The organism is Flavobacterium sp. EDS, assembly GCF_020991525.1.
Lineage (GTDB): Bacteria > Bacteroidota > Bacteroidia > Flavobacteriales > Flavobacteriaceae > Flavobacterium.
Genome location: NZ_JAJMOZ010000017.1, coordinates 1 through 57671, shown reverse-complemented (window position 1 = coordinate 57671; position 57671 = coordinate 1). Strand labels below are relative to the sequence as shown.

At 33.0% G+C, this 57671-nt stretch carries 39 protein-coding genes (1 of these 39 running past the window's edge); 15 read left to right on the top strand and 24 right to left on the bottom strand.

The window, feature by feature from the left end; all coding sequences use genetic code 11:
* From mgtA to LPB87_RS18325, 5 genes are all read left to right on the top strand, one after another.
* A protein-coding gene (gene mgtA / locus LPB87_RS18345; protein WP_230728841.1) for a magnesium-translocating P-type ATPase crosses the window boundary here: on the top strand, positions 1 to 1395 show its 3' portion. It extends 1308 nt beyond the left edge of the window; 1395 of the gene's 2703 nt are visible here — the last part of the coding sequence; its start codon lies beyond the left edge, outside the window; its stop codon occupies positions 1393 to 1395.
* Between the two features lie 12 nt (positions 1396 to 1407).
* Positions 1408 to 2580 carry an efflux RND transporter periplasmic adaptor subunit gene (locus LPB87_RS18340; protein WP_230728840.1) on the top strand — a complete coding sequence of 391 codons (1173 nt, stop codon included), beginning with the start codon at positions 1408 to 1410 and terminating at the stop codon, positions 2578 to 2580.
* A gap of 282 nt (positions 2581 to 2862) precedes the next feature.
* Complete coding sequence (locus LPB87_RS18335) at positions 2863 to 5976, top strand: CusA/CzcA family heavy metal efflux RND transporter (protein WP_230728839.1); 3114 nt, start codon at positions 2863 to 2865, stop codon at positions 5974 to 5976.
* Between the two features lie 11 nt (positions 5977 to 5987).
* Complete coding sequence (locus tag LPB87_RS18330) at positions 5988 to 7280, top strand: TolC family protein (protein ID WP_230728838.1); 1293 nt, start codon at positions 5988 to 5990, stop codon at positions 7278 to 7280.
* Between the two features lie 15 nt (positions 7281 to 7295).
* Positions 7296 to 7961 carry a porin family protein gene (locus tag LPB87_RS18325; protein ID WP_230728837.1) on the top strand — a complete coding sequence of 222 codons (666 nt, stop codon included), beginning with the start codon at positions 7296 to 7298 and terminating at the stop codon, positions 7959 to 7961.
* Positions 7962 to 8393: 432 nt separating this feature from the next.
* Here the strand turns inward: LPB87_RS18325 and LPB87_RS18320 are convergent, their stop codons facing one another.
* The 3 genes from LPB87_RS18320 to LPB87_RS18310 all read right to left on the bottom strand — a co-directional run bounded on the left by LPB87_RS18320 (position 8394) and on the right by LPB87_RS18310 (position 10962).
* Entirely contained in the window at positions 8394 to 8984 is a 591-nt protein-coding gene (locus tag LPB87_RS18320) for an HD domain-containing protein (RefSeq protein WP_230728836.1), read from the bottom strand.
* Between the two features lie 135 nt (positions 8985 to 9119).
* Positions 9120 to 10535 carry a PLP-dependent aminotransferase family protein gene (locus tag LPB87_RS18315; RefSeq protein WP_230728835.1) on the bottom strand — a complete coding sequence of 472 codons (1416 nt, stop codon included), beginning with the start codon at positions 10533 to 10535 and terminating at the stop codon, positions 9120 to 9122.
* A gap of 82 nt (positions 10536 to 10617) precedes the next feature.
* Positions 10618 to 10962, bottom strand: coding sequence for a hypothetical protein (locus tag LPB87_RS18310; protein WP_230728834.1), 345 nt, complete (start codon positions 10960 to 10962; stop codon positions 10618 to 10620).
* A gap of 288 nt (positions 10963 to 11250) precedes the next feature.
* Here LPB87_RS18310 and LPB87_RS18305 point away from each other — a divergent pair, with 288 nt between their 5' ends.
* From LPB87_RS18305 to LPB87_RS18295, 3 genes are all read left to right on the top strand, one after another.
* Entirely contained in the window at positions 11251 to 11397 is a 147-nt protein-coding gene (locus tag LPB87_RS18305; protein WP_230728833.1) for a hypothetical protein, read from the top strand.
* 8 nt (positions 11398 to 11405) lie between these two features.
* Positions 11406 to 11849, top strand: coding sequence for a Crp/Fnr family transcriptional regulator (locus LPB87_RS18300; RefSeq protein ID WP_230728832.1), 444 nt, complete (start codon positions 11406 to 11408; stop codon positions 11847 to 11849).
* 97 nt (positions 11850 to 11946) lie between these two features.
* Entirely contained in the window at positions 11947 to 12651 is a 705-nt protein-coding gene (locus tag LPB87_RS18295; protein ID WP_230728831.1) for a hypothetical protein, read from the top strand.
* A 195-nt stretch (positions 12652 to 12846) separates the two neighbouring features.
* On the opposite strand, the gene LPB87_RS18290 is transcribed toward LPB87_RS18295, so the two are convergent.
* The 15 genes from LPB87_RS18290 to LPB87_RS18220 form a co-directional block, all read right to left on the bottom strand.
* Positions 12847 to 14028: a hypothetical protein gene (locus LPB87_RS18290; protein WP_230728830.1), complete on the bottom strand. Its 1182-nt coding sequence runs from the start codon at positions 14026 to 14028 to the stop codon at positions 12847 to 12849.
* Positions 14029 to 15153: 1125 nt separating this feature from the next.
* On the bottom strand, positions 15154 to 15912 hold the full coding sequence (locus tag LPB87_RS18285) for a hypothetical protein (protein WP_230728829.1): 759 nt from the start codon (positions 15910 to 15912) through the stop codon (positions 15154 to 15156).
* A 420-nt stretch (positions 15913 to 16332) separates the two neighbouring features.
* A complete protein-coding gene (locus LPB87_RS18280) occupies positions 16333 to 16839 on the bottom strand; it encodes a hypothetical protein (protein ID WP_230728828.1) in 507 nt (168 codons plus the stop codon).
* 558 nt (positions 16840 to 17397) lie between these two features.
* Positions 17398 to 19476 (bottom strand): hypothetical protein, encoded by a 2079-nt coding sequence (locus LPB87_RS18275; protein ID WP_230728827.1) that lies wholly within the window; start codon positions 19474 to 19476, stop codon positions 17398 to 17400.
* 417 nt (positions 19477 to 19893) lie between these two features.
* Entirely contained in the window at positions 19894 to 20400 is a 507-nt protein-coding gene (locus LPB87_RS18270) for a hypothetical protein (protein WP_230728826.1), read from the bottom strand.
* Positions 20401 to 21668: 1268 nt separating this feature from the next.
* Positions 21669 to 23768 carry a hypothetical protein gene (locus LPB87_RS18265; RefSeq protein ID WP_230728825.1) on the bottom strand — a complete coding sequence of 700 codons (2100 nt, stop codon included), beginning with the start codon at positions 23766 to 23768 and terminating at the stop codon, positions 21669 to 21671.
* Positions 23769 to 24064: 296 nt separating this feature from the next.
* A complete protein-coding gene (locus tag LPB87_RS18260; RefSeq protein ID WP_230728824.1) occupies positions 24065 to 25042 on the bottom strand; it encodes a helix-turn-helix transcriptional regulator in 978 nt (325 codons plus the stop codon).
* A 389-nt stretch (positions 25043 to 25431) separates the two neighbouring features.
* Positions 25432 to 25752, bottom strand: a complete 321-nt coding sequence (locus tag LPB87_RS18255; protein ID WP_230728823.1) for a hypothetical protein — start codon at positions 25750 to 25752, stop codon at positions 25432 to 25434.
* Positions 25739 to 27841, bottom strand: coding sequence for a hypothetical protein (locus tag LPB87_RS18250; protein ID WP_230728822.1), 2103 nt, complete (start codon positions 27839 to 27841; stop codon positions 25739 to 25741). The genes LPB87_RS18255 and LPB87_RS18250 overlap by 14 nt, the downstream gene beginning before the upstream one ends.
* 304 nt (positions 27842 to 28145) lie before the next feature.
* Positions 28146 to 29261 carry a hypothetical protein gene (locus tag LPB87_RS18245; protein WP_230728821.1) on the bottom strand — a complete coding sequence of 372 codons (1116 nt, stop codon included), beginning with the start codon at positions 29259 to 29261 and terminating at the stop codon, positions 28146 to 28148.
* Positions 29262 to 29595: 334 nt separating this feature from the next.
* Positions 29596 to 30696 (bottom strand): hypothetical protein, encoded by a 1101-nt coding sequence (locus LPB87_RS18240; RefSeq protein WP_230728820.1) that lies wholly within the window; start codon positions 30694 to 30696, stop codon positions 29596 to 29598.
* 379 nt (positions 30697 to 31075) lie between these two features.
* Positions 31076 to 33178, bottom strand: a complete 2103-nt coding sequence (locus LPB87_RS18235; protein WP_230728819.1) for a hypothetical protein — start codon at positions 33176 to 33178, stop codon at positions 31076 to 31078.
* Between the two features lie 259 nt (positions 33179 to 33437).
* Positions 33438 to 34424 (bottom strand): helix-turn-helix transcriptional regulator, encoded by a 987-nt coding sequence (locus tag LPB87_RS18230; protein ID WP_230728818.1) that lies wholly within the window; start codon positions 34422 to 34424, stop codon positions 33438 to 33440.
* Positions 34425 to 34429: 5 nt separating this feature from the next.
* On the bottom strand, positions 34430 to 35407 hold the full coding sequence (locus LPB87_RS18225; RefSeq protein WP_230728817.1) for an AraC family transcriptional regulator: 978 nt from the start codon (positions 35405 to 35407) through the stop codon (positions 34430 to 34432).
* A 532-nt stretch (positions 35408 to 35939) separates the two neighbouring features.
* Complete coding sequence (locus LPB87_RS18220) at positions 35940 to 36203, bottom strand: hypothetical protein (RefSeq protein WP_230728816.1); 264 nt, start codon at positions 36201 to 36203, stop codon at positions 35940 to 35942.
* A 513-nt stretch (positions 36204 to 36716) separates the two neighbouring features.
* On the opposite strand from LPB87_RS18220, the gene LPB87_RS18215 reads away from it, so the two are divergent.
* From LPB87_RS18215 to LPB87_RS18190, 6 genes are all read left to right on the top strand, one after another.
* Positions 36717 to 37454 (top strand): hypothetical protein, encoded by a 738-nt coding sequence (locus tag LPB87_RS18215; RefSeq protein WP_230728815.1) that lies wholly within the window; start codon positions 36717 to 36719, stop codon positions 37452 to 37454.
* A 644-nt stretch (positions 37455 to 38098) separates the two neighbouring features.
* Entirely contained in the window at positions 38099 to 39649 is a 1551-nt protein-coding gene (locus LPB87_RS18210) for a hypothetical protein (RefSeq protein WP_230728814.1), read from the top strand.
* A 327-nt stretch (positions 39650 to 39976) separates the two neighbouring features.
* On the top strand, positions 39977 to 40768 hold the full coding sequence (locus LPB87_RS18205) for a DUF6794 domain-containing protein (protein WP_230728813.1): 792 nt from the start codon (positions 39977 to 39979) through the stop codon (positions 40766 to 40768).
* 22 nt (positions 40769 to 40790) lie between these two features.
* Positions 40791 to 41522 carry a YARHG domain-containing protein gene (locus tag LPB87_RS18200; RefSeq protein ID WP_230728812.1) on the top strand — a complete coding sequence of 244 codons (732 nt, stop codon included), beginning with the start codon at positions 40791 to 40793 and terminating at the stop codon, positions 41520 to 41522.
* A 144-nt stretch (positions 41523 to 41666) separates the two neighbouring features.
* Positions 41667 to 42095, top strand: coding sequence for a helix-turn-helix transcriptional regulator (locus LPB87_RS18195; protein ID WP_230728811.1), 429 nt, complete (start codon positions 41667 to 41669; stop codon positions 42093 to 42095).
* A gap of 414 nt (positions 42096 to 42509) precedes the next feature.
* The gene (locus LPB87_RS18190; protein ID WP_230728810.1) at positions 42510 to 43568 is read left to right on the top strand and encodes a linear amide C-N hydrolase; all 1059 of its coding nucleotides are present in this window, start codon (positions 42510 to 42512) and stop codon (positions 43566 to 43568) included.
* 203 nt (positions 43569 to 43771) lie between these two features.
* On the opposite strand, the gene LPB87_RS18185 is transcribed toward LPB87_RS18190, so the two are convergent.
* The 6 genes from LPB87_RS18185 to LPB87_RS18160 form a co-directional block, all read right to left on the bottom strand.
* Positions 43772 to 44704 (bottom strand): type IX secretion system membrane protein PorP/SprF, encoded by a 933-nt coding sequence (locus tag LPB87_RS18185; protein ID WP_230728809.1) that lies wholly within the window; start codon positions 44702 to 44704, stop codon positions 43772 to 43774.
* A 155-nt stretch (positions 44705 to 44859) separates the two neighbouring features.
* Positions 44860 to 45864 (bottom strand): AraC family transcriptional regulator, encoded by a 1005-nt coding sequence (locus LPB87_RS18180; RefSeq protein WP_230728808.1) that lies wholly within the window; start codon positions 45862 to 45864, stop codon positions 44860 to 44862.
* A 2-nt stretch (positions 45865 to 45866) separates the two neighbouring features.
* A complete protein-coding gene (locus LPB87_RS18175; protein WP_230728807.1) occupies positions 45867 to 46847 on the bottom strand; it encodes an AraC family transcriptional regulator in 981 nt (326 codons plus the stop codon).
* 580 nt (positions 46848 to 47427) lie between these two features.
* Complete coding sequence (locus tag LPB87_RS18170; protein WP_230728806.1) at positions 47428 to 48558, bottom strand: efflux RND transporter periplasmic adaptor subunit; 1131 nt, start codon at positions 48556 to 48558, stop codon at positions 47428 to 47430.
* A gap of 4 nt (positions 48559 to 48562) precedes the next feature.
* The gene (locus tag LPB87_RS18165; protein WP_230728805.1) at positions 48563 to 52942 is read right to left on the bottom strand and encodes a CusA/CzcA family heavy metal efflux RND transporter; all 4380 of its coding nucleotides are present in this window, start codon (positions 52940 to 52942) and stop codon (positions 48563 to 48565) included.
* An 83-nt stretch (positions 52943 to 53025) separates the two neighbouring features.
* Positions 53026 to 53349 (bottom strand): hypothetical protein, encoded by a 324-nt coding sequence (locus LPB87_RS18160; RefSeq protein WP_230728804.1) that lies wholly within the window; start codon positions 53347 to 53349, stop codon positions 53026 to 53028.
* Between the two features lie 610 nt (positions 53350 to 53959).
* Between LPB87_RS18160 and LPB87_RS18155 the strand changes: the two genes are divergently transcribed.
* Positions 53960 to 57671, top strand: a 3712-nt coding sequence (locus tag LPB87_RS18155; protein WP_230728803.1) for a hypothetical protein, incomplete at its 3' end; no start/stop codon positions are given.

The following is a 57671-nucleotide window of genomic DNA, read 5'->3' as shown; positions in this document are numbered from 1 at the left end:
TTTGAACGCAGACGCATGTCGGTTATTCTTAAAATGCGAAACGGAAACCACCTATTAATATGTAAAGGAGCAGTCGAAGAAATTTTAGACCTCTGTTCACATACCTTCGACCCAGGTGAAAATAAAGAATTACATCTTGAGAATGACAAAATAATACTGATGGATGAGAAAATGCGAGACAAAGTTTTGCAGACCTCAAAAAAAATGAATGAAGAAGGATTAAGAGTTTTATTAGTAGCTATTCGGGAATTTGACGGAAAACACCCGCTTACCTATTCTGTAGATGATGAACAACAACTTACACTAACAGGCTTTATAGGTTTCCTTGATCCAGCAAAACCATCGGCACAACCAAGTATAGCAGCGCTTCAGGAATTAGGAGTAACCGTAAAAGTTGTAACTGGCGATAATGAAATTGTCACTAAAAAAATATGCAATGATGTTGGAATTCCTGTAAAAAACATAGTATTAGGCACCGAGCTGGAATCTATGACAGAAGAAGAACTATCTCTAAAAATAGATGATGTTTCAATTTTTGCGAAACTAAGTCCATTACAAAAAGTAAGAGTTGTAAAAGCATTAAGAGCAAAAGGACATACTGTTGGTTTTATGGGTGATGGTATCAATGATGCAGCTGCACTTAAAGAAGCAGATGTAGGCATAAGTGTAGATACTGCTGTAGATATTGCCAAAGAAAGCGCCGATATAATACTATTAGAAAAAGATTTAATGGTGCTGCGTAAAGGAGTTATTTACGGACGAAGAACTTTCGGAAACATCATTAAATATATAAAAATGACAGCCAGCAGTAACTTCGGAAATATGTTTAGTATGCTAGGCGCAAGTGCCTTCCTACCCTTCTTACCAATGCTTCCTGTACAATTATTAACACAAAATCTATTATACGATATATCACAAACAACCATTCCTTGGGACAAAATGGATGAAGATTTCTTAAAGGAACCAAAAAAATGGGATGCTTCTAGCATACAGCGTTTTATGCTTTTTATTGGTCCAATCAGTTCCATTTTTGACTTTGCAACATTTGCTTTGATGTTCTTCTATTTCAAAGCCAATAGTCCAGAGCTACAATCGTTCTTTCAAACAGGCTGGTTTATAGAAGGTTTACTTTCTCAAACATTAATTATACATATGATACGAACTAAAAAAATTCCATTCATACAAAGTTGGGCTACAGCACCAGTATTGGCATTAACAACAATAATAATGCTTGTAGGTATCGCTATTCCGTTCTCGCCATTAGCACCGATGTTAAAAATGCAACCGCTCCCTTTAAGCTATTTCCCTTGGTTATTTGGAATACTGACTTGCTATTGCTTATTAACACAATATGTTAAGACATGGTTTATTAAAAAATTTAATCAATGGTTATAATATTAAAACAACATGAAACTAAATACTAAAAACAATTACAGATTCGACACACCAAGAATCATTAATCAAAAAAAGCAATACCGAAACCTTTTAGTAACGCTAATTACTGCAACAGCTTTAACAGCTTGCGGTGGTAAAGAAGAAACGACAGATAAACAAAATTATACTTTACAAAATGATACCATTGTAGTTCCTGCGACATCTACAATTAGTCCGAAATTAAAATTAGAAACGGTTATAAATGAGCCGTTTCAATTAGAATTAATAACAGCAGGTACTGTAAAAGCGATTCCTAACTTTTATGCCGAAATTGCTCCTCCATTTTCTGGAAGAGTTACCAAAGTACATTTAAAACTAGGAATGAAAACTCAGGTAGGAACACCACTTTTTGAAATGGTCTCACCAGATTTTATTGATGCACAAAAAAACTTCTTTCAGGCAAAATCAACTTTTCAAATCGCTAAACTTTCTCTAAAACGTCAGCAGGATTTAAAAACTAATGGTGTAGGATCTCAAAAAGATCTGGAAGAAGCAGAAACAAACTTTGAAATCAATGAAAAAGAATACCAAAATGCAATTGCAAGCTTAAAAATATTTGGAGTAAATGTAAACAAGCTTGTTTTTGGTCAACCGCTTATTATCACCTCTCCTGTTGCTGGAGAAGTAATAACAAATGAAGTTGTATTAGGACAATACATCAAAGAAGATGACTCGCCTAAAGCTATAGTAGCCGATTTAAAAAAGGTATGGATTGCCGGGCAGGTTAAAGAAAAAGACGTTCGTTTTATTAAGAAACTAGATGGTGCCGAGATTCAGCTAGCTTCCTATCCTGATAAAAAAATTACTGGAAAAATTTACCATGTCAATGAAATAGTTGATGAGGATACACGAAGCGTACAAGTCTTGATAGAATGCACTAATGAAGACCATACACTAAAACCGGGTATGTATGTAACTGTAAAATTCATAGACACTCCCGAAAATACACTGTTTGTTCCTGCCAAAGCAGTCTTACAATATAACGACAGCAGTTTTGTACTTGTTCAACTAGAAAAAGGAAAATATGTTAGACGTTATGTAGAAACGGGAATTTCCAGCAACGGAAAAATAGCAATACTATCTGGACTAAAAGCAAATGAAATAATCATAAGCGAAGGGGCTTTTTATCTACTTGAAGCGAAGTAAAAACAAAGAGGTTCTGAGTGGCAAAGAGACAAAGGTTTTTCTCAATATTATCATTTCGACGAAGGAGAAATCTTCGTGAGAAACTTCATAATCATTGTCGAGCAACTTGATGAGATTTACTACGTCTGTTTGCTATCGCTCGGGTCTACTTCGTCGAAATGACAGACAAGACGAGACATTAACAATAAAACACTTTCTATCAAATCATTATCATCTTTGGAGCTCGCTTTGAACCTTTGCCCCTTTAAAACTCAGCATCTTTGAACCTTAACAAGAAAAAAAATGAAACAAAATATATTTCAAACAACAATAGCAAAACGCTGGTTAATTCTGACGTTATTTTTACTTCTTTCAGTATTTGGCTATTATTCATGGACAAAGCTTTCGGTAGAAGCCTATCCAGATATTGGCGATGTAACCTCGCAAGTAGTAACACAAGTCTCAGGTTTGGCAGCCGAAGAGATAGAACAACAAATCACTATTCCGATAGAACGCGCTATAAATGGTTTGCCGGGTATGCACGTAATGCGAAGCAAAAGCACCTTTGGATTATCAATGGTAACAATTGTTTTTGATGACGGTGTAGATGATTATTTTGCCCGAGCAAGAATTCAGGAACGCTTAAACGATGTCGAATTACCGTATGGAGCAATTCCTGGTTTAGATCCGCTTACCTCACCTACTGGCGAAATATATCGCTATATCATCGAAAGCAAAAATCATGATTTAAGAGCCTTAAGTGAATTGCAGGAATACACTATTATTCCAAGAATAAAGCAAATTTCTGGAGTAGCCGATGTAACCAATTTTGGAGGTATTACAACACAATATCAAGTTGAATTAGATCCTCGCAAAATAGAACAATATGGTTTATCATTAAGTGAAGTAACCGAAACTATCGAGAAAAACAACGCCAATGTTGGTGGAAGTGTCATCAATCGTGGTGACCAAGCCTATGTGGTACGTGGCATTGGTTTGGTAAAAAATCTAGAAGATATCGGACGTATTGTAGTTAAATCGGTAAACGGATTGCCTATTTATCTAAATGATATTGGAAAATTAAAATATGGCAATCTAGAGCGTAAAGGTGCATTAGGATATTCAGACAAACGAGGAGCAGATTATTCGGATAATATCCAAGGCATAGTGCTTTTGCTAAAAAACGAAAATCCATCAGTAGTTTTAAAAGGAGTAAATGAGGCTGTAGATGATTTAAACAAAAATTACCTGCCAGAAGGAGTTCAGATTCATACTTTTTTAGACAGAACCGATTTAGTAGATACCACACTTACCACCGTATCACACACCTTACTAGAAGGAATGGCACTGGTAATTATAGTATTAATAGTTTTTTTAGGAAGCTGGAGAGGTGCCTTATTAGTAGCTATTACAATCCCTATTTCGCTTTTAATTGCCTTTATTTTAATGAAGCTTACCAATATTCCTGCTAATCTACTTTCGCTGGGAGCAATTGATTTTGGGATTATTGTAGACGGAGCAATTGTAATGATGGAAACCATCCTGAAAAAACGTGAAGATCATGAGGATGTTGAACTAACAGAACAAAGTGTAGCAGAAAGAGCAAAAAGCGTAGCACGTCCTATATTTTTTGCAACATTAATTATCATTATCGCTTACTTGCCATTATTTGCTTTTGAGCGTGTAGAGAAAAAACTATTTACTCCAATGGCTTTTACAGTAGGTTATGCACTATTAGGAGCTTTATCCGTTGCTTTATTGCTTATTCCAGGATTGGCCTATTTTATCTATCGCAAGCCACAAAAAATGTATCATAATAAATGGCTGGATAAACTAACCAATTCGTATCATAACAGCATCCTAAAAATAATGAAGGCTCCTAAAAAGGTAATTGCTCCTTTAGTTGCAGTACTAAGCTTTGCATTTATACTTACAGCAATGGTAGGAAAAGATTTTTTACCACCACTCGACGAAGGTTCAATCTGGCTGCAAGTATCATTACCACCGGGTATTACTTTAGAGAAATCAAAAGAAATGAGCGATACACTGCGTCATCGAACATTAAAACACGATGAAGTAACCTATATGATGGTACAAGCAGGACGTAATGATGATGGAACGGATGCATGGACACCATCACATTATGAATGTAGTATAGGTTTAAAACCCTATAGCCAATGGAAATGGGGAAAAACCAAAGCCGATTTAATTAAAGAACTCGGAGAAGAATATGCCAGTATGCCAGGTTATAACGTAGGGTTTACTCAACCAATGATTGATGGTGTAATGGATAAAATATCAGGAGCTCATAGCGAATTGGTTGTAAAAATTTACGGAAACGATTTTAAAGAAACCAGAAGAATAGCCGAAGACATCATTAAAACACTAGAAAATGTAAAAGGAGCAGTTGACTTAGCCATAGATCAAGAGCCGCCATTACCACAAATACAAGTTATTGCTGACCGTCAAAAAATTGCTCAGTATGGTCTAAACGTAGATGATGTGTCTGAATTAATAGAAGTAGCAATGGGTGGAAAAGCAGTATCTCAACTATTTGTGGAAAATAAAGTCTACGATATCATAACGAGATACAATGAAGAAAGCCGTAATAGTCTGGAAAAAATAGGAAATCTAATGCTGACCAATTCTGAGGGAATTAAAATCCCATTGTCACAAGTATGCGATATCAAACTTAATACAGGAGAAAGCACGATTGCAAGAGAAATGAATAAACGCCATCTTACTGTTAGATTAAACTTAAGAGGTGCCGATTTGGGTTCTTTCCTGGCACAGGCACAATCTAAAATAGAAGAAAAGGTAAAATACGACCACGAAAAATATAAAATAAAATGGGGCGGACAATTTGAAAATCAAGAACGCGCATACAGCCATTTAGCTATTATTGTGCCACTAGCACTATCCTTAATGTTTGTACTTCTATATGGTGCATTCGGAAAATTCCGTCAGGCAGGATTGCTAATGAGTATTGTTCCACTGGCCTTATTTGGAGGAATGTTGGCGCTTAATGTCCGAGGAATGACCCTTAACGTATCATCAGCAGTCGGTTTTATTGCCTTGTTTGGAGTTGCTATACAAAATGGAGTTATTATGATTTCACATATCAATCAGCTTCGTAAAAGAGGAATGGATTTACTTGGTGCAGTAACAAATGGAGCAAAACAACGCTTTAGACCCGTATTAATGACAGCAACAGTTGCCGTACTGGGTTTATTACCAGCTTCATTAGCAACAGGTATCGGCAGCGATGTACAGCGGCCACTGGCAACAGTAATAGTATATGGGCTGCTATTCTCTACAATTCTAACACTATTTGCTTTACCATCACTTTATTATTTGATGGAGAAAAAATTTGGAGAGGAAAACGAAGTACAACAAGATAAAATCGATAATCAATAAAATGATCTATTATGATTAAAAATATAAAATCCAAATGGGTAATCCTTTTGATACTGCTGTCTATTTCAGCAATATCAAATGCTCAGATAGACACCACATTTACACAAGTGAAAATGAATTATACTCATTTTTTATCCTTAGTAAATAAAAACAATTTAGGATATGCAGCTGAGAAATTCAATGTAAATATAGCAGAAGCAGATATAGAAGCTGCAAAAGTATTTCCAGATCCAGAACTTGCTATAGGAGCTAGTGATAATGGTCAACGAAGAATGCAAATGGGATATGGATTTTCGTCAGAAGTAAGCTGGACATTAGAACTTGGCGGCAAGCGAAAAGCTCGAATAAATGTAGCAAAAAGCACAAACGAACTTACAAAGGCATTACTAGAAGATTATTTTCGTAACCTGCGTGCAGAGGCAACTTTAAACTATTTGACCAGCTTAAAGCAAAAGGACATATTCAATGTACAATTAAACTCTTACACTATACTTAAAAACATAGCAGTAGCAGATAGCATTCAGTATAAACTAGGGAATATAGCCGAAATTGATGCGCGCCAGAGTAATTTAGAAGCCAACTCAATGCTCAATGAAGTGTACCAAAGTGAAGCCGATTGGAAAACAGCCTTATTAGAACTAGGAACTATGGTAGGAAGTCAGAAAGCAGATACTTTGTATTCGCCATCAGGAGACTTAGCAAAGTTTGACCGTTTGTTTGATTTAAATGAGCTAATTACCGCAGCCGAAAACAATCGTGCTGATTTGCTCGCAGCATTAAAAAACAAAAACGTATCTCAGGATCTTTTAAAATTAGCCAAAGCAAATAGAGCAATCGACTTAGGATTAGGTTTAGGAGTCGAAAGCGCATCGATAGTGAGTAATGCCGTTGCGCCTACTCCATCATCAAACTCAATTTCGGCAGGCATTACAATACCATTAAAGTTTTCTAATCGAAATAAAGGAGAGCTAAAAGCAGCAGAATTTAGTATGCAACAAGCAGCAATTTTATACAAGCAAACAGAATTACAAATACAAATAGAGGTAAGAAAAGCATACTTTAACTACCTCACAACTCAAAAACAAGTACGCCAATTTAACACAGGCTTACTAGCCGATGCACAAAAGCTTCTTAATGGAAAAGTATATAGCTATAAACGTGGAGAAACTAGTTTACTCGAAGTTTTAAATGCACAACGAACCTATAATGAAACACAACTTAATTATTATGAAACCCTATACAATTATGCTGCTGCACTGGTTGAACTAGAAAAATCAGTAGGTATTTGGGATATTAATTTTTAAAATAATATAGATAAAATGAAAAATACATATACAATCTGCATCATGCTCTTTTTTATATTAAAAATTAGCGCACAACAAGAAAGCCTCACATTTGGCATAAGTGGTGGTACAAACTGGTCATCATTAACTGGGAAAGATATTGATAATCTATCTAGTGATGGATCAACCAAAAGAGCAGTTGGACATTCAATTGGAGTTACCCTTGATAATAAACCATCCAATTATTTTGGCTTAAAACACGAACTTTTTTATAGCCGACGAGTTACAACAATCAGAATGGAAGATGAAATAAATCCAGCATTCGATAGCAAATTTAAGCGACAATACATTGATCTGTTTCCTGCAAGCCCTACTTTATATTACAAAGGCTTTGAAGTTTATGTAGGGCCTTATTTAGGGCTCTTATTAAACGCTTCAGTGCAACGGAAAGACGAAAACGGAAGCACATACACCGATAAAACAATTTACGGAACTGGACAAGCTACAGGCGACTATAGCCAGAAAATGGATGCGGGATTTGTAGCAGGATTAAATTATGCACTACCAAATGGTATAAACATAGGTGCAAGATACATTAGAGGTTTAGTACCCATATTAGAAAATTCTGAAAGTAAACACCAATGGAAAATATACAATGAAAGCATTTTTGTAACAATAGGATATAAATTCAACAAAAAGTAAGTTTTCTTAACACATAGAAACATAGTTTTTTTTTAAAACTAAAGACAGGCGTTTCACTTTATTTATAATGCACATAGCGCTATGTGAGAGAAATGCATTTCTCTGTTGAATTCTTTAATCATATTGTGAATCTATGTTTCTATGTGTTTGATAAAAAACAAACTTAAGATTGTATCCTTTTTAATGCATAGAAACCTAATTTTTTAAACTAAAGGCAGGCGTTTCACTTTTTTATAATGCATATAGCACTATGCGAAAGAAATGTATTTCTCTGTTAAATTCTTTAATCATATAGCGAATCTATGTTTCCATGTGTTTAATAAAAAACAAACTAAAATTGTATGCTTTTTAATGCATAGAAACATAGTTTATTCATAAACTAAAACCAACACTAGACTCTTTTAATCAACACATTAAATACTTTTATCTCACTTATTTCTTTAAGATTCCTTTTTCAACGCTTTCATCAATTAACTTTTCGGCATAATTCCAGATACTGCTTGAACCTTCTTTGATCGCTATTTTTTTCTCATAAACTTTATCATACTTCACACCAAATTCACTCCAGGTTCCGCCATTGTTTGACGTATTTTGTAATAACGGTTCCAACCTGTCCATTGCTTTAGCAAATTTTGCTTCATTAGTTTCACCAGCTTCAAATTCTTCCCAAATTTTAATGAACTCCTCCGCCTGCTCTTGAGGCAGTAAACCAAAAATCCTATTAGCAGCCAAACGCTCCTCATCAGTATTAGAGTGACTTTTTTGAGTATCATAAATAAAAGTATCACCAGCATCAATTTCGACAATGTCGTGAATCAACACCATTTTAACTACTTTCAAAACATCAATGGCAGTATCCGAATGTTCAGCCAGAACTATTGCCATTACAGCTAAATGCCAACTGTGTTCAGCATCATTTTCATTTCTATCACTATTAAAGAGTTTCGTTTTTCTTTGAATGTATTTAATTTTATCAATCTCTTTAATAAAATCAATTTGCTTTAATAATTTCTCAGATAACATATTTATGTTTTTATATAATTAAATATTCTTTCAGTAAAACTTCAATATAAAGCGGCATATTAAAATTATAAAAAAAGAAGTAATTTATTTATTTTAATTTCTTTTAACTATCCAACTTTTAAACTCTATTCACACTCACAATGCTTTTTTAAAAAACTGACCTAATCTTCTTAAATCATGTTCTAAGTTGTCATCCCATTGTAATGCAAAATTTAACCGCATACAATTATTAAATTGATCGTGTTGAGTAAACATTCTTCCGGGTGCATAACTTAATTTTTGTTCAATAGCAAGATCATAGAGTTCAGCAGTATCAATTCTTTCGTCTAGCTCCAGCCATAAAAAAAAGCCTCCTTGTGGTTGTGATATTTTTGTATTGGCAGGAAAATGATCTTCAATGGTTCGCTGATATTTTAGGCAATTGGTATGTAAAGTCTGTCTAAGCTTCCTCAAATGCTGATCATAACCTCCAAACTCCATAAAATCAGCTATAACTTCCTGATATAAAGAAGGCATCGATACCGTTTGTAATAGTTTTTGCGATATAATTTTATTTTTAAACTTTCCCGGAGCCACCCACCCTATTCTATAACCTGGGGCTAAAGTTTTAGAAATTCCGCCACACCACATCACAATACCGGCTTCATCATAAATTTTACATGGTTTAGGTCTGGAAGCACCAAAATAAAGATTTCCAAATAAGTCATCTTCTATTAGCGGAACATTATAAAAAGTAAGCATTTCTACCAGCCTTATTTTAGTAGCATCAGGCATTAAACTACCCATCGGATTATTGAAATTACTAACCAGACAAACTGCATTTACCTTGTGTATGATTTTTTTTAAGGCGTCAATATCTACACCAAAAACAGGATCAGTAGGAAGTTCAATTACATATAATCCCATTGACTTTGCTAATTGTAAAATTCCAAAATACACAGGACTCTCTACAGCAATTGTATCACCACTTTTAGTAACAGCTGTTAAACAATTAAATATGGCACTCATTGTTCCGGGAGTCGTTACAAAATCGTCACCCGTTAATTTACCTTCTAATACTAATGCCCATTTTGCAATACTTCTTCTTAAATTTTCATTCCCTTGAGCGGGCTCAATTGCCAAGCCCTTATTACCAAGATCTCGGGTAATTTTAATAACACCTTTGCTTAATTTAGCAATAGGCAACAAACTATCGTCAGGAATCCCTAAAGAAAACTGCCTGCTGTCTTTCCTGTTTAAAGATTCATATATTTTATTAATTAATTCATCGGGATTTTTTTCTTTTGCAGTCAAGTCTGGTTTACTAATAGACGGCAGAGCCAGCTTTCTTTGACTTGATATACTCACATAATAGCCAGATCTCGCTCGTGATTCAATAAGAGATTTACTTTCTAACTCTAAGAAAGTCTGCTTGGCTGTATTAAGGCTAATACCATAAATCTTTTGTACAGATCGCAATGATGGAAGTTTATCCCCAATTCTTAATGTTCCAGAAAGAATTTGTGCCTCGATTATTTTTGCAATTTTATGATATAAAACTTCCTTTCTCATTTATAAAAAATTTCTGTGTCCTGTAAAATTACAGAATACAAATCTGTATCCTAAATTATTGCGCTAAAAATTTTAGAATCTATTAAACGGAATGATTGATCCAGTTTGTCAACCTAAAAATTGAATCTTTTAAGCTTTCATTTACAGGATGCTTCATTTTATCTTTTTGGGTAAAAAGTAATAAATCGGCGGCCATTTCATCAGAAACAACTGTTTTATCAGAAAGCACTCTATAAGTAATCTCATCCGATTCATTAAACAAAATAAAAGAACAAGCTAGTATTTTATCATTGTCAGCCATCATAATATCCAGAGGGAGACCAAAATCTGGTGTTAATGTATTTATCCTAAAACTGTCTTGTTGCGTATATAAGTCTACAATCTTCTTAAGATCTGATACGTAAACTGATCTGTATGTAATATTCATCACTTGCTTTATTTTTATTATCATTTCCAATTTGCTACAAGGCAAATGTAAATTACAACTCTAAAAAGACACAGATACAGAAATGTGTTTTATTAAGGACACAGAAATTTTAATTTATTTTGGGAGTAATTAGTAAAACGAAAAATAATACATGTAATTCTTAGTACAAGAATGTCAGTATTACATAAAATTTATATGGATAAGTAGTACTATTAAAGTTTGATTTTACTACTAAAAACGTATATATTCCCATCTAAAATAATTATTATTTTTGTAAAAAACTTTAATATGATTGAAGATCAAGAAATAACTAGTAAAGCATCTCTTATTACTTATTTTGAAAATATCATTCCACTTAACCAAAAAGAAAAAGCGTTTGTTTCAGAAAAATTTCAATTAAGACTTTACCGAAAAAAACAATATGTGGAGATATAAGTACCCATATGTATTTTGTAGTACACGGATGCCTTCGTATGTATAAAGTAGATAACAAAGGTTGTATTCATATTATTCATTTTGCAGCAGAAAACTTGTGGATGAGCAACATCGGAAGTTTCTATTCTGCAACGCCCTCAGAAATGAACATTGATGCTTTAGAAAACACATTGGTTTTACATATCAGCTATAATGACTTAACAACACTTTATGTTCAGGCTCCAAAATTCAATCGTATCTTCCGTGTATTAATAGAAAATAACTATGTATCACTACAAAAACGCTTGCTTCAAAATATCAGTTCTACAGCAGAAGACCGCTATAATTCATTTCTAGAAGCATACTCCCATTTAGCAAACCGCCTTCCTCAAAACCAGATTGCTGCCTTTTTAGGTATTACTCCAGAGTTTGTTAGTCGCTTACGTAGCCGTTTAAACAAATCAGATACTTAAACTAGATCAATACTATTTCTTGATCTAGTTCATTGGTAAACGCTCCTTCTTACCTGAACTTTGCCTTCTCAAAATTTAAGTAATAAATCTAAAAGACATGAAAAAGTTTAGTGTAACAATTTTACTTTCCACTTTATCTATTATATATAGCTATGCACAAACCATACACTACGATGGCAAAGAATTTGAAGTTTCAAATGTAATTGCTTCGACTACCTTTTTAAATGGTGAAAAAGTTCTAAAAATTGAACGTGATCTAACAAAAATACCATTCGATATAAACCATTTGGAAAAAACTGTTGACGAACCCACATTTCTTAAACTGAAGAATGTAGAATTTGAAAATGGTATAATTGAAATTAAAGTTTTGAGCCAATTACAAGATCCTTTACCTTTTAAGTTTTCAAAAGGTTTTATAGGGCTTGCTTTTAGGATTAATAAAGATAATAGTACCTACCAGTCAATTTATTTAAGACCTAAAGCAGGCAGATCAGAAAACCAATTAGAAAGAAACCATACTGTACAATACTATGCTTACCCAAACTATAAATTTGCTAAACTCAGAAAAGAGGAATACAAAGGTCAATACGAAACGTATGCCGATATTGATTTAAACGAATGGATTACTATAAAAATAGAAGTCAAAGATAAAAAAGCAATACTGTACCTAAACGGACAAAAACATCCTTCGTTTATTGTAAATGAAATGTTAGGAAATTTTGATGGCAGTGGCGTAGGCCTTTGGGTAGATGTTGGTACAATAGGCTATTTTAAAGAACTGAAAATAATTAAGACAAAATAATATGTATCGTTATTAATTTAATTTTTTTATTAGGATACAAGTTGTTGTTTAATAAAAGTAACTTATGATAGCATAATAACACGTATATATGTAATGCAGCAACAGAAAAGGTTTTAGAGTATAGTCTTCACTAATTATATATCATTCTTTAATTCTCTCCCTCTAAAGCTATTACTTGATTTTTTAGAAATTAATTTATAATTTCCAAAAAATCATTGAGGTTCTGTTTGCCAAGGTATTATAATTAAGACCGTTGCTACCATTGGATAGGCCCCAGCTCAAAGCAGTACCATTAGCTCCTGCTATCTTAAAGTAAATCAAATCACCAGCTTGCCCTGATGCTGTTAAATTTATAGAATAAGTATAATAGTTGTAGTATAGATTTACTGGTTTAATTAGGGTTAATTCTGCAATGTCTAATAATGTATCAGCTGGTCTATCTGATGGTGTACTTCCTGTTTGTTTTAATGCGCTAATATAAAAAGGGGCAGCGCCAGATCCTGTAGCTGAACCATATAGTCGAAAAGAAAAGACATAAGCTCCTGTTTCTGGCAATTCTATACTTTGTATTTCGACATTATCATCTTTGCGCCAGCTTAGTCGAGTTCCTCCATATCCACTATTAGCCCCTGCAATTATGTCTGTGGCGCCTTGGGAAATTTTACTGATACTTGTATGCAAAGTATATTGAACTGCTGTTGTAACAATAGATCCTCCAATGTCTATGTTTCCTAAAGTATTATTAAAAAAACGAATTGGAACATTACTTATTCCGACAGGACTAGTTACTTTAGGTTTGCCTGTAACAATATAGGTAAGCTTACCAGTGCCAGTAGCCTGTCCTGCTTGTAATGTAAAATGAAGACCATTGTACTCGTACGATTCTCCTTCGGAATAATACCCTCCATTTCCTCCATTATACCGAACCTCTAAAACACCACTATAATCTACGCCTGCAGTATATGAATTTGGAGTAAGTACCGCACTTTTGTTGATTAATCCTCCCTCTATTTTAGCTTTTATTGTAGTAGCATCTGTAAGCAATCGCCATCTTGAACCATTCCAGAACATAAACCCTTTTATAGGAAAATCAGGGTTTAATCCTGTGTTATAAACCAAAAGCGATGTAGCTGCTTTTCCTCCTGCAATAGAAACCTGATCGGTTTCCCCTTTTAAAGTAACTTTAGGAAGTAAAACTCCTTTATCATTAGCGACTACATCTAATTTTGCAGAGGAATCTGGCATATGAGTCCCAATTCCTGTCTGAGCATTTGATACAAATCCGATAAGGGCTAAAGTTGTTAGACCTATTTTTTTGAGTAATGACATTCGATTTTTAACAGATTCATATGTGTTGATATAATGTGTGATTTTCATTGTTTTCGATTATTTAAAGTTTCACAAATTTTATACTACTAATTACTTCCATTCACTTTTTAGTATTTCTTCCTCAGAGTTATATATTAAAAAAATCATATAGAGTAATTATAAACTAATGATTTGCATTTATTTTACTAGAGTTGCTATCATAGTCTCCCATAACAAATAATAGACAACTCAATTAAAACTAGCATCATTCTCATAAGTAAAATGATGTGCTCACTCAATCTTATTTTAATAATTACATAACACTATAATCCTGTAATTAATAATTAATGTTTTAATTTGAGGGCAAAAATAGCTATACTCTTTTTTAAAAACCTCCGCTTAAAGCCATAAAACATGCACTATAAGCCATAATTCATTTTTGATTAATTTTAAATTATACAGCTAATAGAGCATCTTCAAGTATTTTAAAAACTTACACAATCATCTAGTTGATAAAAATATTTGATAGGGATTTTTGTCAAGAGTATTTGTTTTATTTAAAAAGGTAAATTATGTCTAAGTGATATTGCGTAAAACTGCAAAGTGTGTTTTTTATAAACAGAAAAAAATAACTGCTTTACTATAGCAATTTCAACCAGTCTTACCATCATTGGCGAAGACATTTAAAAGATCAGATAATAAAAGATCCTAGGATGATGTTAGCAAACATTTTTTTATTTAGATATTAACATTAATGCTTCCGCAGCCAAAAATTCCTAAACTCCAATATTTGTCTCACTTTCTGTCTAATGCTATATACATAAAATATGGGCACACACATTTAACAAAAAAACCTCGAAATCATATACCGAGGTTTCCAATAAACAATAACAAAATTGCTTTATATTTTGTGTTTATTTCCAAAATAGTCATTTCTTGTATTTTAAAAATAACGTCTTCTTATAACTTACATCAATAAGCATCTCAATAACTAACTTCAATGTTTAAAATAAAATACGTCCCTTTTATATATAGTATTCTCTTCCATTACAATGTTACCATCAATGACATCTGCTATTACTGCAAGTGTAGGCGTATCGATACCAGTCTGAGAAAAAACAGCAATAAAAGCAAATAGATTTAGACCTGCAAATAATTACTTTAGCATTCTTTTTAGTTATTTTATTTCTACCTTTATTTAGCTAAGTCTTTATGAGTAAAACGATAGACCTGTCCACTGGCAGGTCGTATAGTGATAGTATCGGTAAAATTTATAGAAGCAACAGGATTTTTGCTGCTGTTATTGAGCCACAATTGTTTAGCTTCTGTATTTAGAATGTTTCCGTTAAACATACCAATCGAGGCAGATACGCTAGTTGTGTTGGGTGTTGGCTCCTGATTATAAACATATTCTATTGTATTGCTTCCTTCATACAACTTAACCTGAAAAGAGATTACGGCCGAAGTTGCATTATAGTACCATTTCCAGTTCTTCCATTCGGCAATAAAGATTCTATTGGGCGCCATACCTATAGTTTTGTATGAAAAAGTACCGCCTTCTCCATTCAAATCATCCCATAAAGGAGCCAATAAAGTTAAATTAGTATAGCGGCTCAATGACAATATATAGCTATCATTAAATTGGTCAACAAAAGGATTATTAAACGAGAGCGTTCCATTAGAACTGGCATAAAAATCAGAGTAAAAATCACCTCCAAATTGAAAAGAAAACCCTATGGGCAGCGTACTACTCACTCCCTGATCAGCACTAAGAGCAGGAACAACTGTTCCTCCGTTAAGATAAGTATAGGCAACGCTCCCACTGCTAAACCCATACGGAGTATTCGTATTGATTTGCCTCGTTTCCTGTGCAATGCTCTTTGCATGAAATAGGGTTACAAAAATTGCAAAAAAAACCAATCTTGTTTTATAATTATATAAAAGATATTTCATCAAATAAATGCTTCTATTACTAGTTCTAATTTTTCACTTAATGTAAAACTTGTGTCAGTTTTTAAACAAAAATGACATCGATTCTATATTAAAATTATACTACATTATCTTAAAATAATATTCATAATTTTTGTGGATGCAAAGTATATACTAAATATGTAGAGAATAAAATATAAGGGTACACACATCTACCCAACAGTTTTTTTTATCATGAGGTCTTAAAAAACAGTACCTCTAAAAATATTAATTTAAAATATCGAGTGAATTTGCGTAGACAAGCAGTAATAAGATCAAAATAAGTACGGTTTTAGATTTGTAAGCTATTGTAAAAACAGGTATTTACAGAGATTATTACAAAAAAAAAACTACACCACTACTGAAGATTTAATAAACAATAATAAAATTGATTTAGATCTTTGTTTATTTCCAAAATGACCATTCAGTACCATTATAAACACACATCATTTTTTTATTCGTGTCATAACAAATTGTCCCTGCCATAGGTTTAACAATATTTAAATGTGGTGAACCTGTTTTAGGCAGTATTAAAGCCTTATCAGTTGTTTCTAGTACAAGTACCCCTTTTACTGGGCTACTCAAAGCGCCTATAACTGTTCCTCCAGCTACTTCTGGAATTGCATCTTGCTCTGTTAAATTTACTGCTCCAGTATGTATGGATAAATCAACCCAACCAGTACCATTATAATACATCACTTTTTTCTGAATCGCATTATAAATCAATAATCCCGGAGTTAAAGCATCTCCAGTAGGTATGGTGGTTACCCACGGCAAAACGATTCCTGAAATACCTGTAGCACCAAAATCTACTATTCCTGAGCCTTCTACCTGTTGTTTACCAATTGCCATTTGGGCATTTGCTGCTAATCCTGATCCTAGCATCAGAATTATAAATACTATATTTTTCATTTTTTATACGTTTAATTTATATACTTATTCACCCTATCGTAAATTATTTTCAACACATAGAAACATAGTTTTTTTTAACTGTATAATAGACGTTTTACTTATTTACAAAACGCATAGCTCTTCTATGTGAAAGAAACGTGTTTCTTTTTGCATTCTTTAAATTATAAAATAGAATCTATGTTTCTATGTGTTAGATAAAAACCATTCTCATTTCGATGTAATAATAGACTTCCCATTTGTTTATCAAGCACATCGTTCTACCTGCAATATGAAAGAAATGCATTCCTTTTGGCTGCTTTTAATTATATATAGAATCTATATTACCTTATGTTAAGCAAAAACTTATGTACAAAACTCATTGAACAAAATTATTTTCAACACATAGGGAGATCGTTTTTCTAACTCTATAATAGGCGTTTTACTTATTTACAAAACGCATAGCTCTTCTATGTGACAGAAACGTGTTTCTTTTTGCATTCTTTAATTATTTATATAGAAAATCTATGTTTCTATGTGTTAGATAAAAACAATAACAAAATACAACTCAATAGAATTCAATTAATTATTGTCAACACATGTTTGCTCAATACAATTCCAAATGATACCGTTGTATAGCTTTAAACAATTTTTTGTCGTGTCATAAACCAACATCCCTTCTACTGGAACAACAATCGCTGTTTCTGGTGAAGCAATCTTACTAATCGCAAAGCCGCTTTCTTTAGATTCTAAAATTAAAGCTCCGTTTCTTGGATTCACTGCAGGATGATTTTTTCGATCCAGTGTAGAAATAATTGCTAAAGGAGAACCTGTTTGTGTACCTGCAACAACACCAGGTCTATAACAAATTCCACAGCTAGTATCATGTGTAACAACAGTAGTAGCAACAGGAGAATCACAGTTGTACTTTTCAGAATGATAATAAACTGTATATGTTCCTGCTGTAGTCACGGTTGTAGGATCTGTAACGACTACTCCTTTTGCATCTTTCCAAACTACTACCGTACCGGGAGGTGTTGAAGATGTAATAAGACTGTTTAAATCCAGTAGCATACCTTGGCAAATCCCTCCTTTATTAGCTACAGCTGGCGCCACATTTCCTGCATTACAAGCAAAAACCAGTTTGTTACTGCTAGTAAAACTTCCTGGGATTTTTCCAAAATTCATTGAAATTCCCATACCATTATCGTTATTAGGATCAGGATTTATAGTATTTTTAAAAGTCATTTCAGTTCCTAAATCACTATTTAATAAAGTATAATAAGCCGAAAAATAACCACTCCAAGGCACACCTCCCACGTACTCAAAAGCTTCATAGGAAGGTTCTCTTTTTACTCCAACAACCAGATTAGGAGCTGTTCCAGATGCAAACCCTGGTCCTCTATCATAACCTTCCAAAAAAGTATCCCAGCCATGAGCTAATTTAACTTCTTCGGTATTCCCAACTGGTATAGTTACAGTATAATCTATGTAAAAATCATTCTCTGGAAAATCGTAAATGTATTTTACTGTTAAATGGTATGTCAAATCATTTTTGACAGCAGCGAGTTTAATTTCGTTTACAAAATGTCCCCCAGGAGATTCGATTAAACTTTGCTGTGTACTACTAACAACCTCTAATCTTGTTGTACCTGAAGGCGACAATGTCCCTCCTGTAAAATAAGTGTTCCCTACTGAAAGCACCACACCATGAGTACTTCCTGGAACAGTATATGGTAATGAGGTACCAGACAGGATCTCATTACCAGAGCCATATATCTGACCATTGCCATTTCTTCGGATTTGCATATTTGCAGCGCCTGATAAGGTGATCCGAAGTCCATCATTTGCATTTGTTCCACCCTTTGAGTTTATTATTGTCTGGCCATAATAGTCCATTTTACAACTGTCATCATTGTCTTTACGAATAAAACGATATACCTGTCCAGTTACTGGGCGTATATTGATATTATCGGTAAAATTTACAGAAGCGACAGGATTTGTGCTACTATTATTGAGCCATAATTGTTTAGCTGCCGCATTTAAAATGTTGCCATTAAACATACCGATAGAAGCTGATCCAGGTGTATTGGGTGTTGGTTCCTGTTTGTAAACATATTCTATAGTATTAGTTCCTTCATACAACTTAACCTGAAAGGAAATTACAGCCGAAGACGCATTATAAAACCACTCCCAGTTTTTCCACTCGGCAGTAAATACCCGATTGGGTGCTGTACCTATAGTTTTATATGAAAAAAGACCACTCCGTCCATGTAAATCATCCCATAAAGGAGCCAATAAAGTTAAATCAGCTGGAGTCAATGAACTGACAGCATTAGCTCTACCAATAAAAGGATTATTAAAAGAGAGCGTTCCATTAGAGCTAGCATAAAAATCAGTATACGTCTCACATCCAAATTGAAAAGAAAATCCGATGGGTAATTTACTACTTCCCACATCATCAGCACTAAGACCTGGAACAATAGTTCCACCATCGAGATATTTATAGACACTACTCTCACTGCTAAAAGTATAAGGAATACTTGGATTTACCCGCTTTAACTTCTGTGCTTCTTGCGCCACGCTCTTTATTGGAAATAATGCTACAAACAGCATTAAAAAAATTAATCTTGCTTTGTAATTATATGAAAGATATTTCATCAAATAAATAATTTAATATTAGCAATACTTTTTTATTTAATGAATTAAGACTGGGTGTCAATTAAATAAAAAACTACATCGATTCAACATTTAAATTATGCTACATTATCCTATAAAGAATATTCATAATTTTTGTGAATGCAAAGTATATGCTAAATAAGCAGAGAAAAAAATATCAGGGTACACACATCTACCCACTTATTTTTTTAGAATAATAATCTAAAAATCAAGGTCTTGAAATTATTTATTTTTAATACCGAGTGGATTTGCGTAGCTAAACAGTCATGAAATCAAAAATGGTACAATTTTAAACGTGTAGAATGTTTCAAAAAAAAGCATTTAACAATTCTATCGTCAAAAAAATCCCAGCCACATACCTGAATTTAATTAACGATAGAATTGTTTATGATCTGGTATTTATTTCCAAAATGACCATTCAGTGCCATTATAAACACACATCATTTTTTTATTTTTATCATAACAAATTGTTCCTGCCATAGGCTTAATAATATTTAAATGTGGCGAAGCTACTTTAGGCAGTATTAGAGCCTTATCAGTTGTTTCTAATACAAGTACCCCTTTTACTGGGCTACTCAAAGCGCCTACAACTGTTCCTCCGGCTACTTCTGGAATTGCATCTTGTTCTGTTAAATTTACTGCTCCGGCATGTATAGACAAATCAACCCAAGCAGTACCATTATAATACATCACTTTTTTTTCAATAGCATTATAAATCAAAACTCCTGGAGACAAAGCTTTTCCTGTAGGTATTGTGGTTACCCAAGGTAAAACGATTCCAGCCTCCCATTCATCTCTGAAATCTACTATTCCTGAGCCTTCGACTTGGTGTTTACCAATTGCCATTTGGGCATTTGCTGTTAATCCTACTCCCAGGATCAGGATTATAAATACTATATTTTTCATTTTTTATACGTTTAATTTATATACTTATTTACCCTATCGTAAATTATTTTCAACACACAGCAACATAGCTTTTTTTTAACTGTATAGTAGGCGTTTCACTTATTTACAAAACGCATAGCTCATCTATGTGAAAGAAACGTGTTTCTTTTTGCATTCTTTAATTATAAAATAGAATCTATGTTTCTATGTGTTAGATAAAAACCATTCTCATTTGGATGTAATAATTAAACACATAAAAACATGGTTTTTTACTAATAATAGACTTCCCATTTGTTCATCAAACACATCGTTCTACCTACAATGCGAAAGAAATGTATTCCTTTTGGCTGCCTTTGATTATATTTAGAATCTATACTACTAGTTGTTAAGCAAAAGCTTGACAATTAAAATCTAACAGATTCTATCACAATCAATATTTATAAATTCTATTTACCATACACACCACTATCCCCAATGGCGCTACCATTTTTGTATGTTTTAATTGTTAATAGAACCCATGTTTCTATGTGTTAGGTTAAAATTTAATTAATCACAACATTAGTTTCAGGTTAAGTTTTGATTAAAAGCAAAATTACATATACATCTTTTATTAAGTCTGAAATTAAAGCCATAAAACCAGCACTAGAGGCCTTAATATGTTTTTTTATTTTACAAGTAAACCCAGATTAATATAGACATAATTAATTATTTAATATCTAAAAGCATCACTTTCTTTATCTAAAATTAGACGTTCCAATTAAGTTATAATTCCCATTCAACAACAAATTCTAATTCTAATCATTATCAACACATGTTTGCTCAATACAATTCCAAATGATACCATTATACAACTTTAAACAATTGCTTGTCGTATCATAAACAAGCATCCCTTCTACTGGAACAGCGATTGCTGTTTCTGGTGAAGCAATCTTACCAATGGCAAAGCCTTTTCTTTAGATTCTAAAATTAAAGCTCCATTTCTTGGATTTACGGCAGGATGATTTTTTCGATTCAGCGTAGAAATAATCGCTAAGGAAAAACCTGTTTGTGTACCTTATATATAGTATTATGCAATAGATAAAACCTAGCATAAAATTCATTGAACTAAATCATTTTAACACATAGAAACATAGTTTTTTTAAACTAAATAATAGGCGTTTCACTTATTTACAAAACACATAGCTGTACTATCTGAAAGAAACATTTTTCTCTTAGTATCCTTTAATTATTTATATCGCAAACCTATATTTCTATGTGTTAGATAAAAAACTTCAATTCCAAGACTTCAATTAATCATTATCAACACATGTTTGCTCAATACAATTCCAAATGATACCATTATACAACTTTAAACAATTGCTTGTCGTATCATAAACAAGCATCCCTTCTACCGGAACCGCAATGGCTGTTTCTGGTGAAGCAACTTTATTAATAGCAAAGCCTTTTTCTTTAGACTCTAAAATTAAAGCTCCGTTTCTTGGATTAACTGCAGGATAATTTTTTCGATCCAGCGTAGAAATAACCGCTAAAGGAGAACTTGTTTGTGTACCATTAACAACCCCCGGTTTATAACAAACTCCACAGCTAGTATCCTGTTTAACAACAGTAGTGGCAACAGGAGAATCACAGTCGTATTTTACAGAATGATAATAAGCTGTATAGGTTCCTTCTTTAGTCACCGTTGTAGGATCTGCAACGACTTCGTCTTTTGAATCTTTCCAAACTATAACTGAACCTGGAGGCGTTGGAGATGTAATAAGACTATTTAAATCTAATACCATGCCTTGGCAAATACCTCCCTTATTGGCTAAAGCTGGTGCTACATCTCCCGCTTCACAAGCAAAAACCAGTTTGTTACTACTGGTAAAACTTCCTGGGATCTTCCCAAAATTCATTGAAATCCCTATACCATTATCTGTATTAGGATCAGGATCTATAGTATTTTTAAATGTCGTATCCTCTCCTAAATCAGTATCTAATGAACCGTAATTAGCAGAAAAATAACCACTCCATGGTATACCATCTAAAAACTCAAAAGCTTCAAATGAAGGTTCCCTTTTTACCCCAACTACCAAATTAGGAGCTGTTCCTAACACAAACCCTGGCCCTGCATCAGAACCCTGCAAAAAAGTATCCCAGCCATGAGCCAATTTAACTTCTTCGGTATTGCCTTCGGGTATAGTTACCGTATAATTCATAAAAAAATCATTTTCTGGCAAATTGTAAACATATTTTACTGTTAAATAATAGGTCAAACTATTTTTAACAGCAGCCAGTTTAATTTCATTTACAAAATGACCAGAAGTAGATTCGATACCTCCTTGTTGTGTACTACTTACAACTTCCAATCGCTGATCTTCACCATATGCTGGCGTCAATGATCCTCCTGTAAAATAAGAATTCCCTACAGCAAGCGCTACACCATGAGCACCAGGTCCTGTAACATTATATGGATTCGTAGTACCATATGGTAAGTAGTTATCAGGTTTATGTATTTGACCTTTTCCATTTCTTATAATTTGCATATTTGCAGCACCCGATAGGATAATCTTAAGTCCATCATTTGCATTTGTTCCACCATTTGGGTTTATTATAGTCTGTCCATAATAAACAACTCCATCACAACTAGCATCAGTATCATTACGAGTAAAACGATATACTTGTCCGCTTGCCGGGCGTATATTGATATTCTCGGTAATGCTTGTAGAAGCCACTGGGCTCTCGCTAGTATTATTGATCCATAATTGTTTCGCTTCTGCATTTAAAGTATTGGCATTAAAGACACCAATAGAAGCTGATCCAGGCGTATTGGGTGATGGTTCCTGATTGTAAATATATTCTATTCTATTGCTCCCTTCGTATAATTTAACCTGAAAAGAGATTACAGCCGAAGCCGCATTCCAATACCATTTCCAATTTTTCCACTCCGCAATAAAGACCTGATTAGGAGCTGTACCTGTAGTTTTGTATGAAAAAATACCGCGATCTCCATTTAAATTATCCCATAAAGGAGCCAATAAAGTTAAATTAGCATAACGACTCATTGACAATATATAGCTCCCATTATTCATACTAACAAAAGGATCATTAAAAGATAACGTACCATTAGAACTAGCATAGAAATCGGAGTAAAAATCACATCCCAATTGAAAAGGAAAACCTATGGGAAGCTTACCACTCACTGCATCATCTTTACTAAGAGCAGGAACAACAGTTCCTCCATCGAGATAAGTATAACTACTACGCTCACTGCTAAAAGTATAGGGGATATTTGGATTTACTCTTCTTACCTTCTGCACTTGCTGTGCCTCACTTATTATTGGAAATAGCGCTACAAACAGCACTAAAAAAAACAATCTTGCTTTGTAATTGTACAAAAGATATTCCATAAAAAAATAATATTACTGTTTCTATTTTCAAGATTACAAAAGAGAGTAATCGTTGGTGTTTAGGTTACGTTCTAATTTAAGACACAAAACTACATATGCTACTTTCTTTTACTTTCTAATAAAAATTATAAAACATGCATTATAAGCCATAATCCATTTTTGCTCAATTTTAAATTACACAACTAATAGAGCCGCTTGAAGTATTTTGAAAACGCACACAATTAACTTGATAAAAAAAAATCCCAATCAATAAACAATTTATGATTGGGATTTTTTTCAAATAAGTATAATATAACTTATAATAAATTTTGGTATTCTTTTGGAGAAACTCCATATCTTTTGGTAAACCTTCTAGTTAAATAAGAAGCACTGGAGTAATTTAATTTAATTGAAATTTCTTCGACAGTATATTGTTTTGTTTCTATGAACTCTTTTGCTTTTTCTAATTTACTATCAGAGAAATATACCGCAGGAGAGACACCTATAGTCTTAGTAAACATTTTTTTATATTTAGAAATAGACATTAATGCTTTGGCAGCCAAAAAATCAATCCCAGGAAATTCCCTCTCATTATTTTTTTGCATGAATTTTTTAGAAATAATTATTCTTTTTATATCATCATTAACAGCTTTGCCAAGGATCATTTTTTTTGTCTTTAACTGCTCTAAATAATTATTTAGTAAGGCATAAACCAATGCCTTAAAATTCATCTCATAGTATGGTGTATCTGGTGCAGTTTTCCTGAATTTTTTTATTAAATCCAGACTTCGATAACTCATTCTGTCTATGTTAATAATTACGTTCTTTTTAATATCAAAAACGACATCCTCTTTAATTTTACAAATCTTATTTATATATTCTTTAAAAGTATCTTTTTTTACAACAACACAAACACCATAGATATGGGTTTCTTTTTTAACGATGTAATCTATATCTAATGCGCCATCTAGCATGATGAAATTATAATCTAGTTTTCCGAATTGTATCGCTTTTTTATTCAAAAAAAAATCAATATTAGTACTTAATAGATAAAAATATAAAATTACGCCATCATTATTAGTTCTATTCTTGTGTTTTAAAAACAGTGTCTTTTTATAGCTTACATCAATTAATACAGCCAGAACCCCTTCTTCAATGTTAAAAAATGAATACGATCCTTTATATATCTCATTATCTCCTCTTACAATGTTACCATCAACAACTCCTCCTACAGCATCTGCTATCACTGCAAGCGGATCTCGATTGCTATCAAAATCATGATCTATTACTTTCATAAACAAATAATTACACCTTAAATATAAAAAATTCTATGCTTCACAAAACCAAAATTGTTATGAAAGAAGTAAGACCAAAATAGGGACAGCGGTTCAAAACAAAATTCTGTATTGGCTCTTTCGCTACATTACTTTTGATGTATTACTACTTTTAATTAAACTAACAAATGGTCGGTTAAAAATTCGGAGTAAAAGTAGTTAATCTTCTTTTTTATTTATTTTATTTAAAACTATAAAACTGCCACTATAAGCCTTAATTTTAAATTGTAGCTACTAGAACCGATACAAATATTAAAAAAATACATGATTAAATTTATAAAAAAAATCCAATCAATAAATTATTAGGATTGGATTTTTTTTATAAAGAGTAGTGTAAATTAATCTCTAGATCATTGAACAACAGCATTATCTAAACAGAAATTAATTAACGAACCAGCTCCTTCTCCGTTATGTTGAAATGTTAGTTCTGTAAACCATCCTCCACCTACAGTAATATTCCCTCCTAATCTTATTCCATTGAAACTTACTTTATTATCCGTTATGTTGATATTTTCTTGACAATAACTATTGCTTTTTATTTGAATGGGCTGCTTGTCATTGCCGTATAAGTAACTGTTACTTCTTTTCCATCTAACATATGTTTGCCATTTAGTGTAGCATAGTTTAATTGATTCTCTACACCACAAGCAAAATTCGTTATTGGTGTTCACCAACACATGTTTGCTCAATACAATTCCAAATGATACCATTGTACAATTTCAAACAATTGCTTATCGTATCAAAAACAAGCATCCCTTCGACTGGAACAGCGATTGCTGTTTCTGGTGAAGCAACCCTACTAATCACAAAGCCTTTTTCTTTAGACTCTAAAATCAAAGCTCCATTTCTTGGATTTATGGCAGGATGATTTTTTCGGTCCAGCATAGAAATAACGGCTAAAGGAAAACCTGCTTCTGTTCCAGTAGTAACCCCTGGTTTATAACAGATTCCACAGCTGTCATATACAATATCAATACTAGCAGTAGGTGAAATACAATAGTATTTTGCAGAATAATAATAAACAGTGTACTTTCCTGCTTTAGTTACCGCTGTAGGATCTGTAACTACTGCTCCTTTTGCATCTTTCCAGACTACAGCCACATCTGGTGGAGGGGCTGGAGATGTAATAAGACTATTTAAATTTAAAACCTCATCTTGACAAATTACTGCCCCATTGACTAAAGTTGGTGCTACATCTCCTGCACTACAAGCAAAAAACAATTTGTTACTACTGGTAAAACTACCTGGAATACTCCCAAAATTCATTGAAATCCCTAGACCATTATCGATATTAACATCAGGGTTTACAGTATTTTTGAAAGTCATATCACGTCCTAAATTATAAGGCATTAAGATATAATAAGCAGAAAAATAACCACTCCAGGGTACACCTCCTATATACTCAAAAGCTTCATAGGAAGCTCCTCCTATCATCTTTGCTCCAACAACTAAATTGGGAGCAACTCCTGTTACAAACCCTGGCCCTAGACTTTTGTTATTTTGCATATGAGTATCCCAACCATGAGCCAATTTAACTTCTTCGGTATTTCCTTCTGGGATAGTCACCGTATAATCTATAAAAAAATAATTCTCAGGGAAATCGTAAACATATTTTATTGTCAAATAATAGGTCAAATCATTTTTGACAGCAGCTAGTTTAATTTCATTTACAAAATGCCCCGAAGGGGATTCGATACGGCTTTGCTCCGTACTACTAACAACACTTAACATTGTTTTACTCCCATCCTCTGGTCTCAATGCTCCTCCTGCAAAATAGGTATTCCCCACTGCAAGTACCACACCGTGACTAGACCCTGTAGGTCCATATGGATTTGAAGTTCCTATCAATAAGTTGTTATTGGAGTTACTTATCTGATTTACATTTTTTCTTCGGACTTGCATATTTGCAGCACCCGATAAAGTAATCCTGAGTCCATCATTTTCATTTGTTCCTCCAGTTTTGTTTATCATGGTCTGACCATAAAAAAAAACCTCACAACTGGCATCATCGTCATTATGAGTAAAACGATATACCTGTCCACTTGCTGGACGTATAAAAATATTCTCAGTAAAATTTAAAGAGGCTGTAGGGTTCTCGCTGCTGTTGTTGAGCCATAGTTGTTTGGCTGCTGCATTAAAACTGTTGCCGTTAAACATACCAATAGAAACACCAGTAGGAATATTTGTATTGGATGTTGGTTCCTGATTATAAACATATTCTATACTATTAGTTCCTTCATACAATTTAACCTGAAAAGAGATCATAGCTGCTACATCCCAATATGCTTTCCAGTTTTTCCACTCCGCAGTAAAAACCCGATTGGGAGCCACGCCTGTGGTACGGTATGAAAAAACACCATTACCACCATGTAAATAATCCCAGAATGGAGCTAATAAAGTTAAATTAGTTGGAGTCAACGAACGCCCAGAATTAGAAGCATTATTAAATGCATAATTAAAAGATAACGTTCCGTTAGAACTAGCATAAAAATTTGAATATGTTTCACATCCAAATTGAAAAGAAAAACCTATAGGCAATCGATCACTCACAGCATCAGCGGCACTAAGTTTTGGAACAATAGTTCCTCCGTCAAGATAAATATAATCACCTCTCTCACTACTAAAAGTATAGGGAATATTTGGATTTACCCGCCCCATCTTCTGTGCTTCCTGAGCGAAACTTTTTATTGGAAATAACACTACTATTAAAGTCACTAAAAAAAAGAATCTTGTTTTATTATTGTATAAAAGGTATTTCATGAAAAATGTTTATACTAATAACTCTATTTTCAAGATTATAAAATACTACAAGCGAGTAATCATTAGCGTTGGGGTTACGTTTTAATTTAAGGTGCAAAATTACAATACCTATTTCTTTTAATCTGCAATTAAAGCCATAAAACTAGCACTAGAAGACATATTATTGGTAGAGCTGTTTTTAAATCAAGGTGATAAAAAACCTCGTCAGTATTACTAACGAGGTTGGATTGGTTTAATAAGATATTTCTTTTTCTACAATTTAAAATATTATAGAAATCTATGTTGCTATGTGTTAGATAAAATACTACAGCGCATCGCTGTTATTTAAACAAAAACCAAACAATGAACCATCTCCTTGTCCGTTATGTTTAATTGTTAACTCTGTAAACCATTTACCTCCTACAGTAATATTTCCTCCTATTCCAATTCCTGTTGTTCCTATAATACTTAATCTATTATCAGTTATGTTGATTTTCTCTTGACAAGAACTAGTCCTGTTTAGCTGAATGGGCTGATTGCTATTTGTTGAAAAGGTAAACTCTTCTCCGCTATTTGCAACTGCAAAAGCGATTCCTATATTCGTTACAGGATGAGAAAAGGTAATAGTAAGAGTACTCACTCCAGTACCTCCCAACCATAAAGGATAATACATTGCTCTTACATCACAATAAGATGCTGATAAAGTAGCCGTGGTACGGACATTTGTGCCACTAAATCCAACAGTCACTTCTTTTCCGTTTATCAAATGTTTACCATTTAGTGTATTATAGCCTAATTGATCATTTAGCTCACAAGCCAAATTCGTTATATCCGGAGCTTCAACATCTGTATAATTCTTTGCAATAACAACAAATTCACAATCTACTCCTCCTATATTCAAAGAAAATTTTGCCTCTCCAGAAGCAGAAGGCGTTCCTATAATAGAAAAGACCAGATTACCAGAACCTTTCTGGATAGATCCCGAAGGAAGAACAGCCGTCAATCCGGTTATATTTTTCGATAAAATAGCAATTTCTCCATGATCAAAAGCTTCTCCTGCATTAGAATAAGGGATAGAAACGGTTGTTCCGCCACCGATTGGGTAATTAGCAATAATATTCTGATTTACAACCGCCACACTACAGTTCAACTCTAATAGACTAGGAATAGGTGCCAATATGCATCCGCTCCATTCTGTGCCATTAAAATATCGGATACAGTTCTCTTTCAAATCATAAACAATAGTTCCTTTTTTCACGGCTTTCCCTGTAGGATTCTTGGTGTTTTCTGCCTGATCAACATGAGGAAGCACTAAACCCCAATCCTTACTAGGAGAAGTGATATCCAGAGCCCCTTCGGGCGTATGTGTACCAATACCACTCTGACCAAAAACAGCAATAAAAGCAAGTAGATTTAATACCGTAAGTAATTTTTTTATCATTTCTTTTAATTTTTATCTGTTTAGTTGTCTAAATCATTAGGAATAAAACAATATAACTATCCACTTGCAGGAAACATACTTAATATTCACGATATGATTAATTTGGGGCGCAAAATTAATTATACTTGTTTTTTTTATAGTCTAATAAAAATTATAAAACATGCATTATAAGCTTTACTATTCGTCGAAGTATTTTTACCAACTTAATAAAAAAACCTCGTCAGTATTACTAACGAGGTTGGATTGGTTTGCTATTGTGGGGCAAAAAAGATATTTACCTACTTTTCATAAAAAAACTTCGGAACTATGTATTAGGTGAAAATTTAATAAAATACTACAGCCCATCACTGCTATTTAAACAGAAACTAAATACTGCTCCGTCTCCTGCTCCGTTATGTTCCAATTTTAGCTCTGTAAACCATACTCCTCCTACTGTAAGATTTCCACCTACATTATTACCAGTGTATTTTATCTTATTATCTGTTATGCTGAAATAGTTTGCACAAGAACCACTCTTTTTTAGTTCAACAGCTTGTTTTCTATTAGTCGTAAAAGCAACCACTTCACCTGGGTCTGCACCTGTAAAAGCGATTCCTACATTCGTTACAGGACGGGAAAAGGTAATCAAAATGGTACCAATGCTATTCCTCCCTCCCAACCATATACTATTAGCTATTGTAGTTACATCACAATGAGATAATGAAGTAGTATAGGTGTAGGCATTTGAAAAAGTATAATTGACCGTCACTTCTTGTCCATTTATTATATGTTTACCAATTAAGCCAGTATTACTTAATTGATCTTTCTGATCGCAACTAAGATTAGTTATAGCTGGAACTTCAATTGCTGTATAATACTTTACAGTAATAACAAATTCACAATCTACTCCTGCTATTCTCAAAGGAAATTTAGCCACCCCTTCTGCAGAAGGCATTCCTGAAATAGAAAAGACCAAATTACCAGCACCTTTTTTAATAGAACCTGAAGATAGAACAGCCTTTAACCCAGTTACACCCTTAGATTGAATAGTAATTTCATCATAACTAATACTCTCTTCTTTATTAAAATAAGGAATAGAAACAGTTGTCCCGGTAGCTACTGGATAATTAACAATAATATTTTTGTTTAAAACAGCTGAACCACATTCTAATTTAATAGGAATTGGTGCTACTATACATCCGCTCCATTCTGAACCATTAAAATACCTAATACAGTTCTCTTCCAAATCATAAACAATAGTTCCTTTTTTCACGGCTTTCCCTGTAGGATTCTTGGTGTTTTCTGCCTGATCAACATGAGGAAGCACTAAACCCCAATCCTTACTAGGAGAAGTGATATCCAGAGCCCCTTCGGGCGTATGTGTACCGATACCAGTTTGACCAAAAATAGCTATGAAAGCAAGTAAATTTAGTACAGTAAGTAATTTTTTCATCATTTCTTTTAATTTTTATTTTTATCTGTTTAGTTGTCTAAATCATTAGGAATAAAATAATATGACTATCCACTTGCAGGAAGCATACTTAATATTCACGATATGATTAATTTGGGGCGCAAAATTACATATACCTGTTTTTTTTACATTCTAATAAAAATTATAAAACATGCATTATAAGCTTTACTATTCGTCGCAGTATTTTTAAGCAAATACAATAAAAAAACCTCGCCAGTATTACTGACGAGGTTTGGATTGGTTTGTTATTTTTAACACATTAAGGACATAGCTTACTTTAGCTAAAATTAGACGTTTCACTTATTTATAATGCAAATAGGTGTTAGATAAAAAGCAATAACAAACTACAATTCAATCAGCTCCATTAATTATTATCAACACATGTTTGCTCAATACAATTCCAACTGATACCGTTGTACAATTTTAAACAATTGCTAGTCATATCATAAACAAGCATCCCTTCAACTGGAACGGCAATAGTAGTTTCTGGTGAAACAATTCTACTAATTACAAAACCTTTTTCTTTAGACTCTAAAACTAAAGCTCCGTTTCTTAGGTTCACTGCAGGATGATTTTTTCGATCCAGCGTAGAAATAATCGCTAAAGGAAAACCTGCTTCTGTGCCTGTATCAGCACCAGGTCTATAACAAATTCCACAGCTAGTATCATGTGTAACAACAGTAGTAGCAACAGGAGAATCACAGTTGTACTTTTCAGAATGATAATAAACTGTATATGTTCCTGCTGTAGTCACGGTTGTAGGATCTGTAACGACTACTCCTTTTGCATCTTTCCAAACTACTACCGTACCGGGAGGTGTTGAAGATGTAATAAGACTGTTTAAGTTTAAAACTCCACCTTGGCAAATACCTCCTCTATCTGCTAAAGCTGGTGCTACATCTCCCGCTTCACAAGCAAAAACCAGTTTGTTACTACTGGTAAAACTTCCTGGAATCTTCCCAAAATTCATTGAAATTCCGATACCATTATCTGTATTAGGATCAGGATTTATAGTGTTTTTAAAAGTCATTTCAGTTCCTAAATTACTATTTAATAAAGTATAATAAGCCGAAAAATAACCACTCCAGGGTACCCCTCCTATGTACTCAAAAGCTTCATAGGAAGGTTCTCTTTTTACTCCAACAACCAAATTAGGAGCTGTTCCAGATACAAACCCTGGTCCTCTATCATCACCCTGTAAATAGGTGTCCCAGCCATGAGCCAATTTAACTTCTTCGGTATTGCCTTCTGGTATAGTTACAGTATAATCCATGTAAAAATCATTTTCTGGAAAATTGTAAACATATTTTACTGTTAAATAGTACCTTAAACCATTTTTAACAGCAGCCAGTTTAATTTCATTTACAAAGTGCCCCGGAGAAGATTCGATACTATTTTGTGGTGTACTACTAACCACCTCTAATTGTTGCTCTGTGACAGATGCAGGCACCAATGTACCACCTGTAAAATAAGAATTCCCTACAGCAAGCACTACACCGTGATTAGTACCTCCTGGAACATTATATGGACGCGTAGTACCATATGATAAATTGTTAGCAGGATTATATATCTGACCTTTTCCATTTCTTCGAATTTGCATATTTGCAGCACCCGATAGGATAATCCTGAGTCCATCATTTTCATTTGTCCCACCCTTTGGGTTTATTATAGTCTGTCCATAATAATCAACTCCATCACAACTTACATTTGTATCATTACGAGTAAAACGATAGAGCTGCCCGCTTGCTGGACGTACATTGATATTCTCGGTAATGCTTGTAGAGGCCACTGGGCTCTCGCTAGTATTATTGAGCCATAATTGTTTCGCTTCTGCATTCAAAGTGTTATCATTATATATTCCAATAGAAGCAGATGCTCCTATTGTATTGGGTGTTGGCTCCTGATTATAAACATATTCTATGGCATTGCTTCCTTCATACAATTTAACCTGAAAAGAGATTACAGCAGAAGATGCATTATAGTACCACTTCCAGTTTTTCCACTCCGCAGTAAAGACCCGATTGGGTGCGATACCTTCCGTTTTGTATGAAAAAATACCGTGATTTCCATTTAAATCATCCCATAAAGGAGCCAATAAAGTTAAATTAGCATAACGGCTCATTGATAATATATAGCTAGCATTATTTTCACCAATAAAAGAATTATTAAAAGATAGTGTTCCATTAGAGCTAGCATAAAAACCAGTATAAAAATCACATCCCAATTGAAAAGGAAATCCTATGGGAAGCTCATAACTCACTGCATGATCTGCACTAAGGGCAGGAACAACAGTCCCTTCTTTAAGATAAGCATAAGTACTGTTCTCACTGCTAAAAGTATAGGGGATATTTGGATTTATCCGTCTTATCTTCTGTACTTCCTGCGCCTCACTTATTATTGGAAATAGCGCTATAAACGGCACTAAAAAAAACAATCTTACTTTGTAATTATATGAAAGATATTTCATAAAAAAAATATTAATGACTCTATTATCATACTCACAAAAACTATAAGTGAGTAAAGAAATAGTGTACTAGTTATACTTAAATTCAGGTGCAAAACTACATATACCTTTTCCTTTTAATCTCTAATTAAAGCCATGAAATTGGTACCAGAAGACTTAATTAATACTATAGAAGTGCCAAGGTGATAATAAAAAAACCTTCGAATCAATAGGATTGGAAGGTTTTTATCAGAGTAAATCGTTTTTTTAAAGGCAATTATATCTAAACAATATCAGGCAAAACGCCAAAGTGATTTTTATAAATAGAAGAAAAATAAGCTACTTTACTATATCCTAATGTATAAGCTAAATCACCAATTGAGCTAAAATCCCCTTTTGCTAAAAGTTCATTGGCTAATTCTAATTTTTCAATTTTAAAAAACAAAGCAGGGCTTTTTCCGTATATGTTTTTATACAGACTTGAAAATTTAGAAACTGACATATTAGCAATTTCAGCTAATTTTATTATTCCTGGAAAAGGAATTAGAAGATCTGATAATAAAAAATCCTGGCTTTTCATAACAGCAACGACATCTTTTTCAAACAATGATTTCATAGTAGAACTGTCATCTCTTAGTCTTTCATAAAAATATCCCAATAAAGTATAGGTAGCATTTTTTAAAAGAAACTCATAATTAAAGCTTTCCATATTATATTGCTTCAGATCATGAAGCAGTACTTTGCTCCTACTATCAATATGCCCGTAAAAAAATAGTTTTTTCTTATTGTTATCAAAAATATTCTTAAACCCCTTTTCAATCTTTTCCTTTTCAAAAAAAGCTTTAACAGCATCTTTTTTTATGAATAGTCTGAGTGAATAAGCTCTATCTCCTACTTTAGCATCATAGGAACTGCTTATCTGACTGTCTACAATTCCGAAACCAAGTTTAGAGGTATACCCTATTCTATGCTTTACATCATTTACCACATGACTATTAAAATTATCACTCAAATCATAATATATAATCCAAAATTCCTCCTCTGACTTTAATCTGGTAAATCGCATTTCTTTTTGTAAAATCGCATCAATAACCACTACAGATACATCTGGGGAGATTTCTGTAAAATAAAGAGTTCCGTCTACAATTTCTTTAGGAAAATGCATTACTTTTTCATTAGTTATAGTACATCCCAGTTCATCAACATATTTTTGTTGCCAATACGGTTTTAAAGAATAAGTATGTTCAAATTCTGGCAATACGCTATCCATATAGTTTATAATAAATTCTGATATTCTTTTGGAGAAACTCCATATACATTAGTAAACTTTCTTGCCAAATAAGAGGCACTGGAGTAATTTAATTGATCTGAAACTTCTCCTACTGTATATTGCTTTGTTTCTATGAGTTCTTTTGCTTTTTTTAATTTACTATCATGAAAATATACTGCTGGAGACGACCCTAAAACTTTAGTAAATAGTAGTTTATACTTAGTTGGTGACATTAGTGCTTTGGCAGCCAAAAAATCAATACCAGGAAATGCTTCATTGATGTTTTTTTGTAAAAATTTCTTAGAAACGATTATTCTTTTTATGTCATCATTAACAACTTCACCAAGGATCGTTTTTTTTGTCTTTAACTGCTCTAAATAGTTATTTATTAATGCATAAGTAAGCGCTTTAAAACTCATCTCATAATAGGGGTTATCTGGTGCCATTTTTCTAAAATCATTTATTAAAACCTGACTTTGATAACTCATTCTGTCTACGTTGATAATTGTATTCTTTTTAGAGTCGAAAACAATATCTTCTTTAATTTTACAAACATTCTTTAAATACTCTCTAAAAATAGTTTTTTTTATAATGACATAAATACAATACAAATTAGTTTCTTTTTCAATGATATGATCTACATCTAATGCGCCATCTATCATCAAAAAATTATAGTCCAACTTTCCAAATCGTGTTGTTTTTTTATTCATAACAAGCTCAACATCTGAATTATACATAAAGAAAGATAAAACAACAAAACTCGTATCCGTATTATTCTTATGTTTTAACAATAACGTTTGTTTAAAACTTACATCAACCAGCATCGCTATAATTTCTTCTTCTATATTTAAAATTAAATGTGTTCCTTTATAGATATCATTATCCCCTCTTATAAAATTACCATCTACAACACCTCCCATAGCATTTGCTATAACTCCTACCCAATCGGGACTGCTGTCAAAATCTTGTTCTACTACTTTCATAAAAAATAATTATACCTTAGAGCCTGTTTAAAATTTATCTAATTATTTTTTGATGGATTATTTTTCGCTATATTTCGTTAAATTTATCAAAAACAAGTTAATTATTCTTTCAAAAATTTGCCTTATCTATCGCCAAATAATCTCATAAAAATTCTAACATTTAAACAGGCTCTAAATGTAAAAAAAAAACATTCTAATTTTTTATTCCTTCAAATTATAAATACACATCTTATTTGTTTAAAAATGCATTCTTTTTACCATTATAAGCTCGTTGGAATCAATTACTTCTCTAGCTATTACTCTCTTTTTTATTACAAAAACTGCACTGGATTCGCCAACAAGAAACAGGATGGTAACTTTTTTGAATCCTATTTCTTTAGCCCATGATTCAAAATCAGTGCCAGCAAAATTAAAAGTATCTCCAAATTCGATTAGTCTATTGAGGGAAATAGTTAAACCGAAAACATTTTTTTTACGTTATATTGTCAATAATAGCTTCTATAACAATAAAGCACCGCTTTTTGCTAGAGTATTACAGCTTTTTTAAATCAACATTTTTTATTTCAAGATTCGAATCCTGTAAAATCAATCCCATAGTTATACCAACTTCTTTAGGGAATTCTTCTATAAAAAAATCGATTGTACCTGTTTTTATCTTATCGTTTGATTCGTGTGCCCCTATGTTTTCAATAGCAAGTGGCTCTACTAATGGCAGAATCATATACAGTACATTCCTATGCAAATTGTATTTGACTGCCTGAACAGATAAAAGACCAGCTACTCCCCCATGCCACAAAGTGTTTTGTATGGAGAAAAATCAAACTGATTCGCTAAAGTAATAAAATTCTCAATACATCACCTAAACATAACATACATTGAAAAGATAAAGCTTCCTCAATTCTATTTTACGTAATCTATTTCTGATGTTGTCAAATAGTAAAAAGCTTAAATATCACAACAGCCAGTAGCACTTTGAAATTTCAAAATTCTTTTATATCATTTTCAAAATTCTAATTAAACAACTCCTAAAACAAAAAACAACTTACCTAACTGATAAACAATAAATTGCACAAAAAAAACATAAAAAAACAGCCTCTACAACTACACAAATAACAAGCAAACACACGAAGAATAACGCTTTTAAAAAACTAGGAATGAATTAAATAAATCATAATTTTTATATAATTTGTCTTTTATCAAGTCCTTTAGAAAAGTTAAAATCCCTATATTTACTTTTTAGCGCACAAAATTACGTTGAACAAATAGTCAATATCTATAACGTAAAGCCAATTAATTTTAAGCAGTCAAGATGGGAAAACATACCATAACAGAAGAAATAGTATCATTAAAAGACAATCCAATACCCAATAACCTAATAAAGAAAGCTGATTTATTACCTGATCCGCAATCTCAATTAGATTCTACAAGAAGGAAAGAAAGACCTATGATAGATTCTGGTATTCCGTATCGAAATTTAACAGATGCAGCTAGTAAAAAAGAAAGTATTGGGCAACTCATCAATAAACTAGATGTTGAAAATAATATTAGGTATCAAAGAACTCCAGAAGATACGTATTGTAATGTGTACTCATACGATTATTGCTATTACGGCAAAGTCTATCTTCCTACAGTTTGGTGGACAGGTGAGTTTTTAAAAAAAGTATTGCAAGGACAAGAAGTTGAAGCTGTTTTTGGACAAACTGTTGACCGCATTTACTCTAGTGCTATACATGATTGGTTCTTAGAATGGGGCGCTAGTTTTGGCTGGGAAAGAATGCATACTGTTGATGAAATTCAAAATAAAGTAAATACCAATGGCGGAATTGGAATAATTTGCGCCAAAAGAAGACAAAAAGGACTCTCTGGACATATTGTTCCCGTTGTTCCCGAAACAGATTTACATAAAGCCTATCGCGAGAATGGCATCGTAGTATATCCGCTCCAATCGCAAGCGGGGAAGGAAAACCATAACTACTTTTCTGAGGAGAGAAAAGATTGGTGGAATGATGAATTATACTCCTCTTATGTGCTTTATTACCATGAATAAATAAAAACAATCCCTTTGATTGTTTAAGAATTAAAATACTTACTGATTACCAACGTATTACATAGTTGCAAATCACATAAAAAAGAACTATATTTGCAACTTGGAAAAAACATGAATAGCCAAAATCAAAATTGAGCTATTCATCCGCTTAAATTATTGATATAAAAGCAATTAATGACAATCGTAATTTTATAACTTCATTATAAAATTTTACCTTTTTATCAATCTTTCAGTCGATACAAATGCAAGTTTCTGAGGACAAAATATAAATTTCTACAATTTTAAAAATTAAGATAAATCCGTTGGAGTGCAATTCGTGAAAACGCATTCAACACATAGAAACATAGTTCCAATAGCTATTGGGATAGAATTGATAATCAAAGGCAATTCAAGAAAAATATTTTTTCGCATAGCCTTATGCGCTTTATTCTAAGTAAAACGTCTTTTTTAGACTATGTTAAACTATCCTTCTATGTGTTAAAATTACACTGGATTGGGGTTATTTTTTTAAAATGGATGCATCTATTATGCTAATCCGTACAAATTGTTTTGTCCCTGTTTTAAGCAGATTAAGCTCGTATATCCAAATAAAAATAAAGGCTTTAAAAAATTTTAATTAATCACATAAAAGACAATTAGTATAAATGAAAAACACACCTACAAAAAAGTATTATTGGGGCATAGGATTAGAGAATGAAACCTACTTGCAATTTGCCGATCCCTTAATAGTCACTGGTGCGTTTATACAAGAAAAAATTGGCTTTGAGAGATATAGTATTGACTACAGAAAATGCTATAAACCAGATAGCTTGGCTCCTGTATTAGAAAAAGCTTTTGATGTAAATGAAAACTATCAAGTAAGCAGAATGATGAATAGTCATTCGCTAGAAAAACTAGATATCAACTTTCAGCACAAAACATTAGCCGAAGCAATTCCATTAGTTGATACCCCTACTGCTGAACCTGTACAGCCAATTGAAAATCCGGAATACCTTGGTAAATCAATCATGGAGCTTTTCCTTGAGGAGCAACCCTACAATATTCAGAGCATGATTACCCAAAGGAACAAAACAATGGGTTCTGTACATTTTGATGGAGATTCTATCGAGTTTGTAACCAAATATTTTGAAAACAGAACAGTAGTTGATTCCTGCAAAGAATTAAAAGCAACCAAAAAGTTATTCATTGATAAAATTAATGAATCGGCTGTACTAAAAGAAAAATTAGATTTCCCAGATTACAACAATGGCCTTAATATGTTTATGACCAATCAGGAAAATCTGGTTTTATTTAATACTGGAACCTATCATTTTCATATTACTTTACCAACATTAACTGAAGACAGCAGGATTATTGATTACAATAATTTTGAAAAAACACATGCTAATGCTATTTATCTCTTGCAATGGTTTGAGCCCTTCTTTATAGCAACTCTAGGAAGTCCCGACATTATGGGAGTGATCAGTGATACATATAATTTAGACAAAAATTTTACTCTAGGTTCTATGCGAAATGCCATGTCACGTTATATAGGCGTAGGAACGTATAACAAAGCCATGCCAAAAGGCAAAATTCTGACCTATAATGTAGATGATTTTAGAAAACTGCTGAAATTTGAAAAAGAAGAAAACGTTTGGTGGCGCGATCAGATTGAAGCAGATATGCAATATGAAATGCTTTCGGAACTAGGACTTGATTTTAATCAGGAAAAAATGTACCAAAGCGGTTTCGAATTCAGAAGCTTTGATGAGTTTCCAACGGAATACTTAAATGATGTGCTTCAATCAATTCTTTTAATTTGTGAGCATTCCTTAAACCTGCCTAATGTACAATGGGGGCACGATAGCATTGCTTGGAATAATCTTGTTGTAAAAACGCTAAAAACAGGTTATTTAGCTGAAATTAATGAAGCTGAAAAGAACGAAATTTTAGATTTACTACAGTTATTAAATCCTGCTGATAGTAATTACAATACACTGAAATCTGAATTTGACGCAATCGTAATGCTAGATGAATTTTTCTTTAAGATTTTAGAAGTTTTACATCACCTATACAAAGACAACAATGTTTGCCTGGATGCGATGTACGGACAAAAAACAAGCACTGCACCAAAATGGGATAACTTTAATAAATACCAAATAGAAAAGCATTTGCAAAAAATAACTTCAATAAAAATGGACTGCGAATTGGTTTAAAAATCCAAATTCCTGAAGGTTTTATTGATAAGCTGAGAGAATCTTTAAATAATTTCTATTTAAAATAAAAGACAAACTTGGGTTAGATTTTTTAATTAAAGTCTGATCCGAGTTTTTTTTTGAGTTTGTTTACATCAAGAGAATCAAAGTGTTATTTTTTTTTTAAAACTATTTATGTTTACTTCGCGATTCCAAATAATTGGATCAAAAATCCTAAACTTATTCTTATTTAATTATGTTTGCAAAGCTAATTTGTAAAAACTTCTATTGCGTTTTTTTCATGCTTTGAAGGATGATACGTTTTGTAAAAAAGTTAAACACAATATCATGAAGAAACTACAATTAATCCTATTTCTCGTATTTGCAAGCGCCATTTGTTTTGGACAAACCGTTGATAAAAAACAAAAAGAGGATGAAGAAGAAAAAGTTAGATTTACTACAGACACACTAAATAGTATTTATATCCCAATAGATTTAGAAGATAGTTTTAAACAAATAAACATATTTTGGGCTGACAGTACTAAAATTAAATTAAAACAACTATCTGAAGAATTTTTTTCTGCAAGATTACATATGGGATTTGGAATGTGGATGAGAAACAATTGGCAACTTTGGAGAGGCTCAAGACTTTCAAAATTTTTTAATGATAAAGGAATATACCACCCTGATGATATGTCTGGGATTATTTTGAACAGTTATTATCGATATTTAAACAACAAGGAAATAAATTTTGATGAACAAGTTCAATATTATAAAGACTATTGGGAGAAATCAAAAAAAGCGGATTTAGAGATAAAAGAAACAGAGTTTACTAAATATAAAATTTCGGATACAATTACATTCAATTACCGAAAAGGATTTGTCAGTGAAGCACAAGAAAAGAAATATGATGATGATGTTTGTATTGCTAAAGGAATTATCACAGAATTAAATCCTAAAGATTTTTTTATCAAAGTCAAAATTATTGAAACTTGTGACAAAAAAGGAATCATATATGATGATGGTGATGGTCATATAAGTTATAATCCGAAAACTAAAAAATGGATCGATCCAAAAAAGTACATTAAAAAAGGAAAACAAACCTGGTTTAGTTATGAAGATTGGGAACCAAAAGAATAAAATTATCATTTAAAGCTTTATAATGAAACAAATCCTTTACATCTCCTTTTTACTTCTTTGTTTTAAAGGTACGGCACAAACACTAAAAGACTGCTCCGCTTGCTCCACGCAAATCATCAAAGTCGAACAAATAAAAAATTTAAGTATTGACGAAATACGATTATTAACCAATGCCATTTTTGCGCGAAATGGATATCAATTTGAAAACTCAAGATTCCAAAATTATTTTGAGGAAAAATCCTGGTACAAATCAAAAAACGACAATAAAGCTGTTGTATTTAATGAAACCGAAAAACAAAATATCAGTTTTTTACAAGAAGCAACAAAATCACTAAAAGCAAAAAACAGTGAACTGATTAATCAGCTAAAATTATTCAAGGAATTTGTTTTAATCAACAAAACAAATGAGCTAAAATCAAAATTTGGTTTTTTCTATGAAAGTCAAACGGGAACTGATGAGCCGAAATCACTGAAAGAGGTGCTAAATAAAATCAATTTAGACAATATCAATTATTACAAAAGCAAAGGGCTGAATAGTGTGATGGAAGATAATGGCTTTGTTAAAATTGTTTACGAGCTTTCAATAGAAGGCGAAAGCATAAACATCTACTATAATTATACGGGACATTCAAAAATAATTGAGGGCTTTAATGAATTTACAGATTATCACTCAGAAAATGAATATATGTATAATTGGCAATTCGAATTTACAAACCGCAAACTCAAATTTATACGATTGGCCGTTGCAGGATAAAAAGCTAGTTTAAACAGAGGCTTTGTATTAGACGAATAAAACATATAAGAATTGTATTTTACAGAGTAGCTCTATTTTTTACAAGTATTTTAGTACCTTTAACTCCTACAGATTATAATTAATTTTGATATCATAACAACCGCTATGACACACACAAAAAAACACCAAGGTCGAAATATAAAACGTTTCCGTGAAATGCTAGGTATAAAGCAAGAGGCACTTGCATTTGAACTTGGAGAAGACTGGAACCAAAAAAAAATATCACTACTAGAACAAAAGGAAACTATAGAAATCAATATTTTAGAACAAGTAGCGCAAATACTCAGAATACCTGTAGAAGCTATCGAAAACTTTGATGAAGAGCAAGCTATTGTAAATATTCAAAACAATTATGAAGGCGCTAACACTGGTAATGGAACTTTAAACAACAATGCAAATTATGTAGATTGTGCATTCAATCCCATTGATAAAATAGTTCAGCTATATGACGAAAAAATAGTCCTTTATGAGCGTATGCTTAAAGAAAAAGACGAAATGATGTTGAGACTAGAAAAATTGATTCAAAACAAATAGATTGCTCGTTAGTGTGATTAATTTTAACGCATAGAAACATAGATTTTATGCGTAAAAAAAGAATACAAAAAAAAATACATTTCTTTCACATAGCTAGCTAAGTGTCTTTAAAATAAGTGAAACGTATTTTTTTGAGAATCCTGAAGCTTCGGTACTATACGGTAAATAATTTTTTACAACAGAAACAAACTGACTCCCTAATTGCCCTAAGAAATTAGATAATATATAAAAGCTTAACCATTGGTTAGGCTTTTTTTGTGGGCTGAAAAATGATAATTATTATAGAGGAATCGAAACTTATTCGTTTTTATTCGTTTTTATCTTACTATTTAAAAATAAGCGCTTCTTTTTTTACGTAAATTAGCTTTACTTAAATTATTAGAAAAAACATACTAACTATCTACCCCCTTTTTTATGAGAAAACACACAACCCTAAAAAATAGCATAGTACTTTCTCTACTATTTTTAACTATTCTGTCACCAGAAGTTTATCCTTGTACCAGAGTTGTCTATAAAGGTCCTCTAAACACTGTAATCACAGCTCGCTCCATGGACTGGAAAGATGAAATTGATGCTAATATTTGGATTTTCCCAAGAGGAATGCAAAGAGACGGAAACGTTGGTAAAAACTCCGTTAAGTGGACTTCTAAATACGGAAGCGTAATAACCAGTGCTTGGGACATTGCTACAACCGATGGAATCAATGAAAAGGGACTTGTTGCAAATGTCTTATGGCTAGCAGAAAGCCAATACCCAAAATTTAACCCTCAGAGCTCTTCTAAAGGGATTACTATCTCGGCTTGGGCTCAATATGTGCTGGATAACTTTGCCAACGTAAAAGAAACAGTAGATGAGTTAAGAAAAGAAGACTTTGTTATTGTATCTGATTATATACCTGGAACCACAAAATTCACCACCTTACATCTTTCTATCTCTGATGCCTCGGGTGATAATGCAATTTTTGAATATGTGGGTGGAAAGCTTGTAATACATCATGATGCCTCTTATACCGTAATGACTAATTCGCCTTTGTTTGAGGAACAATTGGCCATTAATAAATACTGGCAAAGCATTCCGGGAACTATTATGCTGCCAGGAACTAATCGTGCAGCCGACAGATATGCAAGAGCCTCTTTTTATATCAATGCAATTCCACAAACTTCAGATATCCGTACCTCTATTGCTAGTGTTTTTAGCGTTATCCGAAATTGCTCTGTTCCTTTCGGGATTTCTTCTGAAACTGAACCAAATATTTCTTCAACAAGATGGAGATCTGTGGCTGACCAAAAAAACCTCGTTTATTACTTTGAAACTGTTCAGACGCCTAATACTTTTTGGGTCGATTTAAAGAAAATTAATTTCAACAAAAATGCTCCAGTTAAAAGACTAAGCGTAAGCAAAAACGAAACTTATGCCGGAGAAACTTCTCAGAACTTTATTACTACAAAGCCATTTACTTTTATAGGAATATAAAATAACAAATTAAGAATACGTTTCCTATAACAAACTTGATACAAACAAAAAGCTTCTTTTCAATTCTAATAATTAAAAAGAAGCTTTTTTATACTATTCTAAATTATAAACAGTTGTATATAATTATTTTCGTTGCTCTATGTGTTAAATGTCATTTTTATAAATTGAATCCAACGGAGCTAACTTAAACTATTGCTGCCAAATTAAAAACATCGACAATTTGATCTTTTAATTCTATTAAAAATTTCATAGCGAAAGAAAATTTCATGTGAACCTGAATTATAATTAGCCAGCTTGGTTGTTTCTGCATCATACGAATATCCAACCATTAGACTTTCTGACACCTGAAATCCTACCATTCCACTTACAGCTGCACTCCATCTATAGGCAATTCCGACAGTGAATATTTCATCGTAGAAAAAATTTGCAGATAAATCCATTTGTAAAGGAGCTCCTCTAGAAACCTTTGCTAACATGGAAGGCTTGAATTTTAAGTTATAATCTAAATCGAAAACATAACCTGCCATTAAATAGTAGCTCATTCGTTCTTTGACTACAAAACTCGAAGCTGTATTATCCGCACTTTTGTCATAATAACTTGTCTCTAACATTTTAGGAATCGATAGTCCTATATATGACACATCTGAATACCAATATACCCCCGCTCCTATGTTTGGAGAAAATTTATTATCGATATTTTCTTGAAATCTTGCGTCTGAAGGATTATAGATATCAAGTTTTGTAAAATCTACATTAAGCAGATTTGCAGTTCCTTTTAATCCAAAGGCTAACTTATAAGTATCTGAAGTGTGTATCGTATAAGAGAAATCTGCCGAAATAGAGTTCTCTGACATTGGACCAATTTTATCATTGATGATCGATGCTCCCCATCCAACATTTGTCAATTCTATTGGTGCATTAATAGATACTGCATTTGTTACTGGCGCACCATCTAACCCAACCCACTGGTTTCTGTGTGTAGCAAAAATACTCATTGCCTCGCGTGAACCTGCATAGGCTGGATTAATCGTTGTGGTATTGTACATATATTGCGTAAACTGTGCTTCTCTTTGTGCAGAAGCTGCATTGTATATTAATAGAATTAGCAGTGTTAAGATTAATTTTGCGTTTTTCATGTGGTATAATAATTTATCGCGCAAGTAACACTTTTTAAACAACATAATACGGTTAAAAAATAGCACGACAAGCCTTTTTTTCAACATGTTTACAAAGCAAATAAACAACTGAAAACCAAATAAATAATGGGTGAGTTAGCGAAAACAAAGGAAACTCAAAGAGAAATTTTAACAAAATCATCTGAAGGTTTTCTTCCGAATTGCTGTAAATACTTGGAAGAAAAATAACTTAATGTACAAAAAGTCAATTCTTTTGAAACGTGTATTAATGAATCATAATCGCCGCTTTTAAGCAGTTTATTAGCGAGAACCAATTTCTCTCTCATAAAGAAATTATTGGGTGTACTCATAAACATTTTTTTGAATAGAGTGGTATATTTTGAAACAGACATATTTGCCATCTTGGCCAAAAGTATGATTCCAGGAAAATTTCCAGATAAATTATCTAATAGATATTCTTTAGTTAAATTTAAAAATTCAATTTCCCTTTCGGGTACATAATGAAGTTTTGGAGTCTGATTAGAATAACGATCTATAAAAATTCCCAGTAACCTAAGCGTTACTCCTCTTAAATAAACATCAAAGGCGGGATCCTGAAAGGATTTGTTTTTAATGGCATGCATAATAAGCATACTCTCACTATCAATAGTATCATAAAAGAAAACACTGTTTTTATTTTTTTTTGCTTTCCGTTTATCAAACTCTTTTTTTGCTCTGTTAATAACCGAAAAATTAAATAACTCTTTGCTAACTAACAATCGCATAGCAAAAACACGTTCGCCTATAACCGGTTGGAAAGTTTTATCTATAACATTATCAAAGACTCCTAGTGCAAAATCTGCTTTATATTCTATTTTTTTATCTCTTTCTTTACTATCAACCAAATTCATTCCATCAGTAAAATTATAATGGATTAGATACAAATCTTCATCAGATTTATATCTTCTTATTTTAATTGGTTTTTTAAATCTTAAATCCCATATTACAACAGATAACCCCGGAACAACTTCTGTATAATAAAAACTTCCATCGGCTAAACTCTTAGGCATGAGTAGCAATTTATCATCAATTAACTCCGCTCCAAACTGCTCAACAAGTTGTTTGGTTAATTTCTTTTGCCAATCAGCTGTTAAAGTATACGTATGGCTAAGTTCTATCATTATTAAAGTTGTTTAATGAAATTCTTTGGAGACATCCCAAAAGATTCTTTAAATTTTGTAATAAAATACGAACTACTAGAGAAATTTAACTCTTCAGAAACTTCACTTATTGTCAACTTTTTTTCTTCCAAAAGCTTTTTGGATTCAAGCAATTTATTGTTCATGAAAAAAAAGTTCGGAGTCATTCCTGTAATTCTTTTAAAGAGTTTTTTATATTTTGATACTGACATATTTACCTCATGTGCCAAGAAAGGAATACTAGGAAAAGTATTTTTTATATTTGCTATTAAGTAACCTTTTGATCTTATAATATTAGCCAAATCATTGTCATCGATAGTATCAATTACGACCTCATCAAAAATCATTTGCTCTACAAACTCTGCAATAAGATTTAGTACTGTTCCTCTCAAATGAAATTCGAATGATATTTCTTGTAGGTTTTTAGACCTCAAACTCATCAGAAGATTATAGCTTTTATTACTCATTCTGGTGAATCGAATTATCGAGTTTGTCTTAGAATTAAGGATACTATCTATATGGTTTTCAATTAAAGGATTATTTTTAAAATACCCCTTAATGGCCTCTTTTTTTATGAAAATGTAAAGCCCGTATGTTTTACTCCCAGATTTTATAATATAATCTGAACATAATGCACTATCAATAATAGCCATATTATAACTCCATCTTCCAATACGATTTACAATATCATCAGATAATAAGGCGGCTTGTCCGTCTGTAAGATCGTAATATATCCCTATAAAATCATCTGTCTTATTTTCTTGTCTTAAATGAATTTCTGAATTGTATACAACATCTAAATAAAGCGCTGAAATATCAGGATCACAATTTAAAAAATACCTGTTTCCTGTGTGAATATAATCTGGCACTAAAATAAAATTACCATCAATTTTTCCTTCTAACTCTTTTGCAAGTGGTTCAACCCAATCTAATTCTACTCCATAATGATGCGTAATTTTTTTCATTGTAATCTCTTTAAATCTTTCGCAAAACAAAGTACGTTTTGCATTAATACTCTTAAAAAAAAATATAATTAATGATGTAATCCTGTTATATTGTGTTCATGGAATAGACATCATTAAAAATCATGTGGGGGAGATTTTTAAACCAGGTTGCTTTATTTTTTATCCTTAAAACACTAGAAGCTTAAATGGAATAATACGTATAAAGACTATATAAAATAGGCTTAAAATCGTATTTATTTTAAAGTAAATATAAAAAAAAATATAGGAAAACAATATGAAAAGAACTTTAAAGCAAACAATATGGTTAATTTTTTATTTTTTGATATAATAAAAATTTAAACTGCTGAATCTTACTGCTTTCTTTAACATTATTTATATTACAATCTCAAAATAAATAATTTATGATATCAGATTAGAGGTGATTTTGTTTAAAATTCATCTTTTTAAATTGAAAATATCACTACTACAAGGAAGTATTATAGTATTCAATTTTTCCTCGATTTTCTTATGCATTTGGCCTAAATAAAAAAAGGGTAATCTTATAGACTACCCTTTGTATTATGCCACCATTATAATGTGGTTATTCTCCACTATTCATAAATGTCATTAAAAGTGTGTAAGCATTTTTAGTAACGATTTTTGATGATGAATTTATTAGATCAGACTTAATCTGGCGATACCCTTCATTAATCGTTCCAGGAACTACAGTAATCATTTTATAATTATTATTACCTGTATGGGCAAAAACAAAGAACTTTCCTTGCCATCTTACCACAGCATCTTCTGGTACTGTAAGTGCTTTTTCATTTTCAAATTCTGCTTCGGCATTTATAAAAAGCCCCGGAAGCAATGAACTATCATATTGCTTTATTTTACAAACAACCTCAGCTGCCCTATCACCATTAAGACTTTGATTTATATAAGCAATTTTTGCTGGATATTTCTTAGAGGGATTGCTATTGGTAAAAGCGGTTACTGCTTGTCCTACCGAAAGTAAGTGCACATCTTTCTCAAAAGCACTCATAACAAGTACTATATCACTTGTTTCCATTAATTCAAAGAGCATATCTGTAGGCGAAATATATTTTCCTACATTTACATTTACCTTTGAAACTAATCCGTTTATTGGTGAAAGTATAGTTACTGTTTTGCTAATATTAGATGCTGTAAGTGTTTTTACATTAATTCCTAGTAACGCTAATTTCTGCCCTAATGAAGCCATATTTATACGTTGCGTTTGCATTTCTGTAGCTGTTTGTTCGAACAATTTATCACTACTTGCCTTCTTTGCATTAAGTTCTTTTTGTCTGTTGTACTCACTTTGAGACAATTGAAACTTTTCTTTAGCTGTGAGGTAATCTTGCTGCAACTGTATGTATTGCATATCTTCTACTACTGCAAGCAATTGGCCTTTTTTAACGTTCATTCCGGCTATTAAATCGGTTTTTTTAATATATCCTCCTAGCGGAATACTTATGCTTACCACACTTTTGGGTGGCACTGTAACAGTTCCTTGAAGATTTAATATTCCTTTTACGTTTTTTTCTTGAGGATTCCCCACAACTAAACCCGCATTCTTTACTTGCTCATTAGTTAACTGAATACTACTTTCTTGCTTATTAGCTTCAATATTGTTTTGTGGTTCTTTTTTATCGCTCTTGCAGGATACTATAAATAACATCCCTAAAACTGTGGCTATATATGTTTTCATTATATTATAAATTATTAAGGGTTTGAAGGTTAACTATTGCTTTATTATAACTGTTAACCGCATCGAGATATTCATTTTTTATTGTTATTGCTTGGTTTACCACCATAACCCATTGCAGATAATCAATATCTCCATTTTCTAATTGGCTATTGGCTGCATCTATAATAATTGATGCATTTTTAAGTCCATCACTTTCATAATAATGCAAACTCTCTTTGTATTTTTCGACCTCGCTTAAAGCATTTGTAATGGCAGTTTTTATTTCAATTTTTGTTGCTTCTGTTATTGTTTGATAATTTTCATATTCTATTTTAGCTGCTTTATTTCGTGCCGATTGACTGGAATAAAACAACGGAATAGACAATCCCAGATTTACATAACTAAACCTATTATTGCGGTCATAATACACATCCTGTCCTGCATTATTGGTTTGCGTACCTATGATACTTAAATTATTATATCCCAATGTAATATCGGGTAACATCTTAGCCTGTTCGGTTTTCCATTTCCATTTTGCCGCAGTGGCCATATGATTTGAAAGCTTAACCTCTGGCAATTCAGTTATATTAGATTTATCATCTAACGAGATATTAAAATCATTCTTAATATTTCCTGAAGCTGGAATATGAGTTATACTATCCTGAAGAACAGCATTAAAAGATCGAATTGCAATATCGATATCTCTGTTTACCATTGTAAGCTGGTTGGTATAAAATTGTCTGGCAGATTGTGAAGCACTTTTTTCGAGCACATTTGTTTCTCCCGTCTTATAACGCAAATCCGACTTTTGTTCCATTAATCTATAAATAGAGTCTGCATATGTCAGCAATTCTTTTTTACTATTTAGCCAGATGTAAGAGTAAAAAAGATTCCTCACATTCGATTTAATTTGCTGTGTTGTTACTTGCGATTCTGCCTTAGCAACATTATAGTTTTCTGTTAGGTTTTTTTTCTGATTGCTATACACTGTCGGAAAAGCAAAAGTTTGACTAATTCCAAAACGGCTATCATTCAGTCGACTATTAAACTGACCATAATCGGCATCTAACGAAGTTTTCGGAATATCAAAAGCTGATTTCTGGAGTTGCTCTTTTGATTTTTCATTTAGATGAGCCGATTTTACTCTCTTATTATTCTGAATTGCAATAGATAAAGATTGCTCTAATGATGTTGGTAATTGTTGCGCCTGAACTGTAGCGGTAATAAATAAACCAACGAGTAACAATACTAATTTATCAATTTTATTTTTTTTCATTTTTTTCTTAAATACTTTGGTATGATAAGTCATTAAATAAATAGATGGCAGCACAAACAACGTAAGAAGCGTTGCCGTGATAAGTCCACCAATAACTACTGTTGCCAGCGGGCGCTGTACCTCTGCTCCTGCTCCATTACTTAATGCCATTGGCAGGAAACCTAAAGAAGCAACGGCAGCTGTCATCAATACGGGGCGTAACCTGTTTTTTGTTCCTGTAATGATAATTTGTACCGCATCGGTAATTTCGCCAAGCTTCTGTAATCGGTTAAACTCGGATATTAAAACAATTCCGTTTAGTACCGCTACTCCAAAGAGCGCAATAAATCCAACACCAGCAGATATACTAAATGGCATATCACGCAAGGCAAGTCCAAATACTCCTCCAATAGCCGACAAAGGAATTGCTGTAAAAATTATAATTCCTTCTTTTAAAGATCGGAATGCAAAATATAATAATGCTAAAATCATTAATAATGCTGCTGGAACGGCAACCCCCAGACGTGATTTTGCTTCTTGCAAGTTTTCGAATGTACCTCCGTAAGTAATATAGTAACCTGGATCAAATTTTATTTGGCTGCTTACCTTTTTCTGTAATTCTTCAACTATAGATTCTACATCACGGCCTCTGACATTAAACCCTACAATAATTCTTCTTTTGGCATCTTCTCGCTGTATTTGATTTGGGCCTTCTATTTCTTTTACTGATGCTACCTGATATAATGGAATTTGCATTCCTGTAGGAGTTGCTATCAATAAATTACGTACATCTGAGATATCTTTTCGACCACTATCTTCTACTCTAACCACCATGTCAAAGCGTTTCTCTCCTTCATAAATACTACCTGCTACTGCTCCGGCAAAAGCGGCGTTTACTGTTTTGTTTATATCAGAAACATAAATCCCGTATTTAGCCATTTCTGCCCAATCATAATCAATAACAATCTGGGGCATTCCGGTAACTTTTTCCACATAAAGATCTGTGGCTCCATCTACTGTTTTAGCAATGGCTCCTAATTTTTCTGCATATACGGCAAGCTTATCTAGGTCTTCTCCATAAATCTTGCAGACAACATCTTGTTTTGCTCCAGTCATTAATTCATTAAAACGCATTTGAACTGGAAATTGAAAACCTGTAGTAACTCCCGGAGCTACTTGCTTTACTGTTTCTGTCATTTTATCTGCCAACTCTGGAAACGAAGAAGCACTTGTCCATTCTGATTTGTCTTTTAAAACAATAATCATATCTCCTCCCTCAATAGGCATTGGATCTGTAGGAATCTCAGCACTTCCAATTCTTGAAACTACCTTTTCTACTTCTGGATATTTGCTTTTAAGGGCTACTGATATTTTTTGAATTGTTTCTGTGGTTGTCGAAAGGTTTGTTCCTAATAACAAACGTGTTTCTACTGCAAAATCTCCTTCTTCTAGCTGTGGAATAAACTCTCCTCCCATTCTTGAAAACACAAGCAATGCGATTCCAAATAAAACAAATGCAGAAATTACAATCCCTTTTCTTACTCTTAATGCCTTAGACAACCATTTTTCATAATAGAACTCTAGCCTTGCCATAATTCGATCTGAAAGATTTGGTTTATGGTTCATCTTCTTACTGATAAATAACGAACTAACCATTGGCACATAAGTAAGTGATAGTATAAATGCTCCTAGAATGGCAAAGGCAACTGTTTGTGCCATTGGTTTAAACATTTTACCCTCTATTCCTTCCAACGAAAGTATAGGAAGATATACTATAAGGATAATTATTTGTCCAAATACAGCCGCATTCATCATTCGCCCTGCCGATCCTGTGACTTCCTTATCCATATCTTCTTGCGAAAGCGTATCTATTCCTTTATACTTTTTGGTACTGTGTAAATGATGCAATATGGCTTCGACTATAATTACTGCTCCATCTACTATTAAACCAAAATCAAGTGCTCCAAGGCTCATAAGGTTACCACTTACTCCAAAAGTATTCATCATGATAATTGCAAACAGCATTGCCAAAGGAATAACTGATGCTACAATAAAGCCTGCTCTTAAATTTCCTAAAAACAATACCAATACCAGAACAACAATCAACGCTCCCTCAATAAGGTTTTTTTGAACGGTACCAATAGCATTATCTACCATTTTAGTACGATCTAAGAAAGGCTCTATTTTTAAACCTTCTGGCAAGATTTTCTCGATCTCGGCAACGCGTTTCTTTACATTTACAATAACATTGTTAGCATTTTCTCCTTTAAGCATCATCACTATTCCGCCTACAGATTCGCCTAGATCGTCTGTTGTTAATGCTCCGTATCGTATTGCCGAAGACATTTTTACATCAGCAATGTCCTTTATAAGAATTGGTGTTCCTGCCTGTGTATTCTTGACAATAATATTCTGAATATCATTTATATTCTTAGTAAGTCCTACGCTTCGGATATAAAGTACTGTTGGTCCTTTCTCAATATAAGCCCCCCCTGTATTTTCGTTATTGCTACTTAATGCTGTAAAAACTTCTTTTATTGTAAGGCTTTGAGCCTTTAATCGTGCTGGATTTACTGCAATTTCATATTGCTTTAATTTTCCTCCAAAAGTGGCTACATCGGCAATTCCTGGGGTTCCTAAAAGTTGTCTTCTAATGGTCCAGTCCTGAATTGTTCTTAAATCCTCTAGAGAATACTTGGCTTCATACCCCGGTTGTGGCTTTACAACATATTGGTATATCTCGCCCAGTCCTGTTGTAGCAGGCGCCATTTCGGGCGTACTAGCATTTTCGTCTATCTCTACTTTCTGTAAGCGCTCAGCAACTTGCTGGCGTGCCCAATACACATCGGTGTCATCATCAAAAACGATAGTCACTAACGATAGTCCAAAGCGGGAAATACTACGGCTTTCTTTCAGCTGCGGAATATTGCTTATTGCCTGTTCTATCGGAAAGGTTATAAGACGCTCAACATCTTCTGCTCCCAGAGATGGAGCTGTTGTAATAATTTGTACTTGATTGTTTGTGATGTCTGGAACGGCATCAATAGGTAAACGAGTCACTTCGTACACGCCATAAATAATCCATAGCAATGTAAAAACGCCAATTACCAGTTTATTCTTAACTGAAAATTGTATTATCTTATTAAGCATAACTTGATTTAATTTTAGAAATAATAATGCAATGGCTAAAACATATAAAATGTCTTAACCATAATAAAAATTTGAAAATTAAATTATGCTACAGGAGGCCTGAACACCGAAAATAAAGCGGGGTTAGCATGTAAATTGCAGGTATAAGGAATACTATTAGTCTCTGTTAGATTAATAGTAAAAGGAATATAAATAGCTTGTTTGTCTGTAGGTATAAATACAAGATGTAAGGAATAACCGCTTATATTTTTAAAAGGAAGTTGCATATCGCGATCACCATCATCATCGTCTAAATCATCACCCCAATAATGCATGGCTAAAAAATCAATAAAACTTACTTTATTTATTTCTTTGTGTTCTTTAAAATGCTGAAACAATACCGGCAATTTATAGAACTGCTGGAACATCCCAATATTAGAGGTTATTAAAAAAATGAATATGTAAATAATAATCTTTTTCACTTCAACAAATTTAACTTTTATCCCTAAATGATTCTTAACAATAGTAGCATTCAAACCATTTTTGTGATTACACAAACACAAACAATCTAAAATTTCATTTTTAATACCATAATTACAAAAAAAGCAACACCATTACCAACATATTAACAAATCACACATCATTATCTTTAACACATAGCAATATCTTTTTTTGTACTATTATAGAAAATGTTTCACGTATTTTAAATTAACATAGTCATTATATCAAAGAAATGAACTTCTGTTTTCAGTTCTTTTTATACATATAATTTATGTCTTTCCTCTTAAGTTAAGTGCGCTTAATAAATAGCAATTTCTTTGACAAAGTCATTAAAAGCATTTTTAATCCTCCAATAAAAACAGCAAAATAAAACATCAACATTGAACTTAACATTAAAAACATGCGATAATCATACAAATAATGTTAATTTAATACCAATATTGATTAATTTACAACTATTTTATTTTCATAACAAAACTAATTTTGTAATGCTTCGATAAAACATACTCATTGTCGATTAACCTACAATTTTATGCAATGAAAAAATTATACATCCTATTCTTGTTTGCTTTTTTTTCCTTCTCACTTTCTGCTCAAATACAAGTGCCTCAAACCAATAATACGCTAATGGGATGTAAACCAGCAATTATTCCTGCTCCCGTAGCTATTAAATCAAACCTGAATAGCAAAACAAAAGCCGTGGCAGCTACTGGTGTCACAGGCAGAGTTGAAAGCATTCATAGCGCTTTTGTAAACTGGCAAACAGGAGGATTTACAAGTTTTTCTATCGGCACAGGCTCAGTTCCCAATGGTCCAAATTCGCAAAATATTCGCTGGAGTCAAGGTTTAAACTCTCTGGATAAAACAACCTACGGATATAGTTATGAAGAATTACGTTTAACAGCTCTGGCCTTAGGAACAACATTTGCACAAGGACAAAACTTTTACTTTCACTTATTTAATGGCAGTACAGATACGGTGATTGGTCCATTAAATTTCACATGGGAAAATCTGGGTACAGCTGGCAACATAGTGAATGTTTCTGTTGAGACGCAATTTGGAATCAATGGACTAGGCGGTTTTGCCAATTGGCAAGCAAGCAATATGATGGATTTTTACAGCAAAGTGATTCCGATTATAACACAAGTATATGGCCCATCATCTCATTCTTATACAGTAAATGTCATTAATGATGGTAATGCTTCTGGTAGCAACACTTTTTACAACGGTCCTAACTGGATTTCTACTCAATATACAGCCGATGCTTATGGCAAGATGACTCAGCCACGTTTAATGATTCACGAACTTTTACATGCCTGGCGTGATAATGTGTGTTTGTCTTCCAACAATCTTTGGCATTACGAAAATACTTTAAGTGGATTCGAAGAAGGTATGGCAGAATGTGTAGCGCAAATTGTCATGGATAAATTTGTTGCAACTTACCCTAGCTACTTTCCCCTTAGCAGTGCTTATTTGAACAAACATTGGGGACATGAAGACGGATATGCCTTTGATTGGGATTATGATTTTCAGAATCATCCGCAACTCACCACTACCGATTTTTGGTCAAGTGATCAGGGTATTGGTGCACATTGGGAACGTTATGGTACTAGTGCAGCCGCTTTTTATAAAATGTATGTTGAAGATGTTGATGTTTTCAAAAAATTCAATGCCGAATATTACAAAAGAATGAATGCTGATCATACCCTGTTAACTTCTCGTGCCTTACTTGTGGATGTTTTTAAGACAGTCCTCCCTAAAGTTGAAGAGAAAGAAACAAGTTTGTGGATAGACAAACAACGAATTTTGGATTGCAAAGTAGTACCTGGAAAAAAAGTGCATATGCTCAGTTTTCAAGGCGCTGCTGGTGCGCGAGATATGTCTCACGACAATAGGATTCACTTGATTGAAACTCAAAACTTACCAGGAGGAAATGAATGGTCATGGGACAAGTTGGATGCTTCAGGAAACATAACTCAACGATGGTTTCATCAGCTTAATAATTTACCTGGAAAAATTAATATCGTAAATTATACCACAGGAACCATTAGTAATACTCTAAATTTCAGAAACAATGATTCAGGATTTTATGGACCGAATCAAGGCCCATGCTTACCTCCTTCTTTAACGGGTACCCCCTGTTTTCCAACAGGGATAGACGGTCATGGACTGTACACCTCTTCTGCGGATCCCGCCATCACAAATGGTGGAATAAATGATGGAAGCTGGTACAACGGATTGGGACTTAATGCAGACAGAATTATTTATAAAATACAAACAACTGGTTTATACATTTATAATATTGAATTTCAATCTGCAGGGGCTGTTAAAGGTAAATACTATCGGCTGCATGGTAACGGATTCATCAATAAAGACGGTTTGTATGCTGGTGTAAGAAATAATAGTGATTCTCCCGTTCTAGGCAAAATGTATGTAGAACAAAAAAATAAAGTAACTCCATTAACAGGTGAAGAAGCCGCTATTACTATAAATAATGGTACTCTTATCGCTTCTCGTTTATGGACCTCTATTCCTGAAACTCAAACTCAGTTTAAAGCAGGAAGAACAGATACACGCTATTCTAAACCTGGAAAAGTACACGCTATTTATGTCAATAATGATTGTTCAAAGCCTCAAAAAATTGACTTTAGAAATATCACATATGGTAGTACTGTTTCTGGAGTACAAATGTTCTTGTTTAATGTAGATGATTTTGATGATATTCTTTATACCGAGTCCATGCCTGATGTATTGTGTGAAGGATACCCAGCCGATTTTACAATAAAAAATAATTTCCCGGATTATTTGGATACCGACTCCAGAATTACCTACAAATGGATAAATCCTTTAGGAACGGTAGTTTCTACTTCAAAAAAATATACGATCTCTGCTGTTACGCCTGCAGATGCGGGTCTTTATACTTTAGAAATCAGTTCTTTCGACTGTTTAATTACAAGAACCAAAAATATGACAGTTACCCCAGCTGTTGTTCTTGATCCCGCTGTTGTTACCCCAGCTTCTTTTTGTGCAAATAAGACTATCAATCTAAGCGTAAATGGTACACTCCCATCTGGCACTACGTATTCATGGACAGGTCCAAATGGCTTTACTAGCGCAATTCAAAATCCAAACATTACAAACGCACAAGCCATAAACGCAGGCACTTATGAAGTGACCTGTACCAGTAAAGATTGTGATGGTGTTACAGATATAATCAAAAAAAAGCAGATAGAAGTTGTTGTAAATTCAATAATAAAGCCCAAAATTACCTGTGGCACTCAAACGCAAAGTACTATAACGTTTAATTGGGAAGCTGTTTCAGGTGCTACTGATTATTCTGTTTCTTATCAGGTGAATACGAACCCAGTACAAAACATTGGAACTATTGGTAACGTGTTAACCTATGATGTAACCTCATTACAGCCTTCAGATAATGTCTTGTTTTCTATAATTCCTATAGGAGCTTCTAATACTTGCTTTGAAGTCGAAAGCAAAACTTGTCAGACAAATACAGCGCCTATTTGTTCTATTCCAATAGCAAAAGCCATTAACACTGCAGTAATTACCTGTAGCAGCCCTTCTGTTACATTAGACGGTACTGGTTCGACAACCGGTGCAGGTATTGACTATAAATGGACTACTACCGATGGTACAATCCTTAGTGGAGCAACAACACTAAATCCAATTGTTAGCTCAGCAGGAACTTATAATTTAATGGTAACCAATACTGCTAATGGAGGTTGTAATTCACTTCCTGCAATAGTTACAGTCACAGGAGCCTATTCATTACTAACAGTTCCAACTTTAACCAGTCTTAACTCCATTTGTGCAGGGTCAGATGCTATTTTTACAATAACAGGAACAACGGGAGATCTTGTAAGCTATACTGGAGCTATTTCTGGAACTGCTGTAATAGGAACTACGGGCTCAGTAACGGTAACGATTCCATCACCAACCTCAAATACAACTTTGAATTTAACAAATAGTACAGATGGTATCTGTAGTCAAATTATAACTGGAGTAACTAAAACCATTACCATACAAAAAGCTCCTAATGCAGGAACTAACGGAGTTTTGAAATTGTGCTCAGGATCTGTCCCTACTCATGCGCAATTGTTTGCTCAACTTGGAGGAACACCCGATGCTGGTGGTACTTGGTCTACTATTGGGACTATTTATACCTATACTGTAAATGCAACAGCTCCATGTACCTTAACCGCCAAAGCTACTGTAACGCTAAACACACAAA

Excerpts from the sequence above, each read along its gene's own strand:
- LPB87_RS18340 (WP_230728840.1), top strand. The coding sequence starts at position 1,408 with ATGAAACTAAATACTAAAAACAATTACAGATTCGACACACCAAGAATC.
- LPB87_RS18335 (WP_230728839.1), top strand. The coding sequence starts at position 2,863 with ATGAAACAAAATATATTTCAAACAACAATAGCAAAACGCTGGTTAATT.
- LPB87_RS18330 (WP_230728838.1), top strand. The coding sequence starts at position 5,988 with ATGATTAAAAATATAAAATCCAAATGGGTAATCCTTTTGATACTGCTG.
- LPB87_RS18325 (WP_230728837.1), top strand. The coding sequence starts at position 7,296 with ATGAAAAATACATATACAATCTGCATCATGCTCTTTTTTATATTAAAA.
- LPB87_RS18320 (WP_230728836.1), bottom strand. The coding sequence starts at position 8,984 with ATGTTATCTGAGAAATTATTAAAGCAAATTGATTTTATTAAAGAGATT.
- LPB87_RS18315 (WP_230728835.1), bottom strand. The coding sequence starts at position 10,535 with ATGAGAAAGGAAGTTTTATATCATAAAATTGCAAAAATAATCGAGGCA.
- LPB87_RS18310 (WP_230728834.1), bottom strand. The coding sequence starts at position 10,962 with ATGAATATTACATACAGATCAGTTTACGTATCAGATCTTAAGAAGATT.
- LPB87_RS18305 (WP_230728833.1), top strand. The coding sequence starts at position 11,251 with ATGATTGAAGATCAAGAAATAACTAGTAAAGCATCTCTTATTACTTAT.
- LPB87_RS18300 (WP_230728832.1), top strand. The coding sequence starts at position 11,406 with ATGTATTTTGTAGTACACGGATGCCTTCGTATGTATAAAGTAGATAAC.
- LPB87_RS18295 (WP_230728831.1), top strand. The coding sequence starts at position 11,947 with ATGAAAAAGTTTAGTGTAACAATTTTACTTTCCACTTTATCTATTATA.
- LPB87_RS18290 (WP_230728830.1), bottom strand. The coding sequence starts at position 14,028 with ATGAAAATCACACATTATATCAACACATATGAATCTGTTAAAAATCGA.
- LPB87_RS18285 (WP_230728829.1), bottom strand. The coding sequence starts at position 15,912 with ATGAAATATCTTTTATATAATTATAAAACAAGATTGGTTTTTTTTGCA.
- LPB87_RS18280 (WP_230728828.1), bottom strand. The coding sequence starts at position 16,839 with ATGAAAAATATAGTATTTATAATTCTGATGCTAGGATCAGGATTAGCA.
- LPB87_RS18275 (WP_230728827.1), bottom strand. The coding sequence starts at position 19,476 with ATGAAATATCTTTCATATAATTACAAAGCAAGATTAATTTTTTTAATG.
- LPB87_RS18270 (WP_230728826.1), bottom strand. The coding sequence starts at position 20,400 with ATGAAAAATATAGTATTTATAATCCTGATCCTGGGAGTAGGATTAACA.
- LPB87_RS18265 (WP_230728825.1), bottom strand. The coding sequence starts at position 23,768 with ATGGAATATCTTTTGTACAATTACAAAGCAAGATTGTTTTTTTTAGTG.
- LPB87_RS18260 (WP_230728824.1), bottom strand. The coding sequence starts at position 25,042 with ATGAAAGTAATAGATCATGATTTTGATAGCAATCGAGATCCGCTTGCA.
- LPB87_RS18250 (WP_230728822.1), bottom strand. The coding sequence starts at position 27,841 with ATGAAATACCTTTTATACAATAATAAAACAAGATTCTTTTTTTTAGTG.
- LPB87_RS18245 (WP_230728821.1), bottom strand. The coding sequence starts at position 29,261 with ATGATAAAAAAATTACTTACGGTATTAAATCTACTTGCTTTTATTGCT.
- LPB87_RS18240 (WP_230728820.1), bottom strand. The coding sequence starts at position 30,696 with ATGATGAAAAAATTACTTACTGTACTAAATTTACTTGCTTTCATAGCT.
- LPB87_RS18235 (WP_230728819.1), bottom strand. The coding sequence starts at position 33,178 with ATGAAATATCTTTCATATAATTACAAAGTAAGATTGTTTTTTTTAGTG.
- LPB87_RS18230 (WP_230728818.1), bottom strand. The coding sequence starts at position 34,424 with ATGGATAGCGTATTGCCAGAATTTGAACATACTTATTCTTTAAAACCG.
- LPB87_RS18225 (WP_230728817.1), bottom strand. The coding sequence starts at position 35,407 with ATGAAAGTAGTAGAACAAGATTTTGACAGCAGTCCCGATTGGGTAGGA.
- LPB87_RS18215 (WP_230728815.1), top strand. The coding sequence starts at position 36,717 with ATGGGAAAACATACCATAACAGAAGAAATAGTATCATTAAAAGACAAT.
- LPB87_RS18210 (WP_230728814.1), top strand. The coding sequence starts at position 38,099 with ATGAAAAACACACCTACAAAAAAGTATTATTGGGGCATAGGATTAGAG.
- LPB87_RS18205 (WP_230728813.1), top strand. The coding sequence starts at position 39,977 with ATGAAGAAACTACAATTAATCCTATTTCTCGTATTTGCAAGCGCCATT.
- LPB87_RS18200 (WP_230728812.1), top strand. The coding sequence starts at position 40,791 with ATGAAACAAATCCTTTACATCTCCTTTTTACTTCTTTGTTTTAAAGGT.
- LPB87_RS18195 (WP_230728811.1), top strand. The coding sequence starts at position 41,667 with ATGACACACACAAAAAAACACCAAGGTCGAAATATAAAACGTTTCCGT.
- LPB87_RS18190 (WP_230728810.1), top strand. The coding sequence starts at position 42,510 with ATGAGAAAACACACAACCCTAAAAAATAGCATAGTACTTTCTCTACTA.
- LPB87_RS18185 (WP_230728809.1), bottom strand. The coding sequence starts at position 44,704 with ATGAAAAACGCAAAATTAATCTTAACACTGCTAATTCTATTAATATAC.
- LPB87_RS18180 (WP_230728808.1), bottom strand. The coding sequence starts at position 45,864 with ATGATAGAACTTAGCCATACGTATACTTTAACAGCTGATTGGCAAAAG.
- LPB87_RS18175 (WP_230728807.1), bottom strand. The coding sequence starts at position 46,847 with ATGAAAAAAATTACGCATCATTATGGAGTAGAATTAGATTGGGTTGAA.
- LPB87_RS18170 (WP_230728806.1), bottom strand. The coding sequence starts at position 48,558 with ATGAAAACATATATAGCCACAGTTTTAGGGATGTTATTTATAGTATCC.
- LPB87_RS18165 (WP_230728805.1), bottom strand. The coding sequence starts at position 52,942 with ATGCTTAATAAGATAATACAATTTTCAGTTAAGAATAAACTGGTAATT.
- LPB87_RS18160 (WP_230728804.1), bottom strand. The coding sequence starts at position 53,349 with ATGTTCCAGCAGTTCTATAAATTGCCGGTATTGTTTCAGCATTTTAAA.